Source organism: Bradyrhizobium yuanmingense (assembly GCF_029167105.1).
Lineage (GTDB): Bacteria > Pseudomonadota > Alphaproteobacteria > Rhizobiales > Xanthobacteraceae > Bradyrhizobium > Bradyrhizobium yuanmingense_A.
Genome location: NZ_JARFML010000002.1, coordinates 397,006 through 450,314, shown reverse-complemented (window position 1 = coordinate 450,314; position 53,309 = coordinate 397,006). Strand labels below are relative to the sequence as shown.

The 53,309-nt window shown below is 64.8% G+C and carries 50 protein-coding genes and 1 tRNA gene (1 of these 51 running past the window's edge); 36 read left to right on the top strand and 15 right to left on the bottom strand.

Features of this window, described 5'->3' with window-relative positions; all coding sequences use genetic code 11:
• Positions 1–325 precede the first annotated feature (325 nt).
• From P0R31_RS04930 to P0R31_RS04900, 7 genes are all read left to right on the top strand, one after another.
• Positions 326–1,402 carry an NAD(P)H-dependent flavin oxidoreductase gene (locus tag P0R31_RS04930; RefSeq protein ID WP_275513076.1) on the top strand — a complete coding sequence of 359 codons (1,077 nt, stop codon included), beginning with the start codon at positions 326–328 and terminating at the stop codon, positions 1,400–1,402.
• Between the two features lie 76 nt (positions 1,403–1,478).
• Entirely contained in the window at positions 1,479–1,766 is a 288-nt protein-coding gene (gene gatC, locus P0R31_RS04925; RefSeq protein ID WP_128265297.1) for an Asp-tRNA(Asn)/Glu-tRNA(Gln) amidotransferase subunit GatC, read from the top strand.
• Between the two features lie 14 nt (positions 1,767–1,780).
• On the top strand, positions 1,781–2,005 hold the full coding sequence (locus P0R31_RS04920) for a hypothetical protein (protein WP_025036737.1): 225 nt from the start codon (positions 1,781–1,783) through the stop codon (positions 2,003–2,005).
• Entirely contained in the window at positions 2,002–3,477 is a 1,476-nt protein-coding gene (gatA, locus tag P0R31_RS04915) for an Asp-tRNA(Asn)/Glu-tRNA(Gln) amidotransferase subunit GatA (protein WP_275513075.1), read from the top strand. The genes P0R31_RS04920 and gatA overlap by 4 nt, the downstream gene beginning before the upstream one ends.
• Positions 3,468–3,770, top strand: a complete 303-nt coding sequence (locus tag P0R31_RS04910; RefSeq protein ID WP_156447234.1) for a hypothetical protein — start codon at positions 3,468–3,470, stop codon at positions 3,768–3,770. Before gatA ends, P0R31_RS04910 begins: the two co-directional genes overlap by 10 nt.
• Positions 3,767–5,245: an Asp-tRNA(Asn)/Glu-tRNA(Gln) amidotransferase subunit GatB gene (gatB, locus tag P0R31_RS04905; protein ID WP_275513074.1), complete on the top strand. Its 1,479-nt coding sequence runs from the start codon at positions 3,767–3,769 to the stop codon at positions 5,243–5,245. Before P0R31_RS04910 ends, gatB begins: the two co-directional genes overlap by 4 nt.
• A 1,569-nt stretch (positions 5,246–6,814) precedes the next feature.
• Positions 6,815–7,081 carry a hypothetical protein gene (locus P0R31_RS04900; RefSeq protein ID WP_275513073.1) on the top strand — a complete coding sequence of 89 codons (267 nt, stop codon included), beginning with the start codon at positions 6,815–6,817 and terminating at the stop codon, positions 7,079–7,081.
• 60 nt (positions 7,082–7,141) lie between these two features.
• Here P0R31_RS04900 and P0R31_RS04895 read toward each other — a convergent pair whose 3' ends face one another.
• Together P0R31_RS04895 and P0R31_RS04890 are read right to left on the bottom strand one after the other, a co-directional pair.
• The gene (locus P0R31_RS04895) at positions 7,142–9,217 is read right to left on the bottom strand and encodes a tetratricopeptide repeat protein (protein ID WP_275513072.1); all 2,076 of its coding nucleotides are present in this window, start codon (positions 9,215–9,217) and stop codon (positions 7,142–7,144) included.
• A 477-nt stretch (positions 9,218–9,694) separates the two neighbouring features.
• Positions 9,695–9,787: transfer RNA gene (locus P0R31_RS04890), tRNA-Ser, on the bottom strand.
• A 773-nt stretch (positions 9,788–10,560) separates the two neighbouring features.
• Between P0R31_RS04890 and P0R31_RS04885 the strand changes: the two genes are divergently transcribed.
• A complete protein-coding gene (locus P0R31_RS04885) occupies positions 10,561–12,054 on the top strand; it encodes a porin (RefSeq protein WP_275513071.1) in 1,494 nt (497 codons plus the stop codon).
• A gap of 629 nt (positions 12,055–12,683) precedes the next feature.
• Entirely contained in the window at positions 12,684–13,547 is an 864-nt protein-coding gene (locus P0R31_RS04880) for an FkbM family methyltransferase (RefSeq protein ID WP_275513070.1), read from the top strand.
• 102 nt (positions 13,548–13,649) lie between these two features.
• Here P0R31_RS04880 and P0R31_RS04875 read toward each other — a convergent pair whose 3' ends face one another.
• Positions 13,650–16,061, bottom strand: a complete 2,412-nt coding sequence (locus tag P0R31_RS04875) for a lytic transglycosylase domain-containing protein (protein WP_275513069.1) — start codon at positions 16,059–16,061, stop codon at positions 13,650–13,652.
• A 282-nt stretch (positions 16,062–16,343) separates the two neighbouring features.
• Between P0R31_RS04875 and dapA the strand changes: the two genes are divergently transcribed.
• Genes dapA through P0R31_RS04855 form a run of 4 tightly spaced genes read left to right on the top strand, consistent with a single transcriptional unit; the run spans position 16,344 to position 18,821 of the window.
• Positions 16,344–17,234, top strand: a complete 891-nt coding sequence (dapA, locus tag P0R31_RS04870) for a 4-hydroxy-tetrahydrodipicolinate synthase (RefSeq protein WP_036015047.1) — start codon at positions 16,344–16,346, stop codon at positions 17,232–17,234.
• Positions 17,235–17,288: 54 nt separating this feature from the next.
• Positions 17,289–17,702, top strand: coding sequence for a large conductance mechanosensitive channel protein MscL (gene mscL, locus P0R31_RS04865; protein ID WP_275513090.1), 414 nt, complete (start codon positions 17,289–17,291; stop codon positions 17,700–17,702).
• Between the two features lie 59 nt (positions 17,703–17,761).
• Entirely contained in the window at positions 17,762–18,235 is a 474-nt protein-coding gene (gene smpB / locus P0R31_RS04860) for an SsrA-binding protein SmpB (protein ID WP_025036727.1), read from the top strand.
• Between the two features lie 4 nt (positions 18,236–18,239).
• Positions 18,240–18,821: a peroxiredoxin gene (locus P0R31_RS04855; protein WP_275513068.1), complete on the top strand. Its 582-nt coding sequence runs from the start codon at positions 18,240–18,242 to the stop codon at positions 18,819–18,821.
• Here the strand turns inward: P0R31_RS04855 and P0R31_RS04850 are convergent.
• Positions 18,818–19,492, bottom strand: a complete 675-nt coding sequence (locus tag P0R31_RS04850; RefSeq protein WP_036025518.1) for a uracil-DNA glycosylase — start codon at positions 19,490–19,492, stop codon at positions 18,818–18,820. The two genes, P0R31_RS04855 and P0R31_RS04850, sit on opposite strands and share 4 nt — an antisense overlap.
• Positions 19,473–20,117: an NYN domain-containing protein gene (locus P0R31_RS04845; protein WP_025036724.1), complete on the bottom strand. Its 645-nt coding sequence runs from the start codon at positions 20,115–20,117 to the stop codon at positions 19,473–19,475. Before P0R31_RS04845 ends, P0R31_RS04850 begins: the two co-directional genes overlap by 20 nt.
• Positions 20,118–20,446: 329 nt before the next feature.
• Between P0R31_RS04845 and rpoZ the strand changes: the two genes are divergently transcribed.
• The 8 genes from rpoZ to P0R31_RS04805 all read left to right on the top strand — a co-directional run bounded on the left by rpoZ (position 20,447) and on the right by P0R31_RS04805 (position 27,697).
• Positions 20,447–20,839: a DNA-directed RNA polymerase subunit omega gene (gene rpoZ / locus P0R31_RS04840; RefSeq protein WP_007603391.1), complete on the top strand. Its 393-nt coding sequence runs from the start codon at positions 20,447–20,449 to the stop codon at positions 20,837–20,839.
• A 205-nt stretch (positions 20,840–21,044) separates the two neighbouring features.
• A complete protein-coding gene (locus P0R31_RS04835; RefSeq protein ID WP_275513067.1) occupies positions 21,045–23,333 on the top strand; it encodes a RelA/SpoT family protein in 2,289 nt (762 codons plus the stop codon).
• 45 nt (positions 23,334–23,378) lie between these two features.
• Positions 23,379–24,131, top strand: coding sequence for a pyridoxine 5'-phosphate synthase (locus tag P0R31_RS04830; RefSeq protein ID WP_275513066.1), 753 nt, complete (start codon positions 23,379–23,381; stop codon positions 24,129–24,131).
• Positions 24,128–24,547, top strand: a complete 420-nt coding sequence (acpS, locus tag P0R31_RS04825; RefSeq protein ID WP_025036721.1) for a holo-ACP synthase — start codon at positions 24,128–24,130, stop codon at positions 24,545–24,547. Before P0R31_RS04830 ends, acpS begins: the two co-directional genes overlap by 4 nt.
• Before the next feature lie 249 nt (positions 24,548–24,796).
• Positions 24,797–25,561: a signal peptidase I gene (lepB, locus tag P0R31_RS04820; protein WP_275513065.1), complete on the top strand. Its 765-nt coding sequence runs from the start codon at positions 24,797–24,799 to the stop codon at positions 25,559–25,561.
• Positions 25,558–26,379, top strand: coding sequence for a ribonuclease III (gene rnc, locus P0R31_RS04815; protein WP_275513064.1), 822 nt, complete (start codon positions 25,558–25,560; stop codon positions 26,377–26,379). The genes lepB and rnc overlap by 4 nt, the downstream gene beginning before the upstream one ends.
• Positions 26,369–27,295, top strand: coding sequence for a GTPase Era (gene era, locus P0R31_RS04810; protein WP_275513063.1), 927 nt, complete (start codon positions 26,369–26,371; stop codon positions 27,293–27,295). Before rnc ends, era begins: the two co-directional genes overlap by 11 nt.
• A 21-nt stretch (positions 27,296–27,316) precedes the next feature.
• The gene (locus P0R31_RS04805; RefSeq protein ID WP_157287363.1) at positions 27,317–27,697 is read left to right on the top strand and encodes a hypothetical protein; all 381 of its coding nucleotides are present in this window, start codon (positions 27,317–27,319) and stop codon (positions 27,695–27,697) included.
• Between the two features lie 4 nt (positions 27,698–27,701).
• On the opposite strand, the gene P0R31_RS04800 is transcribed toward P0R31_RS04805, so the two are convergent.
• Positions 27,702–28,016, bottom strand: a complete 315-nt coding sequence (locus P0R31_RS04800; protein ID WP_275513062.1) for a hypothetical protein — start codon at positions 28,014–28,016, stop codon at positions 27,702–27,704.
• Between the two features lie 58 nt (positions 28,017–28,074).
• Here P0R31_RS04800 and recO point away from each other — a divergent pair, with 58 nt between their 5' ends.
• The 5 genes from recO (at position 28,075) to P0R31_RS04775 (ending at position 35,041) form a co-directional block, all read left to right on the top strand.
• The gene (gene recO / locus P0R31_RS04795) at positions 28,075–28,827 is read left to right on the top strand and encodes a DNA repair protein RecO (protein ID WP_275513061.1); all 753 of its coding nucleotides are present in this window, start codon (positions 28,075–28,077) and stop codon (positions 28,825–28,827) included.
• Between the two features lie 101 nt (positions 28,828–28,928).
• A complete protein-coding gene (locus tag P0R31_RS04790; RefSeq protein ID WP_271538097.1) occupies positions 28,929–29,213 on the top strand; it encodes a hypothetical protein in 285 nt (94 codons plus the stop codon).
• Between the two features lie 64 nt (positions 29,214–29,277).
• Positions 29,278–31,536, top strand: coding sequence for a DNA topoisomerase IV subunit A (gene parC / locus P0R31_RS04785; RefSeq protein ID WP_275513060.1), 2,259 nt, complete (start codon positions 29,278–29,280; stop codon positions 31,534–31,536).
• Between the two features lie 405 nt (positions 31,537–31,941).
• Positions 31,942–33,492 (top strand): ABC transporter substrate-binding protein, encoded by a 1,551-nt coding sequence (locus tag P0R31_RS04780; protein ID WP_275513059.1) that lies wholly within the window; start codon positions 31,942–31,944, stop codon positions 33,490–33,492.
• Between the two features lie 4 nt (positions 33,493–33,496).
• Positions 33,497–35,041, top strand: coding sequence for a GMC family oxidoreductase (locus P0R31_RS04775; protein WP_275513058.1), 1,545 nt, complete (start codon positions 33,497–33,499; stop codon positions 35,039–35,041).
• A gap of 605 nt (positions 35,042–35,646) precedes the next feature.
• On the opposite strand, the gene P0R31_RS04770 is transcribed toward P0R31_RS04775, so the two are convergent.
• The 3 genes from P0R31_RS04770 to P0R31_RS04760 form a co-directional block, all read right to left on the bottom strand.
• On the bottom strand, positions 35,647–35,919 hold the full coding sequence (locus tag P0R31_RS04770; protein WP_275513057.1) for a hypothetical protein: 273 nt from the start codon (positions 35,917–35,919) through the stop codon (positions 35,647–35,649).
• Between the two features lie 92 nt (positions 35,920–36,011).
• Positions 36,012–37,394: a chromate efflux transporter gene (gene chrA, locus P0R31_RS04765; protein ID WP_275513056.1), complete on the bottom strand. Its 1,383-nt coding sequence runs from the start codon at positions 37,392–37,394 to the stop codon at positions 36,012–36,014.
• Positions 37,394–38,212, bottom strand: coding sequence for a chromate resistance protein ChrB domain-containing protein (locus P0R31_RS04760; RefSeq protein ID WP_275513055.1), 819 nt, complete (start codon positions 38,210–38,212; stop codon positions 37,394–37,396). The genes chrA and P0R31_RS04760 overlap by 1 nt, the downstream gene beginning before the upstream one ends.
• A 196-nt stretch (positions 38,213–38,408) precedes the next feature.
• Here P0R31_RS04760 and dmeF point away from each other — a divergent pair, with 196 nt between their 5' ends.
• On the top strand, positions 38,409–39,356 hold the full coding sequence (gene dmeF / locus P0R31_RS04755; protein ID WP_275513054.1) for a CDF family Co(II)/Ni(II) efflux transporter DmeF: 948 nt from the start codon (positions 38,409–38,411) through the stop codon (positions 39,354–39,356).
• A 9-nt stretch (positions 39,357–39,365) separates the two neighbouring features.
• On the opposite strand, the gene P0R31_RS04750 is transcribed toward dmeF, so the two are convergent.
• Positions 39,366–39,557 carry a hypothetical protein gene (locus tag P0R31_RS04750; protein ID WP_275513053.1) on the bottom strand — a complete coding sequence of 64 codons (192 nt, stop codon included), beginning with the start codon at positions 39,555–39,557 and terminating at the stop codon, positions 39,366–39,368.
• Positions 39,558–39,588: 31 nt separating this feature from the next.
• Positions 39,589–40,746, bottom strand: coding sequence for an MFS transporter (locus P0R31_RS04745; protein ID WP_275513052.1), 1,158 nt, complete (start codon positions 40,744–40,746; stop codon positions 39,589–39,591).
• A gap of 164 nt (positions 40,747–40,910) precedes the next feature.
• Between P0R31_RS04745 and P0R31_RS04740 the strand changes: the two genes are divergently transcribed.
• A complete protein-coding gene (locus P0R31_RS04740; protein WP_275513051.1) occupies positions 40,911–42,170 on the top strand; it encodes an adenylate/guanylate cyclase domain-containing protein in 1,260 nt (419 codons plus the stop codon).
• A 152-nt stretch (positions 42,171–42,322) separates the two neighbouring features.
• On the opposite strand, the gene P0R31_RS04735 is transcribed toward P0R31_RS04740, so the two are convergent.
• Positions 42,323–43,567, bottom strand: coding sequence for an MFS transporter (locus P0R31_RS04735; RefSeq protein WP_275513050.1), 1,245 nt, complete (start codon positions 43,565–43,567; stop codon positions 42,323–42,325).
• Positions 43,568–43,738: 171 nt separating this feature from the next.
• Here P0R31_RS04735 and P0R31_RS04730 point away from each other — a divergent pair, with 171 nt between their 5' ends.
• Positions 43,739–45,091, top strand: coding sequence for an Nramp family divalent metal transporter (locus P0R31_RS04730; protein WP_275513049.1), 1,353 nt, complete (start codon positions 43,739–43,741; stop codon positions 45,089–45,091).
• Positions 45,092–45,140: 49 nt separating this feature from the next.
• On the opposite strand, the gene P0R31_RS04725 is transcribed toward P0R31_RS04730, so the two are convergent.
• From P0R31_RS04725 to hemB, 3 genes are all read right to left on the bottom strand, one after another.
• Complete coding sequence (locus P0R31_RS04725; RefSeq protein WP_036014979.1) at positions 45,141–45,917, bottom strand: arginyltransferase; 777 nt, start codon at positions 45,915–45,917, stop codon at positions 45,141–45,143.
• Between the two features lie 68 nt (positions 45,918–45,985).
• Positions 45,986–46,528 carry an RDD family protein gene (locus P0R31_RS04720; RefSeq protein WP_057029747.1) on the bottom strand — a complete coding sequence of 181 codons (543 nt, stop codon included), beginning with the start codon at positions 46,526–46,528 and terminating at the stop codon, positions 45,986–45,988.
• Between the two features lie 224 nt (positions 46,529–46,752).
• Entirely contained in the window at positions 46,753–47,814 is a 1,062-nt protein-coding gene (gene hemB / locus P0R31_RS04715; protein ID WP_275513048.1) for a porphobilinogen synthase, read from the bottom strand.
• Positions 47,815–47,952: 138 nt separating this feature from the next.
• Between hemB and P0R31_RS04710 the strand changes: the two genes are divergently transcribed.
• The 7 genes from P0R31_RS04710 to ribD form a co-directional block, all read left to right on the top strand.
• Positions 47,953–48,456, top strand: coding sequence for a DUF6163 family protein (locus P0R31_RS04710; RefSeq protein ID WP_275513047.1), 504 nt, complete (start codon positions 47,953–47,955; stop codon positions 48,454–48,456).
• A gap of 522 nt (positions 48,457–48,978) precedes the next feature.
• Positions 48,979–49,497, top strand: a complete 519-nt coding sequence (gene ldtR / locus P0R31_RS04705; protein WP_025036696.1) for a transcriptional regulator LdtR — start codon at positions 48,979–48,981, stop codon at positions 49,495–49,497.
• Between the two features lie 200 nt (positions 49,498–49,697).
• Positions 49,698–49,934 (top strand): hypothetical protein, encoded by a 237-nt coding sequence (locus tag P0R31_RS04700; RefSeq protein WP_275513046.1) that lies wholly within the window; start codon positions 49,698–49,700, stop codon positions 49,932–49,934.
• Positions 49,935–49,971: 37 nt separating this feature from the next.
• On the top strand, positions 49,972–50,193 hold the full coding sequence (locus P0R31_RS04695) for a hypothetical protein (RefSeq protein WP_275513045.1): 222 nt from the start codon (positions 49,972–49,974) through the stop codon (positions 50,191–50,193).
• A 262-nt stretch (positions 50,194–50,455) separates the two neighbouring features.
• Complete coding sequence (gene glyA, locus P0R31_RS04690; protein WP_275513044.1) at positions 50,456–51,754, top strand: serine hydroxymethyltransferase; 1,299 nt, start codon at positions 50,456–50,458, stop codon at positions 51,752–51,754.
• A gap of 70 nt (positions 51,755–51,824) precedes the next feature.
• Positions 51,825–52,307: a transcriptional regulator NrdR gene (gene nrdR, locus P0R31_RS04685; RefSeq protein ID WP_011087793.1), complete on the top strand. Its 483-nt coding sequence runs from the start codon at positions 51,825–51,827 to the stop codon at positions 52,305–52,307.
• A protein-coding gene (gene ribD / locus P0R31_RS04680) for a bifunctional diaminohydroxyphosphoribosylaminopyrimidine deaminase/5-amino-6-(5-phosphoribosylamino)uracil reductase RibD (RefSeq protein ID WP_275513043.1) crosses the window boundary here: on the top strand, positions 52,304–53,309 show its 5' portion. The gene runs 143 nt beyond the window's last position; 1,006 of the gene's 1,149 nt are visible here — the first part of the coding sequence; its start codon is at positions 52,304–52,306; its stop codon lies beyond the right edge, outside the window. The genes nrdR and ribD overlap by 4 nt, the downstream gene beginning before the upstream one ends.

Here is a 53,309-nt window from a genome sequence, read left to right as displayed (position 1 = left end):
GCCTCCATCGCGTTCAATATGAGGCGGTGGGCCACGATCACCGCCTGAACTGCCCGCCGAGGGTGGCAATTACAAACTCGGACCGCAATCCACGCGACTGCGGCCCTCTATCCTGACGTCTTCGGCCTCAAAAAGCAGTAGCGCAACAGGCCCCTTGTGGGAGAAGGTGGCGCGAAGCGCCGGATGAGGGGTTCTCTCCCCGGAGCATGAAGTCAAATCGGAGAGGTCTGCGTCCGCGGATGCAAACCCCTCACCCGTCTCGCCGCTATCGCGGCGAGCCACCCTCTCCCACAAGGGAGAGGGTAAGAGAGAGCGAGACCAAACCATGTGGCCTGACCGTCGACTGATCGATCTCTTCAAGACCGAATTCCCGATCGTGCTGGCACCGATGGCGGGCGTGATGGATGCGGAGCTGGTGATCGCGGCTGCGCAGGGCGGGGCGCTGGGGTCGCTGCCGTGTGCGATGATCTCGCCGGAAAAGGCGCGCGAGCAGGTTCGTCTCATTCGCCAGCGCGTGAAGGCGCCGGTCAACGTGAACTTCTTCTGCCACACGCCGGTCGAGCTCACGGCTGCGGCCGAAGCGCGATGGAAGCAGCGGCTCGCGGGCTACTATTCCGAGCACGGACTCGATCCCTCCGCGCCGATCGCGGCTGCGAACCGCGCGCCGTTCGATGCAGCGTTCTGCGAGGTGGTCGAGGAGCTGAAGCCGGAGGTCGTCAGCTTCCATTTCGGCCTGCCGGAGCAAGCGCTGCTGCGGCGCGTCAAGGCGGCGGGTTGCCGGGTCATCTCGTCCGCGACGACTGTGAAGGAGGCGGTCTGGCTGGAAGAGCGCGGCGTCGATGCCGTGATCGCGCAAGGTGCCGAAGCGGGCGGCCATCGCGGCATGTTCCTGACCGACAAGATCGCCGAGCAGCCCGGCACCTTCGCGCTGGTGCCGCAGGTCGTCGATGCCGTGAAGGTGCCGGTGATCGCGGCGGGCGGCATCGCCGACGGACGCGGCATTGCTGCAGCCTTCGCGCTCGGTGCCGCCGGCGTGCAGATCGGCAGCGCCTATCTGCGCTGCCCGGAATCCAAGGTCAGCGCGGGCGGCCGCAAGGCGCTCGCCGAGGCGCGGGACGATTCCACCGTCATCACCAATGTCATGACCGGCCGGCCTGCGCGCGGGGTGCAGAACCGGCTGATGCGCGAGGCCGGCCCGATCTCGCCGGATGCACCGCCGTTTCCCCACGCCGCGACGGCACTGGGACCGCTGAAGGCGGCTGCCGAAAAGCAGGGCAGGGTGGATTTCACCAATCTCTGGGCAGGGCAGGCCGTTGCGCTGGGCCGCGAGCTCCCCGCCGCCGAATTGACCCGGGATCTCGCCAAATCGGCGCTGGGGCGCATGAAGGCCCTCGCCGGATAGGGGGAGGCGCCGGTTGCGGCGCAAAAGCGGCCTCTGCTATACGGCACATAGGTTTTGCCGTAAGAGGCCTTATATAATGTCCGTCGACGCCGCTACCGTCCGCCGCATCGCGCATCTGGCGCGCATCGCGGTTTCCGAGGACGAGGTTCCGCATCTGCAGGGCGAGCTCAACGCCATGCTCGCTTTCGTCGAGCAGCTCTCGGAGGTCAATGTCGAGGGCGTGGAGCCGATGACCTCGGTCACCCCGATGCAGATGAAGAAGCGGCAGGACGTGGTCGACGACGGCGAGATCGCCGACGATATCGTTGCCAACGCGCCCGCGACCGAAGGTCACTTCTTCCTGGTGCCGAAGGTCGTTGAATAAACAGGTTAGGTCCGATGTGCCTGCTTTGCGACGATGAGAAGGCCTATCAGGCCTACATGAATTACCTCGACAAGATGGAACGGCAGGGCAAGGCTGCCGATCCCAACGTCGCCGTCAATGCCGTGCTCGACGAGATCGAGGCGGCCGCGAAAGCCGCCGCCAAGAAAAACGTCATGCAAGACGACCCGGCCAACGACAAGACCCTGTCTCCGTTCTTCTGCAGCCCGATCAATAAATGACCGATTTGACATCGCTGACGCTCGCCGAGGCCCGCAAGGGTCTCGCGGCAAAAAATTTCACGTCGCTCGAGCTGACCGACGCGCATCTTTCCGCGATCGAGAAAGCGCGCGTGCTCAACGCCTTCGTGATGGAGACGCCGGACCAGGCGCGCGCCATGGCGCGCGAGGCGGATAGCAAGATCGCCAAGAGTGATGCGGGCCCGCTCGCCGGCATCCCGCTCGGCATCAAGGACCTGTTCGCGACCAAGGGCGTGCGCACCACGGCGTGCTCGAAGATCCTCGGCAATTTCGTGCCGACCTACGAGTCCACCGTCACCTCGCAGCTCTGGCGCGACGGCGCGGTGATGCTCGGCAAGCTCAACAATGACGAGTTCGCGATGGGCTCGGCCAACGAGACCTCGTGCTTCGGCCCCGTCGGCAATCCCTGGCGTCGCGAGGGCAGCAACACGACGCTGGTGCCGGGCGGCTCGTCCGGCGGCTCGGCCTCGGCCGTGGCGGCGCTGCTCTGCATGGGCGCGACCGCGACCGATACCGGCGGCTCGATCCGCCAGCCGGCCGCGTTCACCGCGACCGTCGGCATCAAGCCGACCTATGGCCGATGCTCGCGCTGGGGCATCGTCGCCTTTGCCTCCTCGCTCGACCAGGCGGGCCCGATCGCGCGCAGCGTACGCGATGCCGCGATGCTGCTGCGCTCGATGGCCGGCCACGATCCCAAGGACACGACGTCGGTCGATATCCCCGTACCGGATTACGAGGCCGCGATCGGCAAGTCCGTGAAGGGCATGAAGATCGGCATCCCCCGGGAGTATCGCCTCGACGGCATGCCGGCCGAGATCGAGAAGCTTTGGGAAGCGGGCGCCAAGTGGCTGAAGGCGGCCGGCGCCGAGCTGGTCGAAGTGTCGCTGCCGCACACCAAATATGCGCTCCCGGCCTATTACATCGTGGCGCCGGCGGAGGCCTCGTCCAACCTGGCGCGCTATGACGGCGTGCGCTACGGCCTGCGCGAGCAGGGCAAGAACATCATCGAGCTCTACGAGAACACCCGTGCGGAGGGATTTGGCGCGGAGGTGCGCCGCCGCGTCATGATCGGCACTTACGTGCTCTCAGCCGGCTATTACGATGCCTATTACCTGCGCGCGCAGAAGGTGCGCACGCTGATCAAGAAGGATTTTGAGGACTGCTTCGCCAAGGGCGTCGACGCCATCCTCACCCCGGCGACGCCGTCGGCGGCCTTCGGCATCGGCGAGAAGGGCGGCGCCGACCCGGTCGAGATGTATCTCAACGACATCTTCACGGTGACCGTGAACATGGCGGGCCTGCCCGGCATCGCGGTGCCCGCCGGCAAGGACGCGCAGGGCCTGCCGCTCGGGCTGCAACTGATCGGCCGTCCGTTCGATGAGGAGACGCTGTTCTCGCTCGGCGAGGTGATCGAGCAGGCCGCCGGCCGCTTCACGCCCGCGAGGTGGTGGTGAATGTCGCCGATTTTATCGCGAGTCTCGGCGGCGCGGCGCCCGCGCCGGACCTGAACGCGCCGCTCGCCGGCCTCTGGTGGGCGGCGAAGGGCGACTGGGACCGCGCGCACACGATCGTTCAGGACGAGAGCAGCCGCGAGGCCGCCTGGGTGCATGCCTATTTGCACCGTGTCGAAGGCGATCTCGGCAATGCCGGCTATTGGTATCGCCAGGCCGGCCAGCCGGCGGCAAAGGATTCATTGGAAGCGGAGTGGGAGCGGATCGCTGCCACGCTGCTCGGGAGCAGGACATGAGCACGGCCACGCACAAGCTTCTCAAGGGCTCAACCGGTGACTGGGAGATGGTCATCGGCATGGAGATCCATGCCCAGGTGACCTCGAACGCCAAACTGTTCTCGGGCGCGTCTACCGCTTTCGGCGGCGAGCCGAACAGCCACGTCTCGCTGGTCGACGTCGCGATGCCGGGCATGCTGCCGGTCATCAACGAGGAATGCGTCAGGCAGGCTGTCCGGACCGGGCTCGGCCTCAACGCGCAGATCAACCTTCGCTCGGTGTTCGACCGCAAGAACTATTTCTATCCGGACCTGCCGCAGGGCTACCAGATCAGCCAGTATAAGTCGCCCATCGTGGGCGAGGGTGAGGTGATCATCGATCTCGACGGCGGCAAGACGGCCACCATCGGTATCGAGCGGCTGCATCTGGAGCAGGATCCCGGCAAGATGCTGCACGACCGGTCGCCGTCGCTGTCCTACATCGATTTCAACCGCTCTGGCGTGGCGCTGATGGAGATCGTCTCGAAGCCTGATATCCGCGACGCCGAGCAGGCCAAGGCCTATGTGACCAAGCTGCGCTCGATCATGCGCTACCTCGGCACCTGCGACGGTGACATGGAGAAGGGATCCCTGCGCGCCGACGTCAACGTGTCCGTGCGCAGGCCCGGCGCGCCGCTCGGCACCCGCTGCGAGATCAAGAACATGAACTCGATCGCCTTCATCGGCCAGGCGATCGAGTATGAAGCGCGGCGCCAGATCGAGATCCTGGAGGACGGGGGCGAGATCGAGCAGGAGACGCGCCGGTTCGATCCCAACAAGGGCGAGACGCGCTCGATGCGGTCGAAGGAGGAGGCGCACGATTATCGCTATTTCCCCGACCCCGACCTGTTGCCGCTGGAGTTCAGCCAGGACTTCGTCGACGCGCTGAAGGCGAAGCTGCCGGAGCTGCCGGATCAGAAGAAGGCGCGCTTCGTCGCCGATTTCGGCCTCTCGGCCTATGATGCGAGCGTGCTGGTCGCCGAGCGCGAGAGCGCGCTGTTCTACGAGACGGTGCTCGACAAGCTCGCTAGTCGCGCCCGCGACGGCAAGATGGCGGCGAACTGGGTGATCAACGAGCTGTTCGGCCGTCTCAACAAGGAAGGCCGGGATATTACGGCCTCGCCCGTCAATGCCGGGCAACTGGCTGCGATCATCGACCTGATCGGCGAGGGCACGATCTCGGGCAAGATCGCCAAGGATCTGTTCGAAATCGTCTGGCAGGAGGGCGGCGATCCCCGCGCGCTGGTCGAAAGCCGTGGCATGAAGCAGGTCACGGATCTCTCTGCGATCGAAAAAGTGGTCGACGACATCATCGCGGCCAATCCCGACAAGGCGGCGCAGGTGAAGGACAAGCCGCAATCGCTCGGCTGGTTCGTGGGCCAGGTGATGAAGGCATCCGGCGGCAAAGCCAACCCGCAGAGCGTCAACGACCTGCTCAAGTCCAAGCTCGGCGTCTAAGCCTCGCGCATTCGAACGAGGTGACGGACGCGTTTCGTCACCTCGCTTTCGGTTCTCGCGGCGCGCTCGCGCGCATCCTCGACGGCAAACTTCATCCTGATCGACGGCGATGCGGCGGGGCGAATCGCCGCCGCGCGATTCGCCCGAAACGGCGGCTTGAACGCGCTCCGGCGAGCGCCCGCGCCGTTAAGCATGAAAATATTTTCGTTGCCAAAAATCGCGACTCAGAGTCCGCGAAACGCCTTTGCGAGGCGACCGCACGATTGTCGATGCGCATCGCTGCGTTGGTCGCGCGCGATGCGCGCGTGCGAAAAAATACTTGCTGCATAGTGTTTTCGCGCAATCGCATCGTTCGCGAACGTCGGCGATGCGAGCGCTCCGCATGATCGCAAGTGGACGCCGTACGAAGCGCCTGCGTCGCGCCCGCCAAGCGCAGGCGCCTTGCTGCGTCAACACTTCTTTAAGCGAGAAGCTGTTTTTTTCTTCGTGTTGGTGTATTCGGGATGAAGTGCATTCGATCCCCGAGTGCACGCAGCGATTAAAGCCATCTCACACATCGGAGGGCAACATGGCCAAGAAAGCGAAGAAGGCGAAGAAGGCGAAGAGCGCAGTGAAGAAGACTGCGAAGAAGACCCGCAAGGTCGCGAAGAAGAAGAAGTAACTTCGCTTCTGAAGTTGCCGGCTCCAGATAGCCGGCACGTCATCAGCGCCTCCTAAAGGTTCTGGTCGACGATAGAGGGTGTCGGCGAGACATCAGGTCAACGGTCGGACCGTTCTCTTTCGCGGTCCGGCAGAAGAAACGAGTTTTCTTCGTTCGGTGCGGTTCTCCTCAACGGGCTCCGCAATTTCACGACAGGCCTTCGGGCCAAAGTGGAATCTGGTCCTGACGTGTTCGCCGACGCCCTCGTTCCCTTGAAGCCGGGGCATTGCCGGCATTCCTCTCCCTCACATCGTTGATTTGACCGCGTCGCGTCCGAGCGCGCTTCTGTCATGCCGGCTTGATCGCTTGGCTTGGAGAGGCAAGGCGACCTGTGGCGTGATCGCGCGCCGTTTCGCCCAGCGGTGTCGCCGCCCGGCTCCGACGGGCCGATCCAGCACGCGCGGCTTGTCTTGGAACGATTGCGGCCGCTGGAATACTGGGTCACCCGCCTGCCACCTTCGCCGCTTCGGCGGCCCGAGACCGCATACCGCGGAAGCCTTGGCGTAGCGGGGGCGCGGGTGACGCCAGTTGAAGAAAAGCAGCCACATGACCTGCGCCACTGCGCGCGATGGTTATCGATGTCCTGAAATCCCAGGGTAAACCGAATCTGACGAATGACAGAAGTGCCTGCGAATCATGGACTTCTTGAATTCTCGGCGTAGGAGGCGCGCGCCAGCGTTTACGTCTGCTTCATCGCGATGCTTAAACTGCCATTCAAATTTGCCCGCCATCATCACCTCCAACAAGCCGGCAAACGGCGATGGGGAAGAGTTGAACAGTGCACGATCCCGGGAAGGGTCATGCACATCAGAGTTGGACGGGAGCCGCGCTCGGGGGACGAGGCGGCATAAGAACAAAGGGGATGCGTGATGTTTCAGGGTACTTTCGATCTGGAGACGGCAACGCCGGTCGATGCGAGCGCGCTGTCGGACGTGCTGTTCGAGCGCGGGATCTATTGGGCGAGCGGCCGCTCCGGCATCGTCGATCTCGTCGCCGCGCACAAATGGTTCAATCTCGCCGCGCTGAAGGGCCGCAAGGACGCCGTCGCGTTGCGCCAGGAAGTCGCCGGCCAGATGTCGGACGTCGAGATCTCCGTCGCGCAGCGTGAGGCGAGAGCCTGGGTCTGTGCGCACTGAGCGGTCAATTCGCTTGGGAACCGGACCTTGACCGGGCGGCACCATCGCGCCGAGGCGGTCTCATGGTAAGGCTTGCACGGCAAACGAGGCCGGCGCTTCGCCGGCGCAATGCCGGCGCCAGATTTCGTCGAAAGCCTTTTCGATGTCCCGCGTCATGCGGACAGTATCGAAAAGCGGCCAAGTGGTCCGGCGCGCCGCCAGCTTGTTCCTGAGCGCGGCGCGAAGCTCGGAATCGTGCGCGATCCGAAGCGCCAAGTCCTCATATTCGTCCAGCGATCGCGTCACCAGCTCGGGAAGGCCGACGGCATTCAGGAGACTGGCTGCAACGCGTCCGGCAAAGGTGGTGCCGAGGCAGGTCAGGACCGGCAAGCCAGCCCAGAGGGCGTCGCTGGCCCCGGTGTGGGCGTTGTAAGGCAATGTGTCCAGGAACAGATCGGCGACCTGGTGGCGCGCCAAATGCTCCTCAGCAGGGAGGCGCGGAGCGAACACGATTCTCTCAGCGGCAATCCCCCGCGCAACGGCTTCGCGCTTCAGATTCTCCGTGGCGACCGGGTCACCATCCAGCAGCCAAAGGACGCTTCCGGGGGTCTTGTCGAGCAGCCGCATCCAGACGCCGAACAACGGGGGCGTGATCTTGGGGCTTCTGTTGAACGCGCAGTAGACGAACGCATCGTCCGCCAGTCCGAGCTGGCTCCGGCTCGGTGGATTTGACGGGAGCGGTCGCTTTGCGTCGGTCGCCTGGTAGCTATTGGGAAGATAGATCACCTTCTCGGCGTAATAAGGCTGCTCTGCTTCGGGGATGACGATCCGGTCGGCCATGAGATAGTCGACATAGGGGGCGCCCATCGTGCCGGGAAATCCGAGATAGCTGACCTGGATAGGAGCCGGCCGGCGTGCAATGATTTTCGGCCGCGCACCGGCGGTGAAGCCGCCGAGATCGACGAGAACCTCGATCTCGAGCTGGCCGATCAGCTTGACGACGTCCTCGTCGGCGAGATCGCCGACATCTTCAAAACGTTCGAATGCGGCCCTCAGGCGGTCGCGCATCTGGCTGTCGTCGTCGGGCCCGCAGGAGATGGCGGTGACGTCGAAGCGCTCGCGGTCGTGCGCCTCGAAGATTCCGGCCATCAAATACGCGGTGGCATGACTGCGAAAATCGGCCGACATGTACGCGACCCGGAGCCGGGACGCCGGACTCGGCGTTGCGGGCCTGGCGGCACCGCCGTCGGGGGTCACCTTGGCGACATAGGCCTTCGCGCAGGTCAATTGGCGTGCAGGAGATGAGGAGACATGAAAGAAGGCGAAGGGGTCGATCGGCACGCCCGCCTCGACAGCTTCGTCCATGGCGGCCTGTTCACGTTCGAAACTGCTCCAGTCGGCGCGATTCCGCTTGCAAGCAACCAGTTTGCTCAGCGCAAACGGGAACGTCTTATCAAGTGCGACCGTTCGTTCCAGAGCCACGATCGCTTCGTCGTCTCGTCCCAGCTGGCCAAGAACCTCGGATAACGCGAAATGGTTCTGTGGGTCGCCCGGTGCAAGCTCGATGGCGCGGCCGTAGCTGTCACGCGCTTCCTCGAGTCGGCCAAGCTGGTGCAATGCGCTGCCTCGGTTGGCGAACGCGGCGCTCGACGGTGCGATCGCAATGGCGCGATCAAACTCGGCTATGGCGTCGCCGAGCTGCTGCCGTGCAATGAGGATCGCTCCGCGATTGAGATGCGCGTCCGCGAAGTTCGGAGCCAGGGCGATCACTTTCGCAAGCCAGACGAGCGCATCGTCCGGCTTGTTCAGCGCGCGCAGCACGTTGGCATAGTTGAAAAGAACGTCGGGATTGCCGGGGTCGACGCGTGCAGCCTTCTTCAGCAAAGGCTCGGCGTCCGCAAACTGGCCGCGCTGGGCGTGCAACAGCCCCAGCATATGGAGCGCGACGGCATGCGTTCTGCTCCCCTTCAGGATGGTCGTGTAGGCCCGTTCCGCTTCCGACAGATTGCCCGAACGGTGCGCCGCAATTGCCTGGTCCAGAATAGCCGACGGATGGAGTGAGGAGGGGGCCGAGGCTCCCTTGTTGCGGCCTTGTTGCGACATGCGATGGGTTTCTGGACCCGACGTAGGGGTCTGTGCTCGGGCGAAATGGTGCAAAAACTCTAGTCACCTTTGCCGGCAAGAACAACGGCCGCGCCGCCTGCGCTTCCTTCGCACGGGCAGGCCCGGTGGCGCTGAAGCAAGTTTCTCCGTCACGCCGCCCAGAATCCGACGGCATGAGCAACCAGGCTACGAATAGACGATGGCTGCCGATTCAGATCGCTCCCGACGCGTGCGACCTGGAGCTCGGGCGTCTGCACCAAACAGGAATTTCGCCATGGTCCTTTCCATGCCGGCGCAAGGGCGGCATCTGGTTCAATGTCTGGGCCGATGAGGCCGTGCTGATAGCGCCCTCGCATTGGCGGGTCTGGCGATCCGGCATTTAGGTGGGTGCTCACATATATCAGGAGCGCGCGAATCGCGCGGGCTTGCCGCCCTCATCCTTGTGCGGAACTTTCGTACCGGCGTCGCCCATCGCCTTCCGCTGGACGCGCGCAGAGACCTTGATTCTGCTTCCGGGATTCGGCTGCCGGGTGGCGGAGAGGGAGGGATTCGAACCCTCGATACAGCTTGAGACCGTATGACGCTTTAGCAAAGCGTTGCCTTCAGCCACTCGGCCACCTCTCCGGTGCGAGCCTTATGCATCTATTTGCTCGGGCTGGTCAATTTGCAAGCGCGCGTTTTCGCTCGAATATTCCCAGTGATTTGCGAAACGAGACGGGTTTGCGCTCGGACGAGGGCATGGCGCTGAATTTGCGAGGAAATTCAAAGGTGCAAAGAAAGGACGAGCACCTCCAGATCCCAGATCCTCGCTCGCCGAGCTCTCCGGCCCGATCGTTCCCGCGCCGCGACCTCCATTCCATATCTCCATATAGAGGTGATAGAGAGTGCGACCCGGGCGCCCGAGGCATTGCAGGGACCTGCTTCGTCAGATTGCACGGCGGGGAGGAGGGTCGATGCCTGCCCATTGAGTCTCCTTCTGATTCTACGATTCGAGCGCCTCAAAGCTGGCTCAAGCCGAGCTCGCGCGCGCGTCGCCTCATGTGTGGAACTTTGATGGCGTTCGGAACCGCTCCGAAAACACTAATGTAAACAATATGTTATGAGAGTGGTTTGATCACATCTGCGTGTTATTTGTGCAACACCCTCTGGAAAACACGCTTCATCGGCCCGTTTCGCAGCGTTCTCTTGTTGTGTGTGCAAGGACGTTCGGTAATTGTGACTGAGCGACGGAGGGGGGCATCCCGAGGTCGTCCCGTTTAGGTCATTCGCTTAAGTCCCTCGCGTTCATGCGGGTGTGTCCGAAGACGCGAAGGGGCCGAAAGCGGTGATTTAGAGGGGGTTGGGGAATTGGCCGTCCGGTCAGTGACCTTCCCTGAAGAGCAACTTGGAGGTTTAACATGAAGTTGGTTAAGAGCCTTTTGCTCGGCTCAGCGGCGGGTCTGATCGCCGTGGGCGGAGCTCAGGCAGCCGATCTCCCCGTGAAGGCCAAGGCGGTCGAGTACGTGAAGATCTGCTCCCTGTATGGTGCTGGATTCTACTACATCCCGGGCACCGACACCTGCATCAAGTTCGGCGGCTACCTGCGTGCCGACTTGCTGTTCAACACGAACAGCGACTACGGCATTGGTCAGGGCGCTCCCGCCGGTGGCAACAACCGTCTGGACAACTACTACCAGACCCGCGCTCGTTTGGACTTCACCATCGATACCCGCACGGCAACCGAGTACGGCGTGGTCCGCACCTACGCCGATACGGTCTTCAGCTGGGATACGCAAAGCGTCACCGGCAGCAGCCCGTCGACGATTTCGGGCACCCCTAACACTTCGGCCACGCTCGGTCTGTACCATGCGTTCATCCAGTTCGCTGGGTTCACCTTCGGCCGCACGGTCTCGATCTTCGACGCCCCGTGGCAGAGCTATCCGGCTGGCGGTCCCGACTTCCTTCCGGGCGGCAGCAACAACGTCACCGGTGTGAACCAGGTCGCCTATACAGCTGATTTCGGCCAGGGCGTCACCGCTTCGGTCGCGTTGCAGGATCTGACGACCGCCGCTGGCGGCCAAACCAACCTCTGGAACGTGTCGGCGGGCACGGCCGCTGGCTTCATCACCGGCGTCTACGGTGCCAACGATTGGGGTGGCACGCGTTCGCCCGACATCGTCGGCCAGGTTCGCGTCGACCAGGCTTGGGGTCTGGCCCAAGTGTCGGTCGCCGCGCACAACATGCACCCGGCCTACTACGGCGCGCTTGAGACGAGCGGACACCCCGACGACAAGTGGGGCTGGGCCGTGCAGGGCGCGTTGTCGATCAAGAACATCCCGACCGGCGCGGGTGACTCGATCAACTTGCAGGCCGTCTACACCGACGGTGCTTCGCGGTACAACTTCCAGAGCCTGTTCCCGCAGGCGATCTTCATCTACGGCGGCAGCGGCATCGCCTATCAGAGCATCGGCTTTGCCGGTATCGCTGATGGCGTGTTCGGAATCGGCACTGGGATCGACACGGTCAAGACCTGGGGCTTCCGTGGTGGTTATACCCACAACTGGTCCCCGAACTGGTCGTCGGGCATCTACGGTGCTTATGCTCAGCTCAAATACGGCGACACGGGTAAGGGTCTGATCTGCGCCAACTTCGTCGCGGGTCTCGCTCCGTCGGCTGGCCTTGCCGGCTGTAACCCCGACTTCAACCTCGCGGTGGTCGGTGTGAACACCGTCTGGACCCCCGTCAAGGGCCTCGCCTTCACGGCTGACGTGAGCTACGTCTGGCTCGACCAGAAGTACTCGGGCACGATCTTGGCTCCGGCGAACGCGGCTGTTGCCAAGCCCGCAACCACCTACGAGCTGAAGGATCAGGGCAACCTCCAGATGCTCCTGCGCGCTCAGCGCAACTTCTAAGTTCAGTCCTGAACTGACGCCAAGGACCCCCAGCGATTTCGCTGGGGGTCTATTTCTTTGCTTGTTGCATTGCCATCCTTGCCGCGCGAAGGATCGAAGGCCACGCGAATTGGCATCGCGCGCGTATCGGCAGACGCAGGTCATTTCGTGCCTTGCAGCGAGACGGCGCAGCCGTTGTTCTCTCCAGCAAAGGCGCCTAGATTTTTTCAACCGTTCACGAAAAGACCGGCCCTCGTCGGGGTACAGAACCCAATCATATGTCGCAGCAAATCCGCAATAAGGGAGCCTCGGCTTCTCTTCATCCCATCTGTCGGTTATTCTGGACCAAGCAATTGCGGCGCACCGTTCGGGCAATCTGGCGGATGCAGAACGGGCCTACACAACAATCCTGAAGGGAAGCAAGACTCAACTTGTCGCGCTGCATATGCTGGGGCAATTGCACGCGCAGCGTCCACCTGGCCTCAGTTCGACACTGTCGGCATGACGCGACACTTGGAAAAGCTTTCGTTGAGATGTGGTGCCGGCATTGCGCCGGCGAAGCGCCGGCCTCGTCTGCCGTTTAGACATTTCGTTATGAGGCCGCCTTGGCGCGACACCTCATGTCATTCCGTCCATGGTCTTCACTGCATATGACTGACAACGAACCCGACCTTCTGAACAATCTCCTCCGGCCGGCACGGCTGACGTCGGTGATCGATGTCGGGGCCAATCCGATCGATGGCGAGCCGCCTTACCGGGCGATGCTGCAGCGAAGACTTTGCACGGTCGTCGGCTTTGAACCGCAGGAGGAGGCGCTCATAGAGCTCAACGCCCGCAAGAGCGACCTCGAGAGCTATTATCACTATGTCATCGGAAATGGGCACAAGGCAAAGCTGCGTCTCTGCCGGCTGCCAGGAATGACAAGCTTGCTGCTTCCGGATCAAAATGCGCTGTCGCATTTTGCGAAATTTTCCGAATGGGGCAGTGTGGTCAGCGAACATGCGGTCCAGACCCGCCGGCTCGACGATATTGGCGAGATACGGCATCTGGATTTTCTAAAGATCGACGTTCAGGGATCGGAACTCGCTGTGTTCGGAGGCGCGCGGCAAAAGCTGAAGCAGGCGGTCGTCATCGAAACGGAGGTTTCGTTTCTTTGCCTCTACAAGGATCAGCCGACGTTCGGAGACATCGATGCCGAATTGCGCAAGCAGGGGTTCGTTCCCCACGCCTTTACCGCAGTCAAACAGCGCATGATCGCTCCATTGAGCGACCCGTCCAATCCTCATGCGGCTATGAACCAGCTACTCGAGGCCGATATCGTCTATGTACGAAATTTCATGCGGCCGGCTGACATGACCGTCGAGCAACTCAAGCATCTGGCAATGATCTCTCATCATTGCTACCGCTCATTCGATCTTGCTGCGAACTGTATTCACCACCTGATCGCGCGCAGGTCGATCCCTGATCAGTCGATCCACGACTACATGGCGTCCATCCCGCTTCCGCAACGCTGACCTGAGCTGGTCGTCCGGGGTCCGAGGCTTTCGGACAGGAACGCTGCTCCGGCCGGCGCTACCGCTGCCAAGCCGGCTGCGGTGCATGGGCCAGAGGGGACTCTACTGCACGCTGACGGCGCCGCGGCGCAGATCGGCTTCGATCTGCAAGCGGGTGCCGCCGCCGAAACGGGCGCGGTAGACTTGAAGGTTCTCCATGATCCGCTGCACATAATTGCGCGTCTCGGAGAACGGAATCAGCTCGACCCAGTCGACCGCGTCGACCTTGGGGTCGCGCGGATCGCCGTAACGCTCGACCCACTTCTTCACGCTGCCGCGGCCGGCATTGTAGGCGGCGAACGTCATGATGTAGGAGCCGCGATAATCCTCGAGCAGTCCGCCGAGTTCGGCCGAGCCGAGCGTGGCGTTGTAGACGGAGTCGTTCTTCAGCCGCCCCAGGTCGTAGGTTGCGCCGTGGCGCTTGCAGACGTAGCGGGCGGCATCCGGCGTCACCTGCATCAGCCCGTAGGCCTGCGCCGGCGAGACCACCGACGGGTTGAACGCGCTCTCCTGCCGCGCAATCGCATAGATGATGCTGCGCTCGACCTCGGGGCCGATCGGCGTGAACTGAGGAATGCCGTTGACGGGGTAGGCGTAGAAGTCGAACGGCAGGCCTCGGTTGAGCGCAGCCTTGCCGAGCAGCAGCATGCCGCGCGCGTCGCTGTAGCGCTGGGTGAGCTCGCCGAGGCCCGCGAGCGCCTCGGGATCGCCGTTCTCGCCCATATCGGCGAGCATGGGCACCGCGAACTCGCGCTCGTCCAGCTCGTAGAGCAGTTGCGCGGCGCGCACGATCTCGAGCCGCTCGGCGCCGCGCCCGCGCGGCTGGCTGTTGAGCTCGATCTGCGGCAGGCCGAGCTTTGCGCGCGCGAGCTGGCCGTAATAGCTGGTCGATTGCTCGGCCGCCCGCGCATAGGCGTTGCGTGCCTCCTGCTGGCGGCCCAAAGCTTCCGCGGCGCGCCCCTGCCAATAGCCGGCACGCGCCAGCGCGGTCGGATTGACGCTGCCGACCCCGATGCGGGCGAAATGCTGCGCGGCTGTCGCGGGATCGTTGAGGAATCGCAGCGCGATCCAGCCGGCGGTGAACTCCTGCTCGGTCTTGTAGATGTCGCGCGAGGGCAGGGCGGCATCGCGCGCGATCAGATAGGCGCTGCGGAATTCCTCGGTGTCGATCATCTTGCGCGCCAGGAGGCGCCGCTCGATCCACCATTCATCGAGATTGTGGAGGCGACCCGGATCCTTCGGCGCGGACAGCATCAGCTGGGCGGCTTCAGTGAACTTCTCCTCGCGGCGCAGCAGCTGGATCTTGCTGAAGATGAAACCGGGATCGCCGTGCAGCTCGCGCGGCACGGCATCCAGCAGCGCCCGTGCGTTCGGCGCCTTCTTGACCGCGGCGATGCGGGCCTTGGCGAGCGCGACGTAGCCGGCGCCGAGACGCTTGGCGGCGCGTAGCGCCGCCTCGTTCTCGCTGCCGTAGAGCAGGTTGTCCATCCGCGCTTTCTGGTCGCCTAGCGTGAGCAGGGCGCCGAACTGGTCGAGCGCGTTGTTCTCGGTGTCCTCCGACATCGGATCGCCGCGCCAGGCCTCGCGTACCAGCCGCTCGGCATTGGCGCGGTCGCCGCGCGCCAGCATCGCCCTGGCGAGCGTGAAGCGGCCCTTGGCGGAGATCGGCGACTCGTTCTCGAACCACGACCACGCGACCGACTCGTCGCGCCTGTCGTCCCACATCGCGGCCTCGAGGCGCCGGCGCAGGAAGGTCTGCGACGGCCAGCTCGGATTGGCTGAGAGGAAGGCGCGATAGCGTTCCACGGTCGCGCCGTTGTCCTCGCTGCGCAGGATGATCCATTCGGCGAGCTTTCGCGCGACCGGATCGGAGATGCCGGCCGCGGCATTGGTGGCGTCGCCGGCCTTGCGCTTGCGCACGAGCTCGATGACGCTCTCCAGGGTGTCCTTGTCAGCCTGCGACGTCGACGACGTCGCAGCGACGGCGGCCGGGATGACCGGCTTGCGCGGCGCTGCATGCTGGCGCGTTGCTGGCGCCAGTATGGGAGCTGCGGCCGGTCTGGCTGGGGCCGGCGCAGTCGGTTTGACGGTGGCAGTCACGGCCGGGGCGGGGGCCGCCTTGGGCGGTGCGCCGCTCGCAGTCGGCGCTGCCTTGGGTGCAGCTGCAGGGGGCGTGGCAACCGGAGCGGTGGCCGCGGGCTTGGGTTTGTCTTTGGGCTTGTCCTTCGCCGGTTCCTTGCCGGCGTCCGGCTTCTTCGCGGCGTCCTTGGCGGGGGTGCCAGGCGTACCCTTGCTTGCGGCCTTCGCGGCGTCCTTGCCGGTTCCCTTGGCTGTATCCTTCGCCGTTTCCTTGGTCGATCCTTTGGCCGGGCCATTCGCGGCGTCCTTGGCAGCTGGCTTGGCGGGATCCTTGGCGTCCGCGGCCGTCTCGTTGGACTTGGCGAGCGCGGCGCAGCCCATCGACAGCCCTGCCATAAGGCACACGGCCAGACCCAGGGATCGCCACGCGGCAGGAGCAAAGGAGGTCACGGCGTTTCGTCGCCCCGAATCAGTGAAGTGGCTCAAGACCTAGCTGAATTTGCTTGAATATGCGGAGAAAATACCAACAGCCGCTTACCTCGGGGCCCATTTGCACCAGCACCGCGGCAAAATCGCGGCCTAAACCCAGCCTCGCATCGACCCCGGGTCTTTTACCGGCCGGATAGACCCGATATGAAGGGGGCTTGCTCAAGAGATCGCCGCGTACGGAGGAAGTCCATGGCAGCCAAGACGAAATTCCGAGGGTCGTTCACCGCCTTGGTCACCCCGTTCAAGAACGGCTCGCTCGACGAGGCGGCGTTTCGCTCCCTGGTCAACTGGCAGATTTCCGAGGGCACCAACGGCCTCGTTCCGGTCGGCACCACCGGCGAGAGCCCGACGCTCAGCCATGACGAGCACAAGAAGGTCGTGGAATGGTGCATCGCTGAAGCCAAGGGCCGCGTGCCAGTCATCGCCGGCGCCGGCTCCAACTCGACCAAGGAGGCGATCGAGCTCTCCCAGCACGCCGAAAAGGCGGGCGCGGACGCCGTGCTGATCGTCACGCCCTATTATAACAAGCCGACGCAAGAAGGCATGTACCAGCACTTCAAGGCGATCAACGATGCGATCGGCATTCCGATCATCATCTACAACATCCCGCCGCGCTCGGTGATCGACATGTCGGTCGACACCATGAAGCGGCTGTGGGAGCTGAAGAACATCGCCGGGGTCAAGGACGCCACCGCCAGCATGGTCCGCGTGTCGCAGCAGCGCGCGGCGATGGGCGAGGACTTCAACCAGCTCTCGGGCGAGGACGCCACCATCATCGGCTACATGGCCCATGGCGGCCATGGCTGCATCTCGGTGACCTCGAACGTCGCGCCGCGCCTGTGCTCGGAGTTCCACGCCGCCTGGCAGAAGGGCGACACCAAGGCGGCGCTCGCGATCCACGACAAGCTGATGCCGCTGCACAACAACCTCTTCATCGAGAGCAATCCGGCGCCGATCAAGTACGCGATGTCGCTGCTCGGCAAGCTGGACGAGACGCTGCGGCTGCCGATGGTTCCGGTGTCCGAGCCGACGCGGGTTGCCGTGCGCAGCGCGATGGTTCACGCCGGCCTGGTCAACTGACGCATTAGCCGTTCGGGGGAGCCTTTCATGAGCGTGGAGGAAAAGGGCGCGCGGATGCTCAAGGAGTTCCGCGAGTTCGCCATGAAGGGCAACGTCGTCGATCTTGCGGTCGGCGTCATCATCGGCGCGGCCTTCGGCGGCATCGTCACCTCGCTGGTCGGTGACGTCATCATGCCGATCATCGGCGCGGTCACCGGTGGCCTCGACTTCTCGAACTACTTCATTCCCTTGTCGAAAGCGGTCACCGCCACCAACTTGGCGGATGCCAAAAAGCAAGGCGCAGTCCTTGCTTACGGCAGCTTCCTGACGCTGACGATCAACTTCATCATCATCGCCTTCGTGTTGTTCCTGGTGATCCGCGCCATGAACACCTTGAAGCGCAGGGAGGAGGCGGCGCCCGCCGCTCCGCCGAAGCCGACGGCCGAGGTCGAGCTGCTGACCGAGATCCGCAATCTCCTCAAGAAGTGACGCGCCCACTTCATCCGAACTGTTAGAATCCGAGCGCATCTCGATCAGGTTTGCCCGTCATGGCCGATAAGAACGAACGTCCGATCAAGGTGATGGCGGAAAATCGCAAGGCGCGTTTCAACTACGCCATCGAGGACACGATCGAGGCGGGCATCGCGCTGACCGGCACCGAGGTCAAGTCGATCCGCAACGGCAAGAGCACGATCGCGGAATCCTATGCCGATTCCAAGAACGGCGAGATCTGGCTGATCAACGCCACCATTCCCGAATATCTCCAAGGCAACCGCTTCAACCATGAGCCGAAGCGGCCGCGAAAGCTGCTGCTCCACCGCCGCCAGATCAACAAGCTGATCGGCGCGGTCGACCGCGAGGGCATGACGCTGATCCCGCTCAAGCTTTACTTCAACGAGCGCGGCCGGGCCAAGCTGCAGCTGGCGGTTGCGAAGGGCAAGAAGCTGCACGACAAGCGCGAGTCCGAGAAGAAGCGCGACTGGAGCCGGGAGAAGGGCCGGCTGCTGCGGGCGAGGGGATGACGAGATGAATCAACGGAACCTGCTCGAGGTCGACTGGAGCCAGATTCCCGCACCTTCCGACGATGGCGCCGCCGCGCATCTCGAAGGCATGACATTGCCGCCGATCGGCCTGCTCGCGACCGACGACACATCGGTCACCCTGTCGGCGCTGCGCGGCCGCACCGTGGTGTTCGCCTATCCCCGCACCGGCGAGCCCGGCAAGATCGCGCTGGTCGACGATTGGGACATGATCCCCGGAGCGCGCGGCTGCACGCCCCAGACCTGCGCCTTTCGCGATCTCTACGCCGAGCTGAAGGCCGCCGGCGCCGCGCACGTGTTCGGCCTCTCGACCCAGAGCAACGACTACCAGATCGAGATGGCCTCGCGCCTGCATCTGCCGTTCCCGGTGCTCTCGGACGAGAAGCTGGCGCTGACGCGCGCCTTGAACCTGCCGACCATGGAGGTCGCGGGCCTGACGCTGATCAAGCGCCTCGCGCTTGTTATCGACGACACCAGGATCACGCACGTGTTCTATCCGGTGTTTCCGCCCGACCGGAACGCCGGCGACGTGCTGGCCTGGCTCAAGGCGAATCCCGTCAAAAGCTAATCGAGATCCGCCTTCACCTTCGCGAACACGGATCTGAACATGTCTGGCGTCAGTACGCCGGTGTTCGTGTTGTAGCGGGAGCAGTGATAGCTGTCGTAGAGCCGGAACGCGCCGGCCTGATGCACCGCGCCGTGGCCGAAGGGGGCTTGCGAGGCCTTCAAATTCAGCGGCTTGAGCACGCTGTCGTGCGCAATTCGCCCGAGCGCGACGATCGCGCGCAGCTTCGGCATCGTCGCCAGATTGGCCACGAGAAACTGGCGGCAGGTGTTGATCTCGATCGGCAGCGGCTTGTTCTGCGGCGGCACGCAATGCACGGCATTGGCGATCCGGCAGTCGACGAGTTTCAGGCCGTCGTCGGGACGCGCCTGATAGGTGCCCCTGGCAAAGCCGTATTCGATCAGCGTGGCATAGAGCAGGTCGCCGGCATAATCGCCCGTGAACGGCCGCCCCGTGCGGTTGGCGCCCTGCATTCCCGGGGCGAGGCCCACGATCAGGAGGCGGGCCTTGATGTCGCCGAAGGGCGCAACCGGCGCATTGTGCCACGATGGCTCGCGCGCGCGGTTCGCCTCGCGGAAGGCGACCAGGCGCGGACAGAGCGGGCAGTCACGGTCGGGAACGATTGTCAGAGGCTGGCGGCTTGACCGGGCCGCCTCACTCCTCGAAGTCGTCATCGCCCCTCGGCGCCATCGTGGTCGCGCGCTGGAGGAATTGCGGGGCGTGGTGACGTTCGCCGCGCTCGCCGCGGTCACGCGGGGCGGGGCGCTCGGACGGATCGCGGCCGAGCTTGGATTGCAGCTCGACGAGGTCGGTGAAGACGTCGGCCTGGCGGCGCAGCTCGTCGGCGATCATCGGCGGCTGGCTCGCAATAGTGGAGACCACCGTGACCCGCACGCCGCGCCGCTGGACGGCCTCGACCAGGGAGCGGAAATCGCCGTCACCCGAGAACAGCACCATCTGGTCGATGTGCTCGGCGAGCTCCATGGCGTCGACGGCGAGCTCGATGTCCATGTTGCCCTTCACCTTGCGGCGGCCGGAAGCGTCGATGAATTCCTTGGTTGCCTTGGTGACGACGGTGTAGCCGTTGTAATCCAGCCAGTCGATCAGCGGGCGGATCGAGGAGTATTCCTGGTCCTCGATGATGGCGGTGTAATAGAATGCCCGCAGCAACGTCCCGCGGCTCTGAAACTCCTTCAGCAAGCGCTTGTAGTCGATGTCGAAGCCGAGGGTTTTCGCCGTCGCGTAGAGATTGGCCCCGTCGATGAAGAGCGCAATCTTGTTGGTAGGAGAAGGTGACATTCAGTTTGCTCGCGTAGAGTTCGTGATTGATCGTTTTTTGTTGGCGCGGCGACAGCAGGCCGCGCAGTTCTAGAGTGCCGCAGAGACCCGTCGAAACCGCAAATCCGGAGAAGTCGGGGCAATCAAGGTATAGTTATGGCGGACTTGCATAGACCCGGGGCCGCCCTCAACGGCAGCCCGGAAAAACATCCGCCCCAACCCCAATGTGGGGGTAGCAGAGCGGTTTGGCGAGGCCAAATCACAAATTGGCCTTGCGAAACCGTTCCGGCCCCTATAACTAGCCCCAATCATCCACATATTTCGTCCCACCCACAACGGAGCGACAGTCAATGGCTCGCGTCACCGTAGAAGATTGTATCGACAAGGTCGACAACCGGTTTGACTTGGTCCTGCTGGCCGCCCACCGTGCCCGCATGATCTCGTCCGGTTCACAACTAACGGTTGACCGCGATAACGACAAGAACCCTGTTGTGTCTTTACGTGAAATTGCCGAGACGACGATCTCGCCGGAGGACCTCCGCGAGGAGCTGGTCCACTCGCTGCAGAAGTTCGTCGAGGTGGACGAGCCCGAGCCGGATACGGTGCCGCTGATCGGTTCCGCGGGGGCAAGCGTCGATGCCGACGACACCGAGGTCGCCGTGGAGCGCATGACCGAGGAGGAGCTGCTGAAGGGCCTGGAAGGCCTCGCGCCGCCCGAAGAGCAGCCCGAGGAAGACGAGTAATTCCTCCATCGCGATCATCTTCTTCTTGTGATCATATCAAAGGCCCGAACGATCGTTCGGGCCTTTGCTTTTGTTGACCTTTTCGTGGTTACCATAGCGCTGCGGTCGGCGCTTGGCCCTGTCACTGAATTGATCGGACACGAGCGCGATCGGAGTTAGGATGTACGCAACGGGCCGGCTCAAGCCCGTTTGAAGGCAGGACGGCATGGTATATCGGCGCCGCAGATCCACGCAGATGCAGGCCGCAACCGAATCGGTTGCCGTGGCCCCGACTGCGCCGGTCGCGCGCCCCGCCAGGCCTCGCGTCCGCATGATGCGTCAATATGACCTCGTCGAGCGCGTCAGGTCCTACAATCCCAACACCAACGAAGACCTGCTGAACCGTGCCTACGTCTACGCCATGAAGGCCCACGGCTCGCAGACCCGCGCCTCGGGCGATCCGTATTTCTCGCACCCGCTCGAGGTAGCGGCGATTCTCACCGACCTCAAGCTCGACGACGCCACCATCGTGGCGGCGCTGCTGCACGACACGATCGAGGACACCGAGGCGACGCGGGCCGAGATCGACCAGATCTTCGGACCCGAAATCGGCGCGCTGGTCGAGGGGCTGACCAAGCTGAAGCGGCTCGAGCTGGTCTCGCGCGAGGCCAAGCAGGCCGAGAACCTGCGCAAATTGTTGCTGGCCATTGCAGACGATGTCCGCGTGCTTCTGGTCAAGCTCGCCGACCGCCTGCACAACATGCGCACGCTGGACTTCGTGCCGACGGAATCGCGCCGGCGCATCGCCGAGGAGACGCTCGACATCTACGCGCCGCTGGCGGGGCGCATGGGCATGCAGGAAATGCGCGAGGAGCTGGAGGATCTGTCCTTCCGCACCCTCGATCCCGAAGCCTATTCGGTGGTGATGCAGCGGCTCGACGCGCTGGCTGAGCGCAACCGCAACCTGATCGGCGAGATCGAGGACCAGCTCTCCAACAATCTGCGCCACCGGGGCTTGGGGGCGCGGGTCTATGGCCGGCGCAAGAAGCCGTTCTCGATCTGGACCAAGATGGAGCGCAAGTCGGTCGGCTTCGAGCAATTGTCCGACATCTTCGGCTTCCGCCTCGTCGTCAGCGACGTCGAGGCCTGCTATCGCGCGCTCGGGATCGTCCACACCACCTGGCCGGTCGTGCCCGGACGCTTCAAGGACTATATCTCGACGCCGAAGCAGAACGACTACCGCTCGATCCACACCACGGTGATCGGCCCCGGCAACCAGCGCGTCGAGCTGCAGATCCGCACCGAGGCGATGGACCAGATCGCCGAGCGCGGCATCGCCGCGCACGTCTTCTACAAGGAGGGCGTGGGTTCGCCGACCGAATTCCTCAAGCGCGAGTCCAACGCGTTCGCCTGGCTGCGCCACACCATCGGCATCCTCTCGGAAAGCGCGAACCCGGAGGAATTCCTCGAGCACACCAAGCTCGAGCTGTTCCACGACCAGGTGTTCTGCTTCACCCCGAAGGGCAAGCTGATCGCGCTGCCGCGCCATGCCAACGTGATCGACTTCGCCTATGCGGTGCATACCGACGTCGGCAACAGCGCGGTGGGCTGCAAGATCAACGGCAAGTTCGCGCCGCTGTCCTCGGAGCTTCAGAACGGCGACGAGGTCGAGGTGCTGACCTCGGAGGCGCAGTCCGCGCCGCCCTCGGCCTGGGAAACGCTCGCCATCACCGGCAAGGCGCGTGCCGCGATCCGCCGCGCCACGCGCACCGCGGTGCGCGATCAATATGTCGGGCTCGGCCGGCGCATCGTCGAGCGCCTGTTCGAGCGGGCCAAGATCGAGTACGCCGACGACAAGCTCAAGGGCGCGCTGCCGCGGCTCGCGCGCACCTCGATCGAGGACGTCATGGCGGCGGTCGGGCGCGGCGAGATCAAGGCCTCCCATGTCGCGCGTGCGATGTACCCGGACTACAAGGAGGAGCGCATCGCGCGCTACGGCGTCAAGAAGGGGCTTGCGGCCAAGCTCAAGGAGAAGGGGGTCTCCGAGCCGTCGCGCAGCCCGGTCGCGATCCCGATCCGCGGCATCAATTCCGAGCTTCCGGTGAAGTTCGCGCCGAACGGCGGCGCGGTCCCCGGCGATCGCATCGTCGGCATCGTCACACCGGGCGAGGGCATCACGATCTACCCGATCCAGGCGCCGGCCCTGAAGGATTTCGAGGAGGAGCCGGAGCGCTGGCTGGACGTCCGCTGGGACATCGAGGATTCCGCGCCGCAGCGCTTCCCGGCCCGCATCAAGGTCGAGAACGTCAATGAGCCCGGCGCGCTGGCGCAGATCGCGACCGTGATCGCCGAGCACGACGGCAACATCGACAATATCAGCATGCAGCGCCGCTCGCCCGATTTCACGGAGACGACGATCGATCTCGAAGTCTACGACTTGAAGCACCTCAGCGCGATCCTGGCCCAACTGCGCGCGAAGGCGGTCGTCGCCAAAGTCGAACGTGTTAATGGATAGGCGCATCTCTCATGCGCCGTTCCCTCTGATTTCGCGAGTTCTGAAATGCCCGCACCTCCGCTCCGCCTCGGCGTCAATATCGATCACGTCGCAACCGTGCGTAACGCGCGCGGCGGCCGCCATCCCGATCCGGTGCGCGCCGCGCTGCTCGCGATCGAGGCCGGCGCCGACGGCATCACCGCACATTTGCGCGAGGACCGCCGGCACATCCGCGACGAGGACATGGCGCGCCTGAGGGCGGAGATCTCCAAGCCGCTCAATTTCGAGATGGCCGCGACGGACGACATGATGCGGATCTCGCTCGCCACCAAGCCGCACGCGGTGTGCCTGGTGCCGGAGCGGCGCCAGGAGGTGACGACCGAAGGCGGGTTGGACGTGGTCGGCCAGCGCAGCGCGCTCGCGCCCTATATCGCGCGGCTGAGCGAGGCCGGCATCCGCGTCTCGCTGTTCATTGCGGCCGACCCCGCCCAGATCGAGATGGCGGCACGGCTGCGCGCGCCCGTGATCGAGATCCATACCGGCGCCTGGTGCGATGCCGTCGTCGATGGCCACACCGACAAGGCCGAGGCCGAATGGCAGCGGATCGTGGCGGGGGTGAAGCTGGCGAAGGACGCGGGACTCGAGGTTCACGCCGGCCACGGGCTGGACTATGCGACGGCGGAGAAGATCGCGAGCCTGCCCGAAATCATGGAGCTGAACATCGGCTATTACATGATCGGCGAGGCGCTGTTCGTGGGGCTGGCCGAGACCGTGCGCAGCATGCGCGCGGCGATGGACCGTGGCCGGAGCCGGGCATGATCATCGGCATCGGCTCCGATCTGATCGACATCACCCGCGTCGCCAAGGTGATCGAGCGCCACGGCGAGCGTTTTCTCGACCGCATCTTTACCGCGGCCGAGCGGGCCAAGGCGGAACGGCGCGCCAAGAACGAGAAGATGGTGGTGGCGACCTACGCCAAGCGCTTCGCCGCCAAGGAGGCCTGCTCCAAGGCACTCGGCACCGGCATCAGGCGCGGCGTCTGGTGGCGCGACATGGGGGTGGTCAACCTGCCGGGCGGGCGGCCGACCATGCAGCTGACCGGCGGCGCGCTGGCCCGGCTCCAGGCCCTGACGCCGGAGGGGTTCGAGGCGCGGATCGACCTTTCGATCACCGACGACTGGCCGCTGGCGCAGGCCTTTGTCGTCATTTCCGCCGTCCCGCTGCCGAAACCTTGATCGCGGCTCGGGCGTTTTGTGATTTTCTTTATAAATCAATATCTTAATCAGTTTTGATGCGATCCTTGATTGCGTGGCCTCCGACAACCGTCTAAAAGTCCGCGAACGCAAATCAGCCTGGGCGAATTCGGCTTTACGCCGGAATTGGCCCTCACTATCAGAATCAGGACAATCTCCTTGCGCCGCGAACCGGTGGGCCGTTCGCGGGAGGAGGGCGCTCTATGATCGCCGGCCGGAATTGAGAGAGCAATGAGCGTGACTTCGGGAACGAAAACTGAGAGCGGCGTCGGCGAAACGATCCGAGTCGTCATTCATGCTCTCCTGATCGCGCTCGTGATCCGCACCTTCCTGTTTCAGCCCTTCAACATCCCGTCCGGCTCGATGAAGGCGACGCTGCTGGTCGGCGACTATCTGTTCGTCTCGAAATTTTCCTACGGCTACAGCCATTATTCGATTCCATTCTCGCCGCCGCTGTTCTCGGGACGGATCTGGGGCTCGGACCCCGCTCGTGGCGACATCGTCGTGTTTCGCCTGCCGAAGGACGATTCCACCGACTACATCAAGCGCGTGATCGGGCTCCCTGGCGATCGTGTCCAGATGCGGGACGGGCTGCTCTACATCAACGATACGCCCGTCGAGCGGCAGCGCATGAGCGAATATGTCGGCGAGGACCCTTGCGGCTCGGAAGGCGGCGGCATCTCCCGGGTGAAGCGCTGGAAGGAGACGCTGCCGAACGGCGTGTCCTATGAGACGCTGGACTGTGCCGACAATGGCTACATGGACAACACCAACGTCTACACCGTCCCGGCCGGCCACTTCTTCATGATGGGTGACAACCGCGACAACTCCACCGATAGCCGCTTTCTCGGCCAGGTCGGCTACGTCCCGCAGGAGCACTTGATCGGCCGCGCCCAGATGATCTTCTTCTCCATCGCTGAAGGCGAGCACGCCTGGATGCTCTGGCGCTGGCCGTGGGCGGTGCGCTGGAATCGATTCTTCAAAATCGTCCGATGAAAGACGAAGCCAAGGACATCGCGATCCAAACGACCGAGGCGCAAGCCGCTCCCGAGGGCGAAGCTGCGGCGAAGGCGCCTGCCAAGAAGAAACGGCCACGTAGCAGCAAGGCCAAGGGCACGAATGCCAACGCGGCGCTCGAGGCGCGGATCGGCCACAGCTTCGCCGATCCAAATATGCTGATGCAGGCGATCACGCATGTCTCGGCCCTGAAGTCCGGGCGCAAGCGAGGCGACAGCTATCAGCGGCTGGAATTCCTCGGCGACCACGTGCTCGGGCTCGTCGTTTCCGACATGCTCTATCACGCCTTCCCGAACGCCGATGAGGGCGAGCTGTCCAAGCGGCTTGCCGAGCTCGTGCGCAAGGAGAGCTGCGCGGACGTCGCCAAGTCGCTCGGTCTCGTCGACGACATCAAGCTGGGCTCGGTCGGCTCCAGCGCCGATGCCCGCCTGCGCAAATCCATCCTCGGCGACATCTGCGAGGCCGTGATCGGCGCCATCTACCTCGACGGCGGCCATGCGGCGGCAGCCGAATTCGTCAAGCGCAACTGGACCGAGCGGATGCACAAGCCGCGCCGGCCCTTGCGCGATCCCAAGACCGTGCTGCAGGAATGGGCGCAAGGCAAGGGACTGCCGACGCCTGTCTATCGCGAGGTCGAGCGCACCGGCCCGCATCACGATCCGCAGTTCCGTGTCGCCGTCGATCTGCCTGGCCTGGCCCCGGCCGAGGGTATCGGCGGCAGCAAGCGCGCAGCTGAGAAGGTGGCAGCGTCAGTGATGATCGAACGCGAAGGCGTCGGCGGCGGCAATGACGGTTGAAGCAAGCGGTGGGGCACCCGGCGCGACGCGCTGCGGTTTCGTCGCGCTGATCGGCGCCCCGAATGTCGGCAAGTCGACGCTGGTCAACGCACTGGTCGGCGCCAAGGTCACGATCGTCTCGCGCAAGGTGCAGACCACGCGCGCGCTGATCCGCGGCATCGTCATCGAGAACAACGCGCAAATCATCCTGGTCGACACGCCCGGCATCTTCTCGCCCAAGCGCCGGCTCGACCGCGCCATGGTCTCGACCGCCTGGAGCGGGGCGCATGATGCCGATCTAGTCTGCGTGCTGCTCGATGCGAAGACCGGGATCGACGAGGAGGCGGAGGCGATCCTCGCCAAGGCCGCCAGCGTCAATCACGACAAGATCCTCGTCATCAACAAGGTCGATCTGGTCCAGCGCGAGAAGCTGTTGGCGCTGGCGCAGGCCGCCAACGAGCGCATGGCGTTCGCAAGGACCTTCATGATCTCGGCGATCTCGGGCGATGGCGTCGACGACATCCGCAAGACGCTCGCGGACATGGTGCCGCCGGGTCCGTTCCTCTACCCCGAGGACCAGATGTCGGACGCGCCGATGCGGCAGCTGGCGGCCGAGATCACCCGCGAGAAGATCTATCAGAAGTTGCACCAGGAATTGCCCTACCAGTCCACGGTCGAGACGGACAAGTGGGAGGAGCGCAAGGACAAGTCTGTGCGGATCGAGCAGACGATCTATGTCGAGCGCGAAAGCCAGCGCAAGATCGTGCTCGGCAAGGGCGGCGCCACCATCAAGTCGATCGGCGCCGATTCGCGGAAAGAGCTGATGCAGATCCTGGACGTGCCGGTGCATCTGTTCCTGTTCGTCAAGGTGCGCGAGAACTGGGGCGACGATCCCGATCGCTATCGCGAGATGGGCCTGGACTTCCCAAGAGAATAACCAAGAAAAGATCGGCATTCGATGAGCCTACCCACCAACGTCCAGCGCTTCGAAGCGCTGCTCTATGCATCGTTGATGCTGGACGCCGTCTCGGTCGCCGTGCAGGACCGCACGCCCAATGCCGCGGTGACCGAGCAGATGATCATGACCGGGACGCTGCTCGCCGGCGGCATGATCCTCTTGCTGCTCTATTTCGTCCGGCTGGCCGCGCATCATCGCAAGAACTGGCCGCGCTGGGTGCTGGCGGCGGCCCTCGTGTTGTCGGTGATCTCGCTCGGCCAGATCATCGGCGAGAAGGGCCTGGAGCTCGACAGCGCCATCGAGATCGTCTCCTGCGCGCTGACGACCATGGGCCTGTATTTCTCCTTCAGCGGCGACGCGCAGGGCTGGTTCAACGCATGAGTCGTTACGCCTGGTAGGCGTGGACGATGACAACCGCGCTTGCGACGATGGCCCAGATCACGAGCCCGACGATCACGCCAAGCGCGGGGGACAGGACCACCCGGCCTTCGCTGGAGCGCGTGATCTGAAGGAAGCCGGTCCACCCGATTCTGGTCGTGGTTTTGGGGAATTCGACCCTAACCTTGCCTAACGTGACTGCGAACAACAGAGCCAGCGCCGTGAAATAGAAAATGGTCGGCAGTGCGTCGAAGACGACCCACCAGAGCAGCCAGACGACCAACTCGAAGATTGAGACAATCAAACCGCCAACGATGTCCATTGTAATCCGGGGCGTCTCCGATCTTCTGCGTCAAGATATATAGCGCTATATTTGGCGGATGGAATGGACCGACGAAGGCATCGTGCTGGGCGTCCGGCGGCATGGCGAATCCAGCGCCATCGTCGAGCTGTTGACGCGCGCGCATGGCCGGCATCTCGGCCTCGTCCGCGGTGGCGCCGGCTCGCGGATGCGGCCGCTGCTGCAGCCGGGGAACAGCGTCAGTGCGGTGTGGCGGGCGCGGCTCGACGAGCATCTGGGCACCTATGCGATCGAGGGACTGAAGCTGCGCGCGGCGACGCTGCTCGCATCGTCCCACGGCGTCTATGGCGTCACCCATCTCGCCTCGATCGCGCGGCTGTTGCCGGAGCGCGATCCGCATGAAGACATCTTTGCGCTGCTCGAGCATTCGCTCGACGATTTCGACGACATCGGCAGCGCGGCCGTGCACCTGATCCATTTCGAGCTGGCGATGCTCGCCGAGCTGGGTTTTGGCCTGGCGCTCGACAATTGCGCGGTGACCGGCGAGACCACGGACCTGATCTATGTCTCGCCGAAATCAGGTGGCGCGGTATCGCGTGGCGCGGGCGAGCCGTGGCGTGACCGGCTGTTGCGCCTGCCGCCGTTCCTGCGCCAGGGCGAAACCGCGAGCGATCTCACCGAGCAGGATCTCCAGGATGGCTTTCGGCTCACCGGCCTGTTCCTGCTCCGCCACGTGCTGGAGCCGCGTGGCCAGGGCCATTCCGATGCGCGGGCCGGCTTCATCAACGCCTTGACGCGGCAGCAGGCGAGAGCGGCGATCCCGGCGCCATGACGTAGTAGCTGCCCAGCCTTGCGCAGCGGCATGCGGTTCCTTGGAACGAAATCGGCCCGCGCGGAATTGGGCCTGAGGTTCCACATCGGGGGACAGCCCAAATGTTGATCAAGGGATTCGCCTTGTCCGCGACGCTGCTTGCGTTCGCGCCCGACGCCATGGCCGGTGAGCCGCAGCCCGGGGCGTTTCGCCGGGCCTCGTGCACGGTGGTGCGGTACTATGTGGCGAAATATTCCGCTGCCGCCGCAGAGACATGGGCGCGGTCCAAGGGGGCAACCGATGCCGAGATCGAGGCCGCCCGCCGTTGCCTGACCAATGCGCCGGCGCCTGCGCAAACACCTGGTCCGGCCCCAACCCAGACCGTCACAGCCGGCTGGGCAGGCTAGTACGCCGCCCACAGGGAACCATTCGATCCTTGCCCGATTCGCTTCCACGGTTTAACCGGGCGGCATGGGAAAACGAATCGTTCCGCCGGAAGAACCGGCTGAAATCCACGAGGTGCCGCTGCGTGAGGCGCTGGAAGAGCGCTATCTCGCTTATGCCCTCTCCACCATCATGCACCGTGCGCTGCCGGACGCGCGCGACGGCCTGAAGCCGGTGCACCGGCGCATCCTCTACGGCATGCGCCTGCTCAGGCTCGACCCCGGCACGGCCTTCAAGAAATCGGCCAAGATCGTCGGCGACGTGATGGGCTCGTTCCATCCGCACGGCGACCAGGCGATCTACGACGCCATGGTGCGCCTCGCGCAGGATTTCTCCTCGCGCTATCCGCTGGTCGACGGCCAGGGCAATTTCGGCAATATCGACGGCGATAACCCCGCCGCCTATCGTTACACCGAAGCGCGCATGACCGACGTCGCGCGGCTTCTGCTCGAGGGCATTGACGAGGACGGGGTCGAATTCCGCGCCAATTACGACGGCCAGTCGAAAGAGCCCATCGTGCTGCCCGGCGGCTTCCCGAACCTGCTCGCCAATGGTGCGCAGGGCATCGCGGTCGGCATGGCGACCTCGATCCCGCCGCACAACGCCGCCGAGCTGTGCGATGCCGCGCTGCACCTGATCGAGAAGCCCGACGCGAAGTCGAAGGCGCTCTTGAAGTGGGTCAAGGGCCCGGACTTCCCGACCGGCGGCATCATCGTCGATTCCAAGCAGGCGATTGCTGAATCCTACACCACCGGCCGCGGCTCGTTCCGCGTCCGTGCGCGGTGGGCGCAAGAGGAGGGTGCGCGCGGCACCTGGGTTGTCGTCGTCACCGAGATTCCGTTCCTGGTGCAGAAGTCGCGCCTCATCGAAAAGGTCGCCGAGCTGCTCGACCAGAAGAAGCTGCCGCTGGTCGGCGACATCAGGGACGAGTCAGCCGAAGACGTCCGCATCGTGATCGAGCCGAAGTCGAAGAACGTCGATCCGGCGCTGATGATGGAATCGCTGTTCCGACTGACCGAACTCGAAAACAAGATTCCGCTGAACCTCAACGTCCTGATCAAGGGGCGCATTCCCAAGGTCGTGGGGCTCGCGGAGTGCTTGCGCGAATGGGTCGACCATCTGCGCGACGTGCTGATCCGCCGCAGCAACTACCGCAAGGCGCAGATCGAGCACCGGCTGGAAGTGCTCGGCGGCTTCCTGATCGCCTATCTGAACATCGACAAGGTGATCAGGATCATCCGCACCGAGGATGAGCCGAAGCCCGAGCTGATGAAGGTGTTCAAGCTCACCGAGGTACAGGCGGAAGCCATCCTCAACATGCGCCTGCGCTCCTTGCGCAAGCTCGAGGAGATGGAGATCCGTACCGAGGACAAGAACCTCCGCGCCGAGCTCAAGGGCATCAATGCGGTGCTCGCCTCCGAGCCGGAGCAGTGGAAGAAGGTCGGCGAGCAGGTCGGCAAGGTCCGAGATATGTTCGGACCGAAGACGCCGCTCGGCAAGCGTCGCACCACCTTTGCGGATGCGCCGGAGCACGACCTCGCCGCGATCGAGGAGGCCTTCGTCGAGCGCGAGCCGGTGACGGTGGTCGTCTCCGACAAGGGCTGGATCCGCACCATGAAGGGGCATGTCGAGGATCTCTCGGGCCTTGCCTTCAAGCAGGACGACAAGCTCGGCTTCGCCTTCTTCGCCGAGACGACCTCGAAGCTGCTGCTGTTCGCCACCAACGGCAAGTTCTACTCGCTCGACGTTGCGAAGCTGCCGGGCGGCCGCGGTCACGGCGAGCCGATCCGCCTGTTCATCGATCTCGAGCAGGAGGCCGCGCCCGTCGCGCTGTTCGTCAACAAGGGCGGCCGCAAATTCCTGGTCGCCAGCCACGAGGGCCAGGGTTTTGTGGTCAACGAGGACGATTGCGTTGGCACCACCAAGAAGGGCAAGCAGGTCCTCAACGTGGACATGCCGAACGAGGCCCGCGCGATCACCGAGGTGACGGGCGACACCGTCGCCGTCATCGGCGAGAACCGCAAGATGCTGGTCTTCCCGCTCGACCAGGTGCCGGAAATGGCCCGCGGCCGCGGCGTGCGTCTGCAGAAATACAAGGACGGCGGCCTGTCCGACGTTGCGGTATTCGACGCCAAGGCGGGCCTGACCTGGAAGGATTCCGCGGGACGCGAATTCTCCGCGACCATGAAGGAGCTGGCGGAGTGGCAGGGCACGCGCGCCGATGCTGGCCGCCTGCCGCCGAAGGGTTTCCCGAAGTCGAACAAGTTCGGCCGGAGCATCGGGTAGGGCACAGGCCCCAACTGTCGCCACAACGACGCTGTCATGCCCCGCCTAGTGCGCAATTGCGCACGGGGGCGGGGCATCCAGTACGCCGCGGCTTCTCCGTATCCATCAGCTGTCTCTTGAATACTGGGCCGCCCGGTCAAGCCCGGCGAGGACAGCGCGTTTTGTGCTCTCTGCTTCTCCACCGTCATTGCGAGCGCAGCGAAGCAATCCAGAATCCCACCGCGGAAAGACTCTGGATTGCTTCGCTGCGCTCGCAATGACGAGCTGCGACAGCCTCGCTCTCCAACTCTAAATATGTGCATCCTGCAAACGCGTGGCAGCTAGCTATGAGCGCATACGTGCGGGCACGAACATTGCTTTTTCCTGGCGACTGCAAACGGCTGGTCAAAAGGCAAAAACACCCCAATGCTCAAACTGAAGGCTTTTATTCCCGCGCTGTTCGGCCTTGCGCTGGTGGCGGCGCCCGCGCATGCGGCGGGCAATCTCGTCGCGGTTCTCGAGGCGGAGATCGTCACGCTCGATCCGCATTTCTCCACGGCCTATATTTCGCGCACGTTCGGCTACATGGTGTTCGACACGCTGTTTGCGAAGGATGCCAAGGGCGACATCAAGCCGCAAATGGTGCAGGACTGGAAGGTCTCGCCCGATGGCTTGACCTATACGTTCACGCTGCGCGACGGCCTGAAATGGCACGACGGCCAGCCGGTCACATCAGCCGATTGCGTGGCCTCGCTGCGCCGCTGGGGCACCCGCAGCGCACTCGGCCGCCGCATTTTTGCGATCACGGCGTCGCTCGAGCCGGTCGATGCGAAAACCTTCGTGCTGACGCTGAAGGAGCCGTCCGGGCTCGTCATCGACGCGCTCGGCAATCCCGTCAGCCCGGTCGCTTTCATGATGCCCGAGCGCATCGCGAAGACGCCCGGCGACCAGCGCATCACCGAGATCGTCGGCTCCGGCCCGTTCGTCTACAGCAAGGTCGACCACCGCACCGGCGACCGCATGATCCTGAAGAAGTTCGGCGACTATGTGCCGCGTCCCGAGCCCGCGGACTTCCTGGCCGGCGGCAAGCGCGTCAATGTCGACACGCTGGAGGTCCGCGTCATTCCCGATGGTGCGACTGCCGCCTCTGCGCTGCAGGCCGGCGAAGTCGATTTCATGCAGTACGCGCCGTTCGATCTGCTGCCGCAGCTGGAGAAGAACACGCGCGTCAAGCTCGTCAACTTCACCGGCGGCAACATGTTCGCCGGCGCCTACCGTCTCAACGCGGCATCGAAGCCGTTCGATGATCCAGAAATCCGCCGCGTGCTGTGGAAGCTGGTCGACCAGCGCGAAGTGCTGGATGCGCTCGGGCTCGACGCCAAATACGCCACGCCTTGCGCGACCTACTTCACCTGCGGCACCACATACGAGAGCAAGGCCGGCACGGAAGCCGCCGCAAAGCCCTCGATCGAAGCGGCGAAGGCTGCGCTGAAGGCGACCAAATATGCCGGCGAGCCCGTCATCGTGATGCAGGCCAACGATCTCGAAGCGCCGCGCGTTTCGGCGCAGGTGCTCGCCGAGCGGCTGAAGGCGGCCGGTTTCAACGTCGATCTGCAGGTGATGGACTGGGCGAGCGTGCTGGCGCGCCGCGCCAAGAAGGAGGGCTGGAGCGTCTATGGCGTCCACGCCGGCGGCTTCGATCTGGGCTCGCCGCTCACCAATGTCATGGTCGCCTTCAACTGTGCCGACTTCACCGGCTGGCAATGCGATGCGCGCATCACCCCGCTGATGGAAGCCTTCGCCAAGGCGCCGGCCGAGGCGGACCGGAAGAAGATCGCGGGGGAGATCCAGGCCGTCATGTACGATCAGGCGCCCGGAATCCCGTGGGGCCAGTTCGCGCAGCCGGCCGCCTATCGCGCAACTTTGCGCGGTCTGATACCGTCCGCCATCCCGGTGTTCTGGAACGTTGAGAAGTAGTGCGATGTACGATGTCATTGTTGTCGGCGGCGGCTCCGCTGGCGCCGCAGTTGCCGCACGGCTCTCCGAAGATCCGGCACGCCGCGTGCTGCTGCTCGAGGCGGGGCGCGACTGGCGCGCCGACGAGGCGCCCTGGGAGGTGAGGACGCCGAATCCGATCCCGATCATCCACAAGCGCGAGTATCAGGAGAAATGGCAATGGCCCGATCTTCTGACGCGCCGCGTCGCGGGGCAGGAGCCGCGCTTCTACTGGCGCGGCAAGGGGCTCGGCGGCTCGTCGATGATGAACGGCCAGATCGCGATCCGCGGCGTTGCCGATGCGTTCGACGAATGGGCAGCCAATGGCTGCACCGGCTGGTCGGCGAAAGAAGTGATGCCGCTGTTCTCGGTGATCGAGGACGATCTGGAATTCGGCGATGTCGAGGGCCACGGCCGCGGCGGGCCGTTGCCGGTCTACCGCGCGCCTCCTGAAAAGTGGGGCCCGATCGATCGCGGCTTGCGCGATGCGGCGCTGGCGAGCGGCTATCCCTGGTGCGCCGACGTCAATGGTCCGGACGGCGAGGGCGTTGCGTGCTACCCCATCAACAGCCGCAACTTGCGCCGCATCACCACCAACGAGGGCTATCTCGAGCCCGCGCGCGGGCGCGCCAATCTGGAGATCCGCGGGCATGCGCTGGTCGATCGCGTGCTGATCAGCGACGGACGGGCGACCGGCGTCCGCGTTCATATCGAGGGGCAGGGCACCCACGAGATCAGCGCACGCCAGATCGTGCTGTGCGCCGGTGCCATCCACAGTCCGGCGATCCTGCTGCGCTCGGGCATCGGGCCGGCCGAGGAGTTGAAGGCAATGGGGATTGCGGTCGCGCGCGATCTGCCGGTCGGCCGGCATTTCTTCGACCACCCGCTGTTTCGCGCCACGATCCAGCTCCGGGACGAGCTTCGTCCCACCGATCCCGATACGCGCCACACCAATTGCTGCGTGACCTATTCCTCGGGCCTCTCCAATGGCGGCAAGCGCGACATGATCCTGATCGCCTTCAATCATCGCGGCATCGGGAACCCCGGAGCGATCGGCGCGGGGCTGTTCAACGCCTATTCGCGCGGGACGCTCAAGCTGGCCTCGACCGATCCTGCAATCGATCCGGTCGTCGAGGAGAACATGCTGGCCGATGCGCGCGACATGCTGCGCATGATGGATGCGGTGAAACGCCTCGCGGTCATCACGTCGCAGCCGGCGCTGTCAGGCATCGCTGGCTGGATCAGGCTCGCCGACACGGATCTGACGCTGCCGCAGGCCGCCGGCCTGCCGGATCACGAGCTCGATGCGGTGCTGCGCCGTGAGACCGGCGACATCCAGCATGCCGCCGGCAGCTGCCGCATGAGCGGCGTGGACGACCCCGATGGCGTGGTCAATCCCGACGGCACCTTGAAAGGGATCAGCGGCCTGCGCGTCGCCGACGCCTCGATCATGCCGTCCGATTGCCGCGCCAACACGCACTTCACGACGGTGGTGATCGGGGAAGCGATCGCGCGGATGATGATGCGGTAGCCGGCGGCCAGGATTGAAGCCGCTGTGATGACTCATACGCGCTAGGCGGAAGGTTGCGTGGAGCGGCTCCGGACTAGACTCAATTCAGCGTTGCGCGACATCGTTCCTACAAATGTCGGAGACCTCGGACGAATATCATCAGGAACGTTTGCGCGCGGCTTCGATTGGCATGTCATCGTCAATCGGAGTTTGAACAATGCGAAAGACAATCTTCTCAGTAGCGATGTGTGCGTTGCTTGCCGGCGCGTCGATCGGGTTCGCCCACGCGCAGGCAGGAGGAGGCGCGGCCGGCGCAGGTGGAGCGGGCGGCGCGGGTGCGGGCGCCAGCGCTGGAGGAATCGGCGGCGATTCGGGTAGCGGAACGAGCGGCGCGGGCGGAACGAGCGGCGCGGCAGCTGGAACCGGAGCATCCAGCGGGAGCACCAGTGGGTCCACCGCCGGGAGCGGGGCAGGCACCGGTCAGGGTGGCCCCCAGACCATCCGTCCTGGCGGGTCCAACGATCCAACCAGGCGGTAACGACAACCACGCTTTGTGAGCTGAAGACGGGAAGCTGCGGGGTGCAACCCCTGCAGCTTCTCGCTGCTGCGGGGCGTCAACGGGGTCTCTACGGGCTGAACAGACTGCGGAGAAATCGTTCCTTTTCGCCGGGAGCGTAACCTTGAGAGGCGCCGAAATACGGCTCGGTGGCGCCAGGGTAGGCCGAGTCCCCGTGGCGCGCCGCCGGAGGTGCCATGTAGGCAAAGCCTGAAGCGGCACCCGACGGGATCATGCCCTGACCGGAATGAACAGGCGCGTGCCGCCGGTGCGGATGCACCTGTGCGGCGTCGGCAACGCCGCCCAAGGTGACAAGAAGACCCAAAGCCAGAATCAAACGCATCGCTATGTCTCCAAACGCCCCGCCCGCTTAGGTGGCGACCGGCCGCAGCGTTCCAACACATCCTGGCCTCACGATAAGTCACATCCCTGGCATCAGATCACCCCCGCCAGCCGCAGCGCCACGCCGGCCGCGCAGCTGCCCGCCAGCACCGTCAGCATGCCGAGCTTGAAGCGGAAGATCGCGGTGGCCGCCGCGATCGCCAGCACCAGCGCCGGCACGTCGACGCTTCTCAGCACAGGCATGTCGAAGTTCAGCGGAAACGCATGCACAGGCACCGTCTCGCGGAACAGGGTATGCAGCGCGAACCAGATCGAGAGGTTGAGGATCACGCCGACGACGGCGGCGGTGATCGCACTGAGCGCGCCGGCAAGGCCGGTGTTGCCGCGCAGGCGCTCGATATAGGGCGCGCCGACGAAGATCCAGAGGAAGCAGGGCGTGAAGGTGACCCAGGTCGCGAGCAGGCCGCCGTAGGTTGCCGCCAGCATCGGCGACAGTCCGCCGGGGTCGCGATAGGCCGCCATGAAGCCCACGAATTGCAGCACCATGATCAGCGGGCCCGGCGTGGTCTCGGCCATGCCGAGGCCGTCGAGCATCTCATGCGGCTTGAGCCAATGATAATGCTCGACCGCCTGCTGGGCGACATAGGCCAGCACCGCATAGGCGCCGCCGAACGTGACCAGCGCCATCTTCGAGAAGAACAAGGCGATCTGGCTAAATACGTTGGCCTGGCCGAAAGCCATCAGCAGCGCGATCACCGGCACCAGCCAAAGCGCCAGCCACAATGCACCGACGCGGATCGCGCGCGCCGTGTCGGGCCGGACGTGATCGGGCACGGCCTCGCCGAGCATGCTGTCGATCGCGGCGCCGCCGCCATGGCCGTGACCGGTCGGCGCGAATTCCGGACGGCCGCTTCGGGCGCCGGCATAGCCGATGAGGCCGGCAGCGATGATGATGATCGGGAAGGGGACCGCGAAGAAGAAGATCGCGACGAAGGCGATGCCTGCGAGCGCGATCATGATGCGGTTCTTCAGCGCGCGCTTGCCGACGCGCACCACGGCCTCGACGACGATGGCCAGCACGGCCGCCTTGAGCCCGAAGAACAGCGCCTCGACGAAGCTGACATTGCCGAAGGCAGCATAGATGTAGCTGAGGCCCATGATGGCGATGATGCCGGGCAGGATGAACAGCCCGCCCGCCATCAGCCCGCCGGCGGTGCGATGCATCAGCCAGCCGACATAGGTCGCGAGCTGCTGCGCCTCAGGTCCCGGCAGCAACATGCAATAGTTCAGTGCGTGCAGGAAACGGCCTTCGGAGATCCACTTCTTCTCCTCGACCAGGATGCGGTGCATCACCGCGATCTGGCCCGCGGGCCCGCCAAAGCTCAAGCAGGCGACACGAAGCCAGACGCGGAAAGCTTCGTTGAAGCTGATGCCGTGACCGGCACCAGCTCCCGTTTGATCGGCGCGAACGTCCATTACGCCTTCACCTTGTTGGTCGGCCAGTTGTGAGTCTCGGTGGTGGCGTCGCGGCACCAGCGGTAGAAGGCATCATAGAGCAGCATGCCGGCCTCGAGCTGCTCGAGGTCGTCGTCATACATCCGCGACAGCCCGAGCGAGGCCGCGAGCAGGCCGGGCGCCTCCGGTGCGAGCTCGGGTCGCGCGGTGTCGGCGCCGCGCACCAGCGTCGCGAGGCGCAGCAGGGGCGGAGTCGCGATGCCGAACTCCTCGATCATCACGTCGAAGGTGCAGAGCTCGCCCCGGTGGCTCCAGAACACGTTCTCGATGTCGAAGGGCGCTGCGCCGAACCGCTCGCCGACGGCGACCACCTCGGACGGCGCGACATAGAGGAACACTGCGCCCGGATCGATGAAGCGGCGGATCAGCCACGGGCAGGCGATGCGGTCGACCTTCGGCCGCGCCCGCGTCACCCAGACGGTGCGCCCCTTGGCATCGCGCGGCGGCAACTTGCGGGCGTCGACCAGCGGCAGCTTGGCCGCCTTCCAGCCCTCGAAGCCGCCCTCCAGCGTTTCGGCCTGCGCGCCGAGCTGGCGTAACCAGGCCGCGGTGCCTTGCGCGAGCTTCTCGCCGCGGAGGCAGGAGACCACGGCGCGGCGGCCGGCGAAGGCGCCGCCCCAGTCCGCCACGTTGTCGTGGCCGAGCTTGATGGAGCCGGGAATCAGCCGCCGGTCGGCGGCGAAATCCTGCTCGGTGCGCACATCGATCAGAACAGGCGCGTTCGCCGTGCCGATCAGCCGTGCCATTTTGTCGGATGAGATGGTCGTGAATGTAGACATGATGCGTCCTCGCAAGAACTAAACGGGACGCGATGCTTGGGCCTGTCGCCTCGTGGGGAGATCGCTCAAATCCCCATGGCACAGATTACAGCGAAACTAAGAAGCACTGTCAATCCGCGGGACGATTGGTCCTTAGAAAATTGATGCCCGCCGTCTATATTGGAGGCCAACGGACCTGAATTGTCGGGAGAATTCGATGCATTCCCATTCCATCGAACAATGGACTCATGACCATGCCTTCCTGGGCGAGAAGCACGACAACAACGAGCGCCGCACCTGGTTCGTGGTCGTGCTGACGCTGGTCATGATGGTCGGCGAGATCGTCGCCGGCTCGCTGTTCGGTTCGATGGCGCTGCTCGCCGACGGCTGGCACATGGGCACCCATGCGGCGGCGCTCGGCATTGCCGCCTTCGCCTATCGCTTCGCGCGGCGGCATCTGGGGAATGCGCATTTCACCTTCGGCACCGGCAAGTTCGGCGATCTTGCCGCCTTCGCCAGCGCGATCATCCTCGGCCTGATCGCGGTCGAGATCGCCTATGAGAGCGTGCTGCGCTTGATCAATCCGGTGCCGATCGTCTACGGCGAGGCCATGGCCGTGGCCGCTCTCGGCTTGGGCGTCAATCTCGCCAGCGTGTGGCTGCTGCGCGACAGCCACGATCATCACCACGGCCATGGCCATCCGCATGATGACCACGCCGAGCACGATCATCACCACCATCACCACGACAACAACCTCCGCGCGGCCTATGTCCATGTCATGACCGATGCCGCCACGTCCGTGCTGGCGATCGCAGCGCTTGCCGTCGCGATGTATTCGGGTTGGGTCTGGGCCGACCCGGCGGTGGGCCTGATCGGCAGCGCGGTGATCGCGAGCTGGGCATTCGGCCTGATCAAGTCATCGGGCGCGGTGCTGCTCGACGTGCGCGCCGACGAGAAGCTGGAGCGGGTGATCCGCGCCCGCATGGAGGTCGGCGAGGATCGCGTGACCGACCTGCATCTGTGGCAGGTCGGCCCCGGCCATTGTGCCGTGCTGCTCTCGGTGGTGTCGGACAAGCCGAAGCAGCCGGCCGTCTACAAGCGGAGGCTCGCCGGGCTGAAGGGCCTCAGCCACGTCACGGTCGAGGTCGAGACCTGCCCGCATTGACGTAAGGGATCAGCCCTTCGGCGCGGTTGCTGTCGGCGGGCTCGCATCCGGCGTCTTCTTCGGCTTCAGCGTGCCGGCATAGAACGAGACCAGCCAGACCAGGAGAATCGCGAGCAGATAAACGCCCCAAGCCTGCGGCGGCGTGGTCGCCCAGCGCAGGAAGCCCTTGAAGGTGCGTGGCGGGCTGTTGTCGTCGCTCATGGAGCGCTTGTGCGCGAAAGCTCAGGTCTGGTCAATCCGGCCGCCGGCCGGGGCGGATCAGGAACAGCGCGGCCAGCGCCGAAAGGCTGAGCGCGGATGAGACGATCAGCACCTTGGCGCCCATGAGGTCGATGAGCAGGCCAAAGGCGAGCGGCGCCACCGCCTGCGCCATCCGTGCCGGCGCGCCGATGATGCCGAGGCGATAGCCGAAGTCCTTCGGGCCGAAGATCGACAGCGGCAGCGTGCCGCGGGCGATCGTCAGAATGCCGTTGCCGGAGCCGTGGAACAGCGCGAACGCGCTCGCCGCAGCGCCGCCGAAGATTGCGACGATCACGGCGCCGAGCGGGTGGGTGAGGCAGGCGAGCCGTGTCGACCACAGCGGATGGAAGCGGCTGAGGAAGCCAGCCTCCAGCATGCGGGCACCGACTTGCGCCGGCCCGATCAATGCGCCGGCCGCGATCGCCTCGGCCGGCGTGGCTCCCGTCGCCTCCAGGATGCGCGGGAAATGCGCGGCCATCGCGCCGGTGACGGTCCAGACCGCCGCGAAGATGAAGGCGAGCAAGATCATGGTGCGATCGAGCGGCACATGCGGCTTCGCGGCCGTGGCCGCCGCCTGCTTCGCGCCCTTGATCGCCGGCAGCATCAAGAAATTGAGCGGCAGGCCGATCAGGATGTTGGCGGCGGCCCAGGCAAAACAGGTTTCGCGCCAGCCGATATGCGACAGGCCCCAGGCGGTGAGCGGCCAGCCGACGGTGGAGGCGAAGCCCGCCATCAGTGTGATGCCGGTGATCGGCCTGCGCGCCTCGGTGCCGTAGATGCGCCCCAAAGCGGCGAAGGCGGCATCGTAGAGCCCCATTGCCATGCCGATGCCGAGCACCAGCCAGGCGATCGCCATCACCATCACCGACTGCGAGATGCCAAGCAGCACAAGGCCGGCGGCAATGGTCACGTTGGACGCCGACAGCACCTGACGGCCGCCGACGAGATCGATCTGCCGTCCAATGCGCGGGCCCAGCATTGCGGAGATCACCAGCGCGGCCGAAAACGCACCGAAGATCCAGTTGGAGGAGACACCGAGCTCGCGTCCCATTGGATCGGCGAGCAGCGCCGGCAGATAATAGCTGGAGGCCCAGGCAAGGGTCTGCGTGGTGCCGAGCGCCAGGATGATCGGGAGCTGGCGCTGGGTCATGTCCTCGTATTTCTGATCGGCCGTGTCATCGGCGCATTTGCAGCTCGCGGCGAGAGTGCGTCAACCGCGTCTGCGGCATATTCGACCTGCTGCCGGCGGGGAGCCTTTGGGTTGTATGCGGACATCCGCCTTCCGCTCGTCACGAATGCACGCCATAATGGCGCATGCAATTGACCTCGCGCCTTACGCTGATGAACTGGCTGACCGGCCAGGGGCTCACGGGCCTGCCCGAAATTGAACTGCTCCGCGGCTTCTGCGAGCGTTGCTGCGCCGAGGGGCTGGAACTGTCGCGTGGCCTCGTCGTCATCGACACGCTGCATCCGATCTATGAAGGCCGCGGCTTCCGCTGGAGCGATCGTCCCAGCAACGAGAGCGATGCCTTCGAATACGGCTCGACCGCCGACGGCGACGCCGCCAAGAGCTGGCGCCGCTCGGTGTTCTTCCACATGCTCGAGAATGGCCACGACGAGATGGTGATCGATCTCGCCGATGCGCCGTCGATGGATTTCTCGCAGATCGGCGAGCTCGCCGAGAAGGGCCACAAGCACTATCTCGCCTTCGTCCACCGCTTCGGCGAGAACGGCGCGCTCGGCCTGATGGATTGCCTCTATTCCTGCTGGACCACCCGCCGCGCGAGCGGGTTCTCCGGACTGGAGCTGGAAGCGCTGCGCGATCTGGTTCCGGTATTGGGGCTCGCGATCAAGTCGGCGCAGCAGGTCGACATCGCGCGCACGCTCGGCCGGGTCTATCTCGGCCGCGACGCCTCCGAGCAGGTGCTGCGCGGGCGCATCTCGCGCGGCGTCACCGAGCGCATCAATGCCGTGCTGTGGTATTCGGACCTGCGCGGCTCGACCGGCATCAGCGAGAGCATCGGCCCCGACGAGATCATTCCGTTTCTCAACGACTATGCGCAGGCCGTGATCGATCCGATCCACGAAGCCGGCGGCGACGTGCTGAAACTGATCGGCGACGGCGTGCTCGCGATGTTCTGGGGCGAGGACATGGCGGATGCGCGGCGGGCCGCGCTCCGCGCCGAGCACCTGTTCCGCAAGAATGTCGCTGCACTGAACGAGCGGCGGGCGACGGAGGGCCGTCCGACCACGTCAGCCTATATCGGCCTGCATGTCGGCGAGGTCTTCTACGGCAATATCGGCAGCGAGGACCGGCTTGATTTCACCGTGGTCGGCCCGACCGTCAACGAGGTCAGCCGCATCGCCTCGATGAGCCGCTCGGTGGATCGCGAGCTCCTGGCCTCGTCCGAGTTCTACAAGGGCTTAGATGCCGCCGGCCGCCGTTACCTCGTCTCCACCGGCCGCTACGCGCTGCGCGGCATCGGCCGCGCGCAGGATCTCTACACGCTCGATCCGGAAGTCGACGCGAGCGAGCCGGTCAGGGGCAGCTACGAGCGTTATCTGGCGGGTTAGTCTCCGCGGTCTCAACAGACGCCGTCATTGCGAAGAGCTCTTGCGACGAAGCAATCCAGACTGTCTCCGCAGAAGGATTCTGGATTGCTTCGCGGAGCCTGTCATCGGGCCGCGCTCCGCGCGGACCCGTTGGCTCGCAATGACGGCCGTGGCTAACACCGCGCCGCCACCTCATCTCCCACCATGTCCGGCTGCCGGTCCAGTCCCGCCGCCGGGGACAGCAGGATCACCAGCGCCTGCACGCCGAACAATGCGGCGGCGAGATAGAGGCATGCTTCCGCGCTCCAGAGGCCGCCGACGAGCGCGCCCAGCACCGAACCGAGCGGGCGGGCGCCGTAGCTCATGATGTTGATGGCGGAGACGCGGCCGAGCAGGCGCGGCGGCGTCACGGACTGGCGCAGCGTCGTGGTCGAGATCACCCACAGGATCGGGCCGACGCCGAGCAGAAAGAAGCTCAAGCCCGCGAGCCAGGGCGAGGGGACCAGCACCGTCAGTGCCATCACCAAGGCGGCGACGAAGCCCGTGACCGGGCCGAGCCCCACCACGGTGCCAAAGGCGATGCGCTTCATCACGCGCGTGGCGAGGAGCGCGCCGATCACCATGCCGACGCCGTACATCGTCAGCACCGTGCCGACACCGGCGGCGCTCAGACCGAGATGGCGCACGGCGTAGGGCACGAACACCGCGATCTGCAGGAACCAGCCGGTGTTGAAGATGAACTGGGTGATGAAGACCGGCCGCAGCAGCGGATGGTGAAACACGAAGGCAGCGCCCTCGCGGATCTCTTGGAGCGGATGCCGCCGCGGCGCAGGCGCGCGTGCGGGCTCGTAGATGCCGGAGAGCAGCACGACTGCGATGGCCGAGAGCGCTGCGGCAAAGCCGAACGCCGGGCTGGCGCCCCACCATCCCACCAGCGCACCGCCGAGGGCAGGGCCGCTGGCGAAGGCGATGGTGCGCGCCAGCTCGATGCGCGCATTCGCCGCCGGCAACAGGTCGGAGTTCACCAGCGAAGGCACCAGCGCCGGCGCGGCCACGCTGTAAACCACGGTGCCGCACACGGCGGCGAAGCCGAGCAGGGCCAGCAGCGGCAGGTTGATGGCTCCCAGCGCGAGCAGCAGCACGACGGCCGCGAGCGCCACCGCCCGCAGCGCCTCGGCGCTCGCCATCAGCCTGCGGCGGGAAATGCGGTCGGCAAGCACGCCGGCGGGGATGGCGAACAGGACGAAGGGCAGGGTGAGCGCGGTCTGCAGCAGGCCGGTCTGGCCTTCGGCCACCCCCAGCGTCAGCACGGCGACGATGGGCGCTGCCGCGAGCGCGATCTGCTCGGCCGACTGCGCTGCGAGATTGGACCAGGCGAGGCGGTTGAAAGTGTCAGGGAGGCGAGGCGGCGTTGACATGGCGCATATCCCGTAAAGGCGAATTTGCGCCAATGTTGGCCCCCGATGACCACCAAACCCACCCGCTTCCCGACAAGAGGTGATCTCCCCACGATCCGTGGCGGTAACGTTTGCCGCTAGATGCAGTTGCAAATGAGTTGCAATAAGAACGAAGTTGGGTATTCTGCCGATATGGATGCCAGATCACCCCACATGACACCCGACCTCGCCGGCTGGCGCGCTGATGCGCCCACCACCAAGAGCCTCGCCGAGGTCAATTCCACAGTCGCCATCCCGGCCGCGGGCCACTGGTCGCGACGGCTGCTGGCCTTCGTTGGTCCGGGCTATCTCGTCTCGGTCGGCTACATGGACCCCGGCAATTGGGCGACAGACCTCGCTGGCGGATCGAAGTTCGGCTACACGCTGCTTGCGGTCATCCTGCTCTCGAATTTGATGGCGATCCTGCTGCAATCCCTGGCGGCGCGGCTCGGCATCGTCACCGACCGCGACCTCGCGCAGGCCTGCCGCGCCACCTATTCGCCGACGGTGAACTTCCTGCTCTGGCTCGCCTGCGAGGCAGCGATCATCGCCTGCGATCTCGCCGAGGTCATCGGCACCGCGATCGCGCTCAAGCTCCTGTTCGGCATTCCGCTGATTGGCGGGGCGCTGATCGCCGCGCTCGATGCTTTCCTGCTGCTCATCCTGATGAATCGCGGCTTCCGCTTCCTGGAGGCCTTCGTCATCGCGTTGCTCGTGGTGATCGCAGTCTGCTTCGCGGTCCAGATCGTGGCCGCGGCGCCGCCGGTGGCCGAGGTGCTGCACGGCTTCGTGCCGAAGAGCGAGATCTTCACCAATCCTGAAATGCTCTACATCGCCATCGGCATCATCGGCGCCACCGTGATGCCGCACAATCTCTACCTGCACTCCTCGATCGTGCAGACGCGCGCCTATGAGCGCAACGACACGGGCCGGCGCGAAGCAATCAAATGGGCGACGACGGACTCGACCATCGCCCTGATGCTGGCGCTGTTCATCAACGCCGCGATCCTCGTCGTCGCTGCCGCGACCTTCCACAAGAGCGGCCATTCCGACGTTGCCGGGATTGAGCAGGCGTTCGAATTGCTGTCGCCGCTGCTCGGCCTCGGCATTGCCTCGACACTGTTCGCGGTAGCGCTGCTCGCCTCCGGTCTCAACTCGACGGTCACTGCGACGCTCGCCGGCCAGATCGTGATGGAGGGCTTTCTCGACCTGCGCCTGCCCAGCTGGGCGCGCCGCCTCTTGACGCGCGGCATCGCCATCGTCCCCGTGATCATCGTCACCGCCATCTATGGCGAGCGCGGCACCGCCGATTTGCTGGTGTTCAGTCAGGTCGTGCTGTCGATGCAGCTGCCCTTCGCGGTCATCCCCTTGGTGCGCTTCGTCTCCGACCGCCGCAAGATGGGCAAGTTCGCGATTCCCACATACGTCGCTGCGGTCGCATGGATCGTCGCGGGCGTGATCGTGATTTTGAATCTGAAACTGCTGGCGGATACGTTTTTTGGGTGAGGGGCGAATGGCGAGTGGGGTCGTTGTCCCACTCGCCATTCACCATGCTCTAATCCTGCGGCTCGGAGGCCGTGTCGCCCTGCGCGTCGATGCGCAGCCAGCCTGAGGGGGCCAGGCGCTGCTGCGGCAGGAAGCGGGCCTTGTAGTCCATCTTCTTGGAGCCTTCGATCCAGTAGCCGAGATAGACGTAAGGCAGCCCTTGCCGTCGCGCGCGGGCGATGTGGTCGAGGATCATGAAGGTGCCCATCGAGCGGCTGACCTGGCCAGGCTCGAAGAATGAATAGACCATCGAGAGGCCGTCGCTGAGGACGTCGGTGAGCGCCACCGCGATCAGCTCCTCGCCGCGGCCGGTGATGCCGCTGTCGGGGCCGCGCTTGCGGTACTCGATGATGCGGGTCTCGACATGGCTGTCCTCGACCATCATGGCGTAGTCGAGCACGGTCATGTCAGCCATGCCGCCGTGGCGGTGGCGGGCGTCGAGATAGGCGCGGAACACCGAATATTGCTCGGAGGTCGGCACCGCGCTGCGCTGCTCGCCGATGATGTCGGCGTTGCGGGCCATCACCTTGCGGAAGTTGCGCGAGGGCCGGAACTCGTTGGCGATGACCCGGACCGAGACGCAGGCGCGACACTGGTCGCAGGCCGGACGGTAGGCGATCGACTGGCTGCGGCGGAAACCGCCATGGGTCAGCAGGTCGTTGAGGTCACCGGCGCGGTCCCCAACCAGATGCGTGAACACCTTGCGCTCGTGCCGGCCCGGCAAATACGGGCAGGGGGAGGGCGCCGTGAGGTAAAACTGGGGGGTGTCGCGCGAGTGCTGGGTCAAGGGACGTCGTGGGCCTCCGAAACAGGCATCAGCATCGCGCTCCAGAAGCCCCCGGTCAATCGATTAGCTCACCACGTCCGCGCCGCCTGCGGCGCGGGTATGCGAACCGAATTGTTGATCACGACCGTTCCCAGCACGAAATCGTGCAGCAGGCGACGGCGGCCGTTGAACAGGCCGACCAGCACCACGAACGGCGACAGGAACGAGACCGTCACCCAGAACAGCACGGCATGGGTGGCGCCGAGCACGAAGTAGCCGGGCGCGCCGTACCAGGTGCGCAGCTCCAGGTCCATCAGGCGCATGCCGACCGTGGCGGACGACGCACCGCCGATGCTGGCGCCGTAATAGACGATGGCCCAGATCACGGAGGCCGGCCAGGCGATCCAGAACAGCGCCCAGCCGATGCCGAGGGTGACCACGCCGAACAAGGCGATGAAGATGTAGCCGAGGATCACCGGCACCGAGATCACGACCATGTCGATCAGGAAGGCGAACACCCGCCGCGTCGCGACGCCCCGGAACAGTTCCGGATGCAGGTCAGGGTCGTAGGCATGCGGTTGCATGGCGCCGTCATTGCGCCAGCCGCCTGAATTGCCCGAGTTGTACGACATGGTCCGTTCTCCCAGCGAAGCCCCCTTCGCAGGACATGGGAACAGGCCATGCCCGTGCCAAGGGCGCGCGGGCGGCAGCAAGCCGAAATATTCCGGCGATTCGGGGGCGGTGGATCGGGCGATCCTGTACGGTGGGCAAAGGCGCGCTTGCGCCATGCCCACCATTGTGCCGCGATGACAGGCCGGAATGGTGGGCACGCTCCGCTTTGCCCACCCTGCGAGACCTACGCTTGGCTGCGCAGCTTCTCCGCCGCCTTCGGCGCAAAATAGCTCAGCACACCGTCGGCGCCGGCGCGCTTGAAGGCGAGCAGGCTTTCCATCATGGCACGGTCGCCGTCGAGCCAGCCGTTGTTCGCGGCTGCGGCGATCATCGCGTATTCGCCGGAGACCTGATAGGCGAAGGTCGGCATCGCAAACGTGTCCTTCACGCGGCGGACTACGTCGAGATAGGGCATGCCGGGCTTCACCATCACCATGTCGGCGCCCTCGGCGATGTCGAGCTCGACCTCGCGCAGCGCTTCATCGGTGTTGGCGCTGTCCATCTGGTAGGTGCGCTTGTCGCCGGTGAGCGTCTTGGCCGAGCCGATGGCGTCGCGGAACGGGCCATAGAAGGCCGAGGCGTATTTGGCCGCATAGGCCATGATCTGCACGTCGAGCAGGCCGGCGCGGTCCAGCCCCTCGCGGATCGCGGCGACGCGGCCGTCCATCATGTCGGAGGGCGCGATGATGTCGCAGCCGGCTTCCGCCTGCACCAAGGCCTGACGCACCAGCACGGCGACCGTCTCGTCATTCAGGATCTTGCCGTCGGAGATCAGGCCGTCATGGCCGTGGCTGGTGAAGGGATCGAGCGCGACGTCGCAGAGGATACCGATCTCCGGAAACTCCTTCTTGATCGCGCGCACGGCCTGGCAGACCAGGTTGTTCGGGTTGGTGGCTTCCGAGCCTTCCTCGTCGCGCAGGGACGGATCGGTGTAGGGAAACAGCGCGAGGCAGGGGATGGTCAGCTTCATCGCGCGCTCGGCCTCGCGCACGGCCTGGTCGACGCTGAGGCGGTCGACGCCGGGCATCGAGGCGACCTGCTCGCGCTTGTTGGTGCCGTCGATCAGGAACAGCGGCCAGATCAGGTCGTCGGTGGTGAGGACGTTCTCGCGCACCATGCGCCGCGCCCACTCGGCCTTGCGGTTGCGGCGCGGACGGACGGTCAGATCGAGGGCATGCGGCACCGCGGTGGTGTCCCGGCGCGAAATTTCGCGCAATTCGATCGGACGTCCGTATTTGATCGCCATTACTCTTCCTCCGGCTGGAATTATTCTTATACCAGCTCGCATGGTTCCCGTCACCGCGGCTTGACCTGCCGCAAGGCAGATCTGAACCTGACTTGGGCAGCCGATTGATTTTGCGGGCCGAAGCAGCCAGAAGGGGCCATGTCCGAGATCTCCACCCGCGATGCGGCCCAAGGCGGCGCCAATGCCAGGGACGCTGCCCGTGACACCGCTAGAGAGAGCGCGCTCTCGGTGGCGGCGATCTCCTCGGCGCGCTCGGAGTCCGACGACAATGTCTGGACCCGACGGCTGGTGCTGTTCCTGCGGGTGATGGCGCTGCTCTCGATCCTGAAAGGCCTCTATCACTGGGCGCAGGTCACGGGCTTCGTCGGCGGCGAGGACGAGGCGTTCGAGAACCAGTCGATGGCTTGGCAGGCCGCGACGGTCTACTTCGCGGTAATCGAGCTCGTCGCCGCCGTCGGCCTCTGGCTCGCGACGCCCTGGGGCGCGGTGGTGTGGCTGACGACCGTGGTGTCGATGGCGGTGATCGAGCTGATGTTCCCGGGAATCTACGGCGGCAGCCTCGTCGTGGTCGGCGTCGAGGTCTTCATGCTTGCCGCCTATCTCGCGCTCGCCTGGATGGCCGCGCGCGAGCGGCCGCCGTAGCGATCGCGAGTTCAGGCATCTTGTAGGATGGGTAGAGCGAAAAACCCATCGATGCGCTCGCGCCTGGATGATGGGTTTCGCTTCGCTCTACCCATCCTACGTTCTCGTTTGCGGCTTCCAGATCCGGGATCTTCGCTTCTCGTCCGGGACACGCGCGCGTGGCGTCAGCGCAGTTGTGCGCGTTTGGTTGACCACTGGTTGCCTAAAATTCGCGGTAAGTTTTCATTGACCAGCCGGTTCCGCCACAGCCGTTACGCGTGCGTTTCGAAACGGGGCGGGGCTGTTCTGGAATGCGACAACAGGGGCGGACGGAGGGTGAACAGGACCTTGCGAAGGTCAACAGAGGCTTTCAAAAAGTACTTGTGGCACAGGCTTAATGCGCAATTCACTGTCTTAAATTCATGATCTCTTTATTCTCTTATTTAAGCCGATCTTCAAACGCCCCCCTTAAGTTGCACCTATCAGACGGGACACAAGTTTCGTCGAATAAGTGTCGATAAAAACGACAACAGGGGAAGTGTCATGATGAAAGCCGTCGCAACTGCGGCAGATACCGCAGAGCGCGTGTCCGGCCAGCAGGGTTCGGTGCAGTCGCTCTATCTGGAAGCTTTGACTCTGGTGGAGCGGCTGCATCGCCGGCTCCTCGACGTGATCAAGGACGAATTCGATCGCCGCGGCCGCGCGGACATCAACTCGGTCCAGGCGCTCTTGCTCTACAACATCGGCGACAAGGAGCTGACCGCGGGCGAGCTGCGCACGCGCGGTTACTATCTCGGCTCCAACGTCTCCTACAATCTGAAGAAGCTCGTCGAGCTCGGCTTCCTCGATCATCAGCGCTCGCGGGTCGATCGCCGCTCGGTGCGCATCCGCCTGACCCCGCAGGGCCAGGAAGTCCGCCGCATCGTCGATGCGCTCTACCAGAAGCACGTCAAGACGGTGGAGCAGGTCGGCGGCATCTCCGGCGACGAGTTCGCGACCCTCAACAAGTCGCTGCACCGCCTGGAGCGGTTCTGGACCGACCAGATCCTCTATCGCCTCTGAGTTCTAAAGGGATCTGGGCGAAGCCGGCCCGCAACAAGACCGGCAGCCCTCCCGAACGTGCCTGACTTCCCCAAGCGCGCCGGCCCGGAGTTGCCCCGGACCGGTGCGTCGATATTTTTTGCACCTGCGAAAAAATCCCTCGGCGGCCAGGAACAAGTTCCGGGCTCGGCGCTTATCTCCTTCGGATCGGAGAAACGGCAATGCTGGTCGAGCGCGGGCTTCGGGTGATGAACGTGGAACTCGTCAGCGAGGCCTACGCCATCGCCGCGAACTATCTTCGCCGCTCCGGCGCGATTCCGGACACTCTCGTCAACGACGACCGCCTGCTTCACCTGATCGTCAAGCTGCTCCAGCAGGGCGAATTCAACAAGATCAGGCTGGCCAACAAGGCCATCTCCCGGTTCCAGGCGCAGACTGAGGCCAGAGCGGTTGCCTGATCAAAACCCCCAAGATCCCGACCAACCAGAGGATGACATGGAAGCTGCCATCGACCGCATCATGCAGACCTATGACCTGCTCGCCAACCGCACCGCGGCGGCCAGCGCGGAGGCGCGTGAAAAGGTTACGAATTACCTCAGCATCCTCATGGAAGCCGGCGAGACCGACACCCACAGGTTGACCGTCTGCGGCCTGACCTATCTGCGCCAGCTCGACGGCAGCGTCGACCCGGTGAAAGCGGGGTATACGGGGCTGTAGAACGACGCCGGCTCTACCTAAAGGGAGCGGGCAAAGAATAAGGCCAAAGTGGCCCTGGCCCGGATACTGACAGGGAGCGGCCTCGCAAAACCGCTCCCGGGCTGAAACCCCCAATCCCACCATATCTTGCATAAATATCAGGCCCGACCCGCAAATGCTTGGCCTGTTGCGGGCGATGTGGTAGATCGCGCGTGCTTCCGACCGCCACACCAGACCCGCCCGTAGCCCGCCAAAAGGCTGCGGCGGTGGAGATATTCGCAAGATGACCGCACCCAAGTCCGCCTCCGCGCCCGATTCGTTTTTCACCGCCTCGCTCGACCAGGCCGATCCGGAAATCGCCGCCGCCATCAAGGGCGAGCTCGGCCGGCAGCGCCACGAGGTCGAGCTGATCGCCTCCGAGAACATCGTCAGCCGGGCCGTGCTGGAAGCGCAGGGTTCGGTCATGACCAACAAATATGCGGAAGGTTATCCGGGCGCGCGCTACTACGGCGGTTGTGAGTGGGTCGACGTCGCCGAGAACCTTGCGATCGATCGCGCCAAGAAGCTGTTCGGCGCCAGTTTCGCCAACGTGCAGCCGAACTCCGGCAGTCAGATGAACCAGGCGGTGTTCCTGGCGCTGCTGCAGCCGGGCGACACCTTCATGGGTCTCGATCTCGCCGCCGGCGGCCATCTCACCCATGGCTCGCCCGTGAACATGAGCGGCAAGTGGTTCAAGGCCGCGCATTACACCGTGCGCCGCGAGGACCAGATCATCGACATGGATGCGGTCGCCAGGCAGGCCGAAGAGGTCAAGCCGAAGCTGATCATCGCCGGCGGCTCGGCCTATTCGCGCGCCTGGGACTTCAAGCGTTTCCGCGAGATCGCCGACAGCGTCGGCGCCTACCTGCTGGTGGACATGGCGCATTTCGCCGGCCTCGTCGCCGGCGGCGTGCATGCTTCCCCGGTGCCGTATGCGCACGTCACCACCACCACGACGCATAAGTCGCTGCGCGGTCCGCGCGGCGGCCTGATGCTGTGGAATGACGAGACGCTGACCAAGAAGCTCAACTCGGCGATCTTCCCAGGCCTGCAGGGCGGTCCTTTGATGCACGTGATTGCAGCCAAGGCGGTCGCCTTCGGCGAGGCGCTGCGTCCGGACTTCAAGGTCTACGCCAAGAACATCGTCGAGAACGCCAAGGCCTTGGCCGAGACCCTGAAGGGCCATGGTCTCGATATCGTCTCCGGCGGCACCGACAATCATCTGATGCTGGTCGATCTCCGGCCGAAGGGCCTGAAGGGCAACGTCTCGGAGAAGGCGCTGGTCCGCGCCGCCATCACCTGCAACAAGAACGGCATTCCGTTCGACCCGGAATCGCCCTTCGTGACCTCGGGCATTCGGCTCGGCACGCCGGCTGCGACCAGCCGCGGGTTCGGCGTGGCCGAATTCCAGCAGGTCGGCGGCATGATCGCAGAGGTCCTCAACGCCATCGCGCAATCCTCCGACGGCAAGGCGCCGTTGGTGGAGGCTGCGATCAAGGAACGGGTCAAGGCGCTCACCGACCGGTTCCCGATCTACCAGTAAGGCGCCGCATGATCCGGAAAAGTGGGTACCGGTTTTCCGAAGAGATCATGCGAAAATAAAGGTCACACGGATGCGCTGCCCGAACTGCAACAGTCTCGATACGCAGGTAAAGGACTCGCGTCCGACCGAGGACTCGTCCGTGATCCGCAGGCGGCGCGTGTGCGTCGCCTGCAATTTCCGCTTCACCACCTTCGAGCGCGTGCAGCTGCGCGAGCTCACGGTGATCAAGCGCAACGGCCGCCGCGTGCCGTTCGACCGCGACAAGCTGATGCGCTCGGTGCAGATCTCGCTTCGCAAGCGGCAGGTCGAGCCGGAGCGCGTGGAGAAGATGGTCTCCACCATCGTGCGCGAGCTCGAGACCGGTGGCGAGGCCGAGATCTCCTCGGAGGTGATCGGCGAGACCGTGATGGAGCATCTGCGCACGCTCGACGACGTCGCCTATGTGCGCTTTGCCTCGGTCTACCGCAATTTCCGCGAGGCCAAGGATTTCGCCGACGTGCTCGGCGAGCTCTCCGGCGAGGAGGAAGCGCGGCTCGCCGCGATCCGCAAATGATCTTCCGCATCCTGGAAGACCAGTTCGCGCAGAAGGCCCGCGAGGCCAAGGAGGCTGATCGCCGCTTCATGGAGCTGGCGCTTGCGCTCGGTCGGCGCGGGCAGGGCCGGACCTGGCCCAATCCGGCCGTGGGCGCCGTCATCGTTAAGGACGGCGTCATCGTCGGCCGCGGCTGGACCCAAGCAGGCGGACGTCCGCACGGTGAGCCCGAGGCGTTGCGGCGGGCGGGCGAAGCGGCGCGGGGCGCCACGCTCTATGTCACGCTGGAGCCGTGCTCGCATTTCGGCAAGTCGCCGCCTTGCGCCGATGCGGTGATCGCCGCCGGCATCAAGCGCGTGGTCGCGGCGATCGAGGACCCCAATCCGGAAGTTGCGGGCCAGGGCCATGCGCGCCTGCGCGCAGCCGGCATCAATGTGGACGTCGGTCTGTGCGCGGCGGAGGCCGCGTTCGATCATGCCGGACATTTCCGCCGCATCCGGGACCAGCGTCCTCATGTGATCCTGAAGCTCGCGGTCTCGCCCGACGCCAAGATCGGCGCGGCCGGCGGCAAGCCGCTTGCGATCACGGGGGAGGCGGCACGCAATCGGGTGCATCTGCTCCGCGCGCAAAGCGATGCCATCCTGGTCGGCATCGGCACGGTGCTGGCGGATGATCCGCAGCTCAACTGCCGCCTGCCGGGCATGACGGCGCGCTCGCCGGTGCGTGTGGTGCTCGACCGGAGCCTGCGCATACCCGCATCGAGCCAGCTGGTTCGATCCGCGCGCGAGATGCCGCTTTGGGTGATCGCTTCCGAGCTTGCGGAAGCGGCCGCCGCGACGCGCCTTGGCGCGGCCGGTGTGCAAATCATGCGCATGCCTCCAGGGAGTGCATCCGGGCTCGATCTTTCGGCCGTGCTGCATGCGCTGGCGGAGAAGGGCATCACGCGGCTGATGGTCGAGGGCGGCAGCCGCATTGCGGCATCGTTCGTCGCGGCCGATCTCGTCGACGAGGTCTGGCTGTTCC

Excerpts from the sequence above, each read along its gene's own strand:
- P0R31_RS04695 (WP_275513045.1), top strand. The coding sequence starts at position 49,972 with ATGGAAGCTGCCATCGACCGCATCATGCAGACCTATGACCTGCTCGCC.
- era (WP_275513063.1), top strand. The coding sequence starts at position 26,369 with ATGACGGTTGAAGCAAGCGGTGGGGCACCCGGCGCGACGCGCTGCGGT.
- P0R31_RS04845 (WP_025036724.1), bottom strand. The coding sequence starts at position 20,117 with ATGTCACCTTCTCCTACCAACAAGATTGCGCTCTTCATCGACGGGGCC.
- P0R31_RS04730 (WP_275513049.1), top strand. The coding sequence starts at position 43,739 with ATGGATGCCAGATCACCCCACATGACACCCGACCTCGCCGGCTGGCGC.
- P0R31_RS04850 (WP_036025518.1), bottom strand. The coding sequence starts at position 19,492 with ATGACGACTTCGAGGAGTGAGGCGGCCCGGTCAAGCCGCCAGCCTCTG.
- parC (WP_275513060.1), top strand. The coding sequence starts at position 29,278 with ATGGGAAAACGAATCGTTCCGCCGGAAGAACCGGCTGAAATCCACGAG.
- acpS (WP_025036721.1), top strand. The coding sequence starts at position 24,128 with ATGATCATCGGCATCGGCTCCGATCTGATCGACATCACCCGCGTCGCC.
- glyA (WP_275513044.1), top strand. The coding sequence starts at position 50,456 with ATGACCGCACCCAAGTCCGCCTCCGCGCCCGATTCGTTTTTCACCGCC.
- ldtR (WP_025036696.1), top strand. The coding sequence starts at position 48,979 with ATGATGAAAGCCGTCGCAACTGCGGCAGATACCGCAGAGCGCGTGTCC.
- mscL (WP_275513090.1), top strand. The coding sequence starts at position 17,289 with ATGCTCAAGGAGTTCCGCGAGTTCGCCATGAAGGGCAACGTCGTCGAT.
- gatC (WP_128265297.1), top strand. The coding sequence starts at position 1,479 with ATGTCCGTCGACGCCGCTACCGTCCGCCGCATCGCGCATCTGGCGCGC.
- P0R31_RS04800 (WP_275513062.1), bottom strand. The coding sequence starts at position 28,016 with ATGGACATCGTTGGCGGTTTGATTGTCTCAATCTTCGAGTTGGTCGTC.
- hemB (WP_275513048.1), bottom strand. The coding sequence starts at position 47,814 with ATGGCGATCAAATACGGACGTCCGATCGAATTGCGCGAAATTTCGCGC.
- dmeF (WP_275513054.1), top strand. The coding sequence starts at position 38,409 with ATGCATTCCCATTCCATCGAACAATGGACTCATGACCATGCCTTCCTG.
- P0R31_RS04900 (WP_275513073.1), top strand. The coding sequence starts at position 6,815 with ATGTTTCAGGGTACTTTCGATCTGGAGACGGCAACGCCGGTCGATGCG.
- P0R31_RS04745 (WP_275513052.1), bottom strand. The coding sequence starts at position 40,746 with ATGACCCAGCGCCAGCTCCCGATCATCCTGGCGCTCGGCACCACGCAG.
- P0R31_RS04830 (WP_275513066.1), top strand. The coding sequence starts at position 23,379 with ATGCCCGCACCTCCGCTCCGCCTCGGCGTCAATATCGATCACGTCGCA.
- P0R31_RS04805 (WP_157287363.1), top strand. The coding sequence starts at position 27,317 with ATGAGCCTACCCACCAACGTCCAGCGCTTCGAAGCGCTGCTCTATGCA.
- P0R31_RS04710 (WP_275513047.1), top strand. The coding sequence starts at position 47,953 with ATGTCCGAGATCTCCACCCGCGATGCGGCCCAAGGCGGCGCCAATGCC.
- gatB (WP_275513074.1), top strand. The coding sequence starts at position 3,767 with ATGAGCACGGCCACGCACAAGCTTCTCAAGGGCTCAACCGGTGACTGG.
- smpB (WP_025036727.1), top strand. The coding sequence starts at position 17,762 with ATGGCCGATAAGAACGAACGTCCGATCAAGGTGATGGCGGAAAATCGC.
- P0R31_RS04880 (WP_275513070.1), top strand. The coding sequence starts at position 12,684 with ATGACTGACAACGAACCCGACCTTCTGAACAATCTCCTCCGGCCGGCA.
- P0R31_RS04930 (WP_275513076.1), top strand. The coding sequence starts at position 326 with ATGTGGCCTGACCGTCGACTGATCGATCTCTTCAAGACCGAATTCCCG.
- P0R31_RS04740 (WP_275513051.1), top strand. The coding sequence starts at position 40,911 with ATGCAATTGACCTCGCGCCTTACGCTGATGAACTGGCTGACCGGCCAG.
- P0R31_RS04770 (WP_275513057.1), bottom strand. The coding sequence starts at position 35,919 with ATGCGTTTGATTCTGGCTTTGGGTCTTCTTGTCACCTTGGGCGGCGTT.
- gatA (WP_275513075.1), top strand. The coding sequence starts at position 2,002 with ATGACCGATTTGACATCGCTGACGCTCGCCGAGGCCCGCAAGGGTCTC.
- P0R31_RS04750 (WP_275513053.1), bottom strand. The coding sequence starts at position 39,557 with ATGAGCGACGACAACAGCCCGCCACGCACCTTCAAGGGCTTCCTGCGC.
- P0R31_RS04790 (WP_271538097.1), top strand. The coding sequence starts at position 28,929 with ATGTTGATCAAGGGATTCGCCTTGTCCGCGACGCTGCTTGCGTTCGCG.
- P0R31_RS04920 (WP_025036737.1), top strand. The coding sequence starts at position 1,781 with ATGTGCCTGCTTTGCGACGATGAGAAGGCCTATCAGGCCTACATGAAT.
- P0R31_RS04700 (WP_275513046.1), top strand. The coding sequence starts at position 49,698 with ATGCTGGTCGAGCGCGGGCTTCGGGTGATGAACGTGGAACTCGTCAGC.
- P0R31_RS04885 (WP_275513071.1), top strand. The coding sequence starts at position 10,561 with ATGAAGTTGGTTAAGAGCCTTTTGCTCGGCTCAGCGGCGGGTCTGATC.
- P0R31_RS04775 (WP_275513058.1), top strand. The coding sequence starts at position 33,497 with ATGTACGATGTCATTGTTGTCGGCGGCGGCTCCGCTGGCGCCGCAGTT.
- rpoZ (WP_007603391.1), top strand. The coding sequence starts at position 20,447 with ATGGCTCGCGTCACCGTAGAAGATTGTATCGACAAGGTCGACAACCGG.
- P0R31_RS04875 (WP_275513069.1), bottom strand. The coding sequence starts at position 16,061 with ATGGCAGGGCTGTCGATGGGCTGCGCCGCGCTCGCCAAGTCCAACGAG.
- P0R31_RS04735 (WP_275513050.1), bottom strand. The coding sequence starts at position 43,567 with ATGTCAACGCCGCCTCGCCTCCCTGACACTTTCAACCGCCTCGCCTGG.
- chrA (WP_275513056.1), bottom strand. The coding sequence starts at position 37,394 with ATGGACGTTCGCGCCGATCAAACGGGAGCTGGTGCCGGTCACGGCATC.
- P0R31_RS04835 (WP_275513067.1), top strand. The coding sequence starts at position 21,045 with ATGGTATATCGGCGCCGCAGATCCACGCAGATGCAGGCCGCAACCGAA.
- recO (WP_275513061.1), top strand. The coding sequence starts at position 28,075 with ATGGAATGGACCGACGAAGGCATCGTGCTGGGCGTCCGGCGGCATGGC.
- P0R31_RS04760 (WP_275513055.1), bottom strand. The coding sequence starts at position 38,212 with ATGTCTACATTCACGACCATCTCATCCGACAAAATGGCACGGCTGATC.
- P0R31_RS04720 (WP_057029747.1), bottom strand. The coding sequence starts at position 46,528 with ATGTCGTACAACTCGGGCAATTCAGGCGGCTGGCGCAATGACGGCGCC.
- dapA (WP_036015047.1), top strand. The coding sequence starts at position 16,344 with ATGGCAGCCAAGACGAAATTCCGAGGGTCGTTCACCGCCTTGGTCACC.
- rnc (WP_275513064.1), top strand. The coding sequence starts at position 25,558 with ATGAAAGACGAAGCCAAGGACATCGCGATCCAAACGACCGAGGCGCAA.
- P0R31_RS04780 (WP_275513059.1), top strand. The coding sequence starts at position 31,942 with ATGCTCAAACTGAAGGCTTTTATTCCCGCGCTGTTCGGCCTTGCGCTG.
- P0R31_RS04855 (WP_275513068.1), top strand. The coding sequence starts at position 18,240 with ATGAATCAACGGAACCTGCTCGAGGTCGACTGGAGCCAGATTCCCGCA.
- lepB (WP_275513065.1), top strand. The coding sequence starts at position 24,797 with ATGAGCGTGACTTCGGGAACGAAAACTGAGAGCGGCGTCGGCGAAACG.
- nrdR (WP_011087793.1), top strand. The coding sequence starts at position 51,825 with ATGCGCTGCCCGAACTGCAACAGTCTCGATACGCAGGTAAAGGACTCG.